Annotated in this window: 45 protein-coding genes (1 of these 45 running past the window's edge); 32 read left to right on the top strand and 13 right to left on the bottom strand. The window is 42.7% G+C overall.

The window, feature by feature from the left end; translation table 11 throughout:
• The 3 genes in view from mmgD to prpB are tightly spaced (at most 12 nt apart) and all read left to right on the top strand, a layout consistent with a single transcriptional unit that may run on beyond the window.
• Positions 1–1,074, top strand: partial view of a citrate synthase gene (gene mmgD / locus BAE31_RS18165; RefSeq protein WP_041109466.1) — the 3' portion only. It extends 69 nt beyond the left edge of the window; 1,074 of the gene's 1,143 nt are visible here — the last part of the coding sequence; its start codon lies beyond the left edge, outside the window; its stop codon occupies positions 1,072–1,074.
• Between the two features lie 2 nt (positions 1,075–1,076).
• Complete coding sequence (locus BAE31_RS18160; RefSeq protein WP_041109464.1) at positions 1,077–2,513, top strand: bifunctional 2-methylcitrate dehydratase/aconitate hydratase; 1,437 nt, start codon at positions 1,077–1,079, stop codon at positions 2,511–2,513.
• A 12-nt stretch (positions 2,514–2,525) separates the two neighbouring features.
• Positions 2,526–3,443 (top strand): methylisocitrate lyase, encoded by a 918-nt coding sequence (gene prpB, locus BAE31_RS18155; protein ID WP_076841067.1) that lies wholly within the window; start codon positions 2,526–2,528, stop codon positions 3,441–3,443.
• 234 nt (positions 3,444–3,677) lie between these two features.
• On the opposite strand, the gene BAE31_RS18150 is transcribed toward prpB, so the two are convergent.
• Positions 3,678–4,340 carry a lysozyme family protein gene (locus BAE31_RS18150; RefSeq protein ID WP_041109460.1) on the bottom strand — a complete coding sequence of 221 codons (663 nt, stop codon included), beginning with the start codon at positions 4,338–4,340 and terminating at the stop codon, positions 3,678–3,680.
• Between the two features lie 97 nt (positions 4,341–4,437).
• The gene (locus tag BAE31_RS18145) at positions 4,438–5,763 is read right to left on the bottom strand and encodes an APC family permease (RefSeq protein WP_076841097.1); all 1,326 of its coding nucleotides are present in this window, start codon (positions 5,761–5,763) and stop codon (positions 4,438–4,440) included.
• 184 nt (positions 5,764–5,947) lie between these two features.
• On the opposite strand from BAE31_RS18145, the gene czrA reads away from it, so the two are divergent.
• Positions 5,948–6,277, top strand: a complete 330-nt coding sequence (czrA, locus tag BAE31_RS18140) for a Zn(II)-responsive metalloregulatory transcriptional repressor CzrA (RefSeq protein WP_024422670.1) — start codon at positions 5,948–5,950, stop codon at positions 6,275–6,277.
• Between the two features lie 31 nt (positions 6,278–6,308).
• Here czrA and BAE31_RS18135 read toward each other — a convergent pair whose 3' ends face one another.
• Positions 6,309–6,833, bottom strand: a complete 525-nt coding sequence (locus BAE31_RS18135) for a CcdC protein domain-containing protein (protein WP_076841066.1) — start codon at positions 6,831–6,833, stop codon at positions 6,309–6,311.
• Between the two features lie 118 nt (positions 6,834–6,951).
• Between BAE31_RS18135 and BAE31_RS18130 the strand changes: the two genes are divergently transcribed.
• From BAE31_RS18130 to BAE31_RS18100, 7 genes are all read left to right on the top strand, one after another.
• Positions 6,952–7,884, top strand: a complete 933-nt coding sequence (locus BAE31_RS18130) for a helix-turn-helix transcriptional regulator (protein WP_076841065.1) — start codon at positions 6,952–6,954, stop codon at positions 7,882–7,884.
• 54 nt (positions 7,885–7,938) lie between these two features.
• Positions 7,939–8,412, top strand: a complete 474-nt coding sequence (locus BAE31_RS18125; RefSeq protein WP_076841064.1) for a GyrI-like domain-containing protein — start codon at positions 7,939–7,941, stop codon at positions 8,410–8,412.
• Positions 8,413–8,448: 36 nt separating this feature from the next.
• A complete protein-coding gene (locus BAE31_RS18120) occupies positions 8,449–9,168 on the top strand; it encodes an MBL fold metallo-hydrolase (RefSeq protein ID WP_076841063.1) in 720 nt (239 codons plus the stop codon).
• 3 nt (positions 9,169–9,171) lie between these two features.
• A complete protein-coding gene (locus BAE31_RS18115; protein ID WP_076841062.1) occupies positions 9,172–9,744 on the top strand; it encodes a TetR/AcrR family transcriptional regulator in 573 nt (190 codons plus the stop codon).
• Positions 9,745–9,894: 150 nt separating this feature from the next.
• Positions 9,895–10,776 (top strand): hypothetical protein, encoded by an 882-nt coding sequence (locus BAE31_RS18110; RefSeq protein WP_076841061.1) that lies wholly within the window; start codon positions 9,895–9,897, stop codon positions 10,774–10,776.
• Positions 10,739–11,347, top strand: coding sequence for a DUF4166 domain-containing protein (locus tag BAE31_RS18105; protein WP_076841060.1), 609 nt, complete (start codon positions 10,739–10,741; stop codon positions 11,345–11,347). The genes BAE31_RS18110 and BAE31_RS18105 overlap by 38 nt, the downstream gene beginning before the upstream one ends.
• Positions 11,340–12,965, top strand: a complete 1,626-nt coding sequence (locus tag BAE31_RS18100) for a YndJ family protein (RefSeq protein WP_076841096.1) — start codon at positions 11,340–11,342, stop codon at positions 12,963–12,965. Before BAE31_RS18105 ends, BAE31_RS18100 begins: the two co-directional genes overlap by 8 nt.
• Here the strand turns inward: BAE31_RS18100 and BAE31_RS18095 are convergent.
• Entirely contained in the window at positions 12,962–13,441 is a 480-nt protein-coding gene (locus BAE31_RS18095) for a hypothetical protein (RefSeq protein ID WP_024422662.1), read from the bottom strand. The genes BAE31_RS18100 and BAE31_RS18095 overlap by 4 nt on opposite strands.
• Positions 13,442–13,685: 244 nt before the next feature.
• On the opposite strand from BAE31_RS18095, the gene csaA reads away from it, so the two are divergent.
• The 3 genes from csaA (at position 13,686) to BAE31_RS18080 (ending at position 17,556) form a co-directional block, all read left to right on the top strand.
• Positions 13,686–14,018: a chaperone CsaA gene (gene csaA / locus BAE31_RS18090; protein WP_076841059.1), complete on the top strand. Its 333-nt coding sequence runs from the start codon at positions 13,686–13,688 to the stop codon at positions 14,016–14,018.
• A 514-nt stretch (positions 14,019–14,532) separates the two neighbouring features.
• Positions 14,533–15,924, top strand: coding sequence for an MFS transporter (locus tag BAE31_RS18085; RefSeq protein WP_076841058.1), 1,392 nt, complete (start codon positions 14,533–14,535; stop codon positions 15,922–15,924).
• A 24-nt stretch (positions 15,925–15,948) separates the two neighbouring features.
• The gene (locus tag BAE31_RS18080) at positions 15,949–17,556 is read left to right on the top strand and encodes a glycoside hydrolase family 43 protein (RefSeq protein WP_076841057.1); all 1,608 of its coding nucleotides are present in this window, start codon (positions 15,949–15,951) and stop codon (positions 17,554–17,556) included.
• A gap of 46 nt (positions 17,557–17,602) precedes the next feature.
• Here the strand turns inward: BAE31_RS18080 and xylR are convergent, their stop codons facing one another.
• On the bottom strand, positions 17,603–18,763 hold the full coding sequence (gene xylR, locus BAE31_RS18075) for a transcriptional repressor XylR (RefSeq protein WP_024428358.1): 1,161 nt from the start codon (positions 18,761–18,763) through the stop codon (positions 17,603–17,605).
• A gap of 210 nt (positions 18,764–18,973) precedes the next feature.
• On the opposite strand from xylR, the gene xylA reads away from it, so the two are divergent.
• From xylA to BAE31_RS18060, 3 genes are all read left to right on the top strand, one after another.
• Entirely contained in the window at positions 18,974–20,311 is a 1,338-nt protein-coding gene (gene xylA / locus BAE31_RS18070) for a xylose isomerase (RefSeq protein ID WP_024428359.1), read from the top strand.
• Positions 20,312–20,346: 35 nt separating this feature from the next.
• Positions 20,347–21,846, top strand: coding sequence for a xylulokinase (gene xylB, locus BAE31_RS18065; protein WP_076841056.1), 1,500 nt, complete (start codon positions 20,347–20,349; stop codon positions 21,844–21,846).
• Positions 21,847–21,933: 87 nt separating this feature from the next.
• Complete coding sequence (locus BAE31_RS18060; RefSeq protein WP_024422656.1) at positions 21,934–22,617, top strand: glycoside hydrolase family 11 protein; 684 nt, start codon at positions 21,934–21,936, stop codon at positions 22,615–22,617.
• A 41-nt stretch (positions 22,618–22,658) separates the two neighbouring features.
• On the opposite strand, the gene BAE31_RS18055 is transcribed toward BAE31_RS18060, so the two are convergent.
• Together BAE31_RS18055 and BAE31_RS18050 are read right to left on the bottom strand one after the other, a co-directional pair.
• A complete protein-coding gene (locus BAE31_RS18055; protein WP_076841095.1) occupies positions 22,659–24,701 on the bottom strand; it encodes a molybdopterin oxidoreductase family protein in 2,043 nt (680 codons plus the stop codon).
• Positions 24,702–24,831: 130 nt separating this feature from the next.
• Entirely contained in the window at positions 24,832–26,028 is a 1,197-nt protein-coding gene (locus BAE31_RS18050; protein WP_076841055.1) for a cytochrome P450, read from the bottom strand.
• Between the two features lie 469 nt (positions 26,029–26,497).
• Between BAE31_RS18050 and proC the strand changes: the two genes are divergently transcribed.
• The 3 genes from proC to BAE31_RS18030 are packed head-to-tail and all read left to right on the top strand — an operon-like array spanning position 26,498 to position 29,728.
• Entirely contained in the window at positions 26,498–27,295 is a 798-nt protein-coding gene (gene proC, locus BAE31_RS18040) for a pyrroline-5-carboxylate reductase (protein WP_041117669.1), read from the top strand.
• Positions 27,296–27,322: 27 nt separating this feature from the next.
• Positions 27,323–28,441, top strand: coding sequence for a glutamate 5-kinase (gene proB / locus BAE31_RS18035; protein WP_041109421.1), 1,119 nt, complete (start codon positions 27,323–27,325; stop codon positions 28,439–28,441).
• 18 nt (positions 28,442–28,459) lie between these two features.
• Positions 28,460–29,728, top strand: coding sequence for a glutamate-5-semialdehyde dehydrogenase (locus tag BAE31_RS18030; protein ID WP_076841052.1), 1,269 nt, complete (start codon positions 28,460–28,462; stop codon positions 29,726–29,728).
• A gap of 66 nt (positions 29,729–29,794) precedes the next feature.
• On the opposite strand, the gene BAE31_RS18025 is transcribed toward BAE31_RS18030, so the two are convergent.
• Positions 29,795–30,367 (bottom strand): GNAT family N-acetyltransferase, encoded by a 573-nt coding sequence (locus BAE31_RS18025; protein ID WP_076841094.1) that lies wholly within the window; start codon positions 30,365–30,367, stop codon positions 29,795–29,797.
• Positions 30,368–30,453: 86 nt separating this feature from the next.
• Here BAE31_RS18025 and BAE31_RS18020 point away from each other — a divergent pair, with 86 nt between their 5' ends.
• Complete coding sequence (locus tag BAE31_RS18020; protein WP_076841051.1) at positions 30,454–31,281, top strand: MerR family transcriptional regulator; 828 nt, start codon at positions 30,454–30,456, stop codon at positions 31,279–31,281.
• 51 nt (positions 31,282–31,332) lie between these two features.
• On the opposite strand, the gene BAE31_RS18015 is transcribed toward BAE31_RS18020, so the two are convergent.
• From BAE31_RS18015 to gltC, 3 genes are all read right to left on the bottom strand, one after another.
• Positions 31,333–33,162: an ABC transporter ATP-binding protein gene (locus tag BAE31_RS18015; RefSeq protein WP_076841050.1), complete on the bottom strand. Its 1,830-nt coding sequence runs from the start codon at positions 33,160–33,162 to the stop codon at positions 31,333–31,335.
• Positions 33,155–34,891, bottom strand: a complete 1,737-nt coding sequence (locus tag BAE31_RS18010; RefSeq protein WP_076841049.1) for an ABC transporter ATP-binding protein — start codon at positions 34,889–34,891, stop codon at positions 33,155–33,157. Before BAE31_RS18010 ends, BAE31_RS18015 begins: the two co-directional genes overlap by 8 nt.
• Positions 34,892–34,985: 94 nt before the next feature.
• Complete coding sequence (gltC, locus tag BAE31_RS18005) at positions 34,986–35,888, bottom strand: glutamate biosynthesis transcriptional regulator GltC (RefSeq protein WP_024422648.1); 903 nt, start codon at positions 35,886–35,888, stop codon at positions 34,986–34,988.
• A gap of 153 nt (positions 35,889–36,041) precedes the next feature.
• Between gltC and gltB the strand changes: the two genes are divergently transcribed.
• Positions 36,042–40,613 carry a glutamate synthase large subunit gene (gene gltB / locus BAE31_RS18000; protein ID WP_076841048.1) on the top strand — a complete coding sequence of 1,524 codons (4,572 nt, stop codon included), beginning with the start codon at positions 36,042–36,044 and terminating at the stop codon, positions 40,611–40,613.
• A gap of 16 nt (positions 40,614–40,629) precedes the next feature.
• A complete protein-coding gene (gene gltD, locus BAE31_RS17995; protein ID WP_024428371.1) occupies positions 40,630–42,114 on the top strand; it encodes a glutamate synthase small subunit in 1,485 nt (494 codons plus the stop codon).
• A gap of 60 nt (positions 42,115–42,174) precedes the next feature.
• On the opposite strand, the gene BAE31_RS17990 is transcribed toward gltD, so the two are convergent.
• Positions 42,175–43,377, bottom strand: a complete 1,203-nt coding sequence (locus BAE31_RS17990) for an MFS transporter (RefSeq protein ID WP_041109406.1) — start codon at positions 43,375–43,377, stop codon at positions 42,175–42,177.
• A 168-nt stretch (positions 43,378–43,545) separates the two neighbouring features.
• Between BAE31_RS17990 and BAE31_RS17985 the strand changes: the two genes are divergently transcribed.
• The 9 genes from BAE31_RS17985 (at position 43,546) to BAE31_RS17945 (ending at position 56,239) form a co-directional block, all read left to right on the top strand.
• Positions 43,546–45,795, top strand: coding sequence for an FAD-dependent oxidoreductase (locus BAE31_RS17985; RefSeq protein WP_076841047.1), 2,250 nt, complete (start codon positions 43,546–43,548; stop codon positions 45,793–45,795).
• Positions 45,792–47,951 (top strand): assimilatory nitrate reductase catalytic subunit NasC, encoded by a 2,160-nt coding sequence (gene nasC / locus BAE31_RS17980; RefSeq protein ID WP_076841046.1) that lies wholly within the window; start codon positions 45,792–45,794, stop codon positions 47,949–47,951. The genes BAE31_RS17985 and nasC overlap by 4 nt, the downstream gene beginning before the upstream one ends.
• A 69-nt stretch (positions 47,952–48,020) precedes the next feature.
• The gene (gene nirB / locus BAE31_RS17975) at positions 48,021–50,432 is read left to right on the top strand and encodes a nitrite reductase large subunit NirB (RefSeq protein ID WP_076841045.1); all 2,412 of its coding nucleotides are present in this window, start codon (positions 48,021–48,023) and stop codon (positions 50,430–50,432) included.
• A gap of 23 nt (positions 50,433–50,455) precedes the next feature.
• The gene (gene nirD / locus BAE31_RS17970) at positions 50,456–50,779 is read left to right on the top strand and encodes a nitrite reductase small subunit NirD (protein WP_056767019.1); all 324 of its coding nucleotides are present in this window, start codon (positions 50,456–50,458) and stop codon (positions 50,777–50,779) included.
• 66 nt (positions 50,780–50,845) lie between these two features.
• On the top strand, positions 50,846–51,547 hold the full coding sequence (locus BAE31_RS17965; RefSeq protein WP_076841044.1) for a DUF421 domain-containing protein: 702 nt from the start codon (positions 50,846–50,848) through the stop codon (positions 51,545–51,547).
• Between the two features lie 88 nt (positions 51,548–51,635).
• Positions 51,636–52,610 (top strand): pectinesterase family protein, encoded by a 975-nt coding sequence (locus BAE31_RS17960; RefSeq protein WP_076841043.1) that lies wholly within the window; start codon positions 51,636–51,638, stop codon positions 52,608–52,610.
• Positions 52,611–52,736: 126 nt separating this feature from the next.
• On the top strand, positions 52,737–54,221 hold the full coding sequence (dacB, locus tag BAE31_RS17955) for a D-alanyl-D-alanine carboxypeptidase/D-alanyl-D-alanine endopeptidase (protein WP_076841042.1): 1,485 nt from the start codon (positions 52,737–52,739) through the stop codon (positions 54,219–54,221).
• A 25-nt stretch (positions 54,222–54,246) separates the two neighbouring features.
• Positions 54,247–55,614 (top strand): MATE family efflux transporter, encoded by a 1,368-nt coding sequence (locus BAE31_RS17950; RefSeq protein WP_076841041.1) that lies wholly within the window; start codon positions 54,247–54,249, stop codon positions 55,612–55,614.
• Positions 55,615–55,678: 64 nt separating this feature from the next.
• Positions 55,679–56,239, top strand: a complete 561-nt coding sequence (locus BAE31_RS17945; protein WP_041109387.1) for a CatB-related O-acetyltransferase — start codon at positions 55,679–55,681, stop codon at positions 56,237–56,239.
• Between the two features lie 20 nt (positions 56,240–56,259).
• Here the strand turns inward: BAE31_RS17945 and BAE31_RS17940 are convergent.
• Positions 56,260–57,671: collagen-like protein (locus tag BAE31_RS17940; protein WP_139336402.1), on the bottom strand; the 1,412-nt coding region annotated here is incomplete at its 5' end.

The raw sequence follows: 57,671 nt of genomic DNA, 5'->3' as shown, positions 1-57,671 counted from the left end.
TTAGATGTGGAGCAAGAGGAAATTGTGATTCGCGGGTACGACCTCATTGAGCTGGCACAAAACAAGACATATTTAGAAACAGCCTATCTGCTTATTTATGGAAGATTACCAGATCAGATGGAATATCACCAATTTCAGCAAGATATATCCTCACAAACGAGCTTACATCCAACCATTCAAACTATATTAACGAAGCTGCCAAAAACCACTCATCCTATGGATGCGATGAGAACGTGTTTATCTGCTCTTGCAGGGTATGATGACGCATTACATGATCGATCTGAAGCGTGCCAAGAAAGGCGTGCAGTTCAATTACTAGGACAGTTGCCGGCCATTGTTGCTGGAAGCTATTATATTCTCACAAAAGACGCCGCTATTTCTCCAGATCAGACCAAATCCTACACTGAAAACTTTTTATCCATGCTAACTGGACGCACCCCGACACAAGACGAAATTACCGCTTTTGACCAAACACTCACATTATATAGCGAACATGAGCTGCCGAATTCAACGTTTGCGGCTAGAGTGATTGCATCCACGCATTCTGATATGTATGGTGCATTTACTGGAGCGATCTCTTCATTAAAAGGTGACCTCCACGGAGGAGCAAATGAAGCTGTCATGCACATGCTTCTTGAAGGAAAAACAACAGAAGGATTTCTTGCGCTTATTGAACGAAAATTAGCCGCGAAAGAAAAAATGATGGGCTTTGGCCACAGAGTATACATGAGAAAAATGGACCCGCGAGCCGCTCTTTTAAAACGTTCATTGAAAACGCTTACCGAATCGAAGGGAGATACAACGCTATATGACATGTGTGTAGCAGGAGAGGCATATATGAAAGAGCAGAAAAACCTTTATCCAAATCTTGATTATTATGCTGCACCTATTTATTACGTGCTCGGAATCCCTATTTCACTTTATACACCCATTTTCTTTGCTGCAAGAGCTAGCGGATTAGCCGCACATGTGATTGAACAGCATTTGCATAATCGCATTTTTAGACCGAGAGTCCGGTATCTAGGGCCAAGAGGATTAAAGGTTTCAAATGATGATGGAAAAACGGGGGAATGAACATGAACAAAACAGCAGTCGCCAATCAAACAGATCAGCTATTAGAAGAAATCGCTGCCTATGCAGTAGACGGAGAAATTACGAGCAAAGAGGCCATTGAAACCGCGCGGTATGTGCTCATAGACACGCTCGGGTGCGGAATGCTGGCGCTCAATTTTCCAGAATGTACGAAGCACCTTGGACCCATCGTACCTGGAACAGTCGTGCCAAACGGAGCAAGAGTTCCCGGCACTTCGTTTGTGCTAGATCCTGTTCAAGCGGCTTTTGATATTGGCTGTATGATCCGCTGGTTAGATTATAATGACACGTGGCTTGCACAGGAGTGGGGGCATCCGTCAGATAACTTAGGCGGAATATTAGCTGTAAGTGATTATATCAGCAGAACACGCCTTGCAAACGGAGAAGAGCCGCTAACGATGAATGATGTACTGCATGCAATCGTCAAGGCACATGAAATTCAAGGTGTCCTTGCTTTAGAAAATTGTCTAAATCGAAATGGATTGGACCATGTGTTATTTGTCAAAGTGGCAACAAGTGCAGTTGTGTGTGCTATGCTTGGCGGAACAAAAGAAGAGGTCCAGCATGTTTTATCACAAGCGTTTGTTGATAATTCCCCGCTTAGGACGTATCGCCACGCCCCAAACACAGGATCGAGGAAATCATGGGCAGCAGGGGACGCAACAAGCCGCGGAGTGAGACTGGCAATGATGACACGTAAAGGGGAAATGGGTTATCAAACGCCCCTCAGTGCAGAGAAGTGGGGCTTTGAAGATGTTCTTATGAAAGGAAAACCACTTACGCTCGCCCAGCCCCTTGGATCATACGTCATAGAAAATGTTCTTTTCAAAATTGCTTATCCTGCTGAGTTTCATGCACAGACTGCTGCAGAGGCGGCTGTGATGCTGCATGACGCTGTAAAAGATCGTTTAGATGAAATTGACCGGGTAGAGATTACGACACATGAGTCAGCGATTCGGATTATTGATAAGAAAGGACCGCTTTATAATCCGGCAGACCGTGATCATTGCTTGCAGTATATTACAGCTATTGGACTGATCTATGGTGAACTAACAGCTGACCATTATGAAGAAGAAACGGCGCAAAATCCAGCCATTGATCGTCTTCGTGATCGAATGATTGTGAAAGAGGATAAACGTTACACAGAGGATTATTTAGATCCGAAAAAGAGATCGATTGCAAACTGTGTACAAATATTCTTTAAAGACGGGACAATGACAGACCGAATTGAAATTGAATACCCGCTTGGTCATCGCAGAAGAAGACAGGAAGGCATTCCGCTGCTTGAAAAGAAATGGGTCTATCATTTAAAGACAAGATTTCCAGAAAAACAAGTGGATCAAATTGTGTCACTCTGCCAAAATCCAAATCAATTAAAAACAACAACAGTACCAGCATTTATGGACTTATTCGTCATATAAGGGGGAGCTAGCGTGTGGATCGTGAATGAAGAAAGAAGTCAGGCTGATTTAGCCGCAGCCTTTAAAGAACAAATGAACAAATCAGCTTTATTTCAAATTCCAGGCGTTCACGATGGAATGTCTGCGCTCTATGCGAAAAAAATGGGCTTTCAAGGGCTCTATTTATCAGGTGCCGCTTTTTGTGCCAGCAAAGGACTGCCAGACCTCGGCATGATCCATTCAACAGAAATGGCTGAAAAAGCGAAGGAGATGATTCGAGCTTCCCAGCTGCCGCTGTTGGTCGATATGGACACAGGTTATGGCGGTGTTTTAAATGCAGCAAGAGCGGCAAAAGAAATGGTTGAGAGCAAAGTGGCAGCTGTTCAAATTGAAGATCAGCAAATGCCGAAAAAATGCGGGCATTTAAACGGGAAATCACTCGTTCCAGTAGAAGAAATGGTCGCAAAAATCAAAGCCATCAAACAAGCGGCACCAACGCTTTTGGTGATTGCGAGAACCGATGCAAAGTCCGTAAATGGAATGGAGGATGTCATCCGCCGGGCCAATCTTTACGTAGAAGCAGGAGCTGATGCTATTTTTCCTGAGGCACTCATCACAGCAGAGGACTTCACGCATGCGTCAAGTAATATTAAAGGTCCGCTCCTTGCAAACATGACGGAGTTTGGCAAGACGCCTTATTATCATGCAGACGAATTTTCTGTATTTGGCTTTCAAATGGTCATTTATCCTGTGTCATCACTTAGAGTTGCTGCAAAAGCGTATGAGCGTTTATTTACAGAAATCATGGAAAAGGGAACGCAGCAGGGGATACTTGGGGATATGCAAACGAGAAAAGAGCTGTATGAAACGATTCATTATGATGAATATGAGGCAATGGACCAGCATTTAGCAAAAACGATCCTCCCGGAAATTGGGAAAGAACAGCGATAAAATGAAAAGCACTTCCTTGACGGAAGTGCTTCAGCGTGTAGACAAACCTTCGCATTCGTTGTCAGGTCTGTGCGCCACTGCTCACGAATGTTAAATTCGCTCCGCTCTGGTGCTCGCCCTTCCTAGGGCTGCAAAGGTTTTCTATCACGCTTTAAAAGAAGACAAAGAGCTAAAATAAAGATCATTTTAGCCCTTTGTCAGCAATCTGAAACACTTCCTTTACGGAAGTGTTTTTTACGATGATGGTGTGGATGAAGAAGCCAATTTCATCTTTTCTTCAACTGTTTTCGTTTTTTCTTTTACTTTTTCAGCGTAAGTGAAGTCACCGTAGCAATACGGATAGCGGAAGTTATCTTTGTTGCCGCCGCACGTATAGACCTTGGGGTTTCGTTTCACTTGCTTTTTGGAGTATTGCTTTGCCAGTTTCTCGGAATGTTTTCCCCCGTTTTTTGCAACAAAATCAATATAGCCGATTCCCATGTTATAGCTTTGAATAATGGTTTCCAAATCAACGCCTTTTTTCTTCCCATGCTTGTACATAGTCGAAAAATGATGGACTCCTTGTTTAATGCTTTTCTCAGGGTCATTGATTTCATTTCGTTTCAAACCAAGAGATTCAGAGGCCTGCATTGGGTCTCCGCCTCTGCCTTTTGATTCTTGATACATCATACCGAGGATTAACCCGGTATACTGATCTAAATCTTGATCTCTTAACTCTGTTTCTACAAGCGGTTTGTAATCATCCAATCTCGACAAAACAATTGATTCCGTATCAATCGGCAGCTTTTTTAACTCCTTTTGATTAAAGGAGATGGCAATGGCTGCTAATACGAAAACAAAGAGAAAAATCGTGAAACAGCCTGAAATGGCAAAACATCCTGTTTTTTTCTTTTTCAAGGTCAGTTCACCCCTGTTTTGCCCCGCTTTTAAAAGGGAAGTACAGCCTTTTCATTATGCCATATCCTGTGCAGGATACCAAGTGAAAACCTTATAATCAATCATATCCAAACGTAAATTCAGGTCTTGTTTTCAGCCTGAAGCAGAAATAAACAAAACCGATAATCAGCCAAATCATGCCAATGATTAATGCATTTGTACTGATGCTCGTTAACAGCCAAATGCAAAACGCCGTCCCGCATAGAGGGATCACCGCATACCTCAATGTATTCAGTACACCTCTTTGTTTTTGTCTGATGAAAAAGTACGCAAAAACAGACAAATTCACAAAGGTAAATCCAATTAACGCGCCGAAGCTGATAAAGGAATAAATGACTTCAAGTTCGCCAACGACTGCCGTTAAGGAGAAAGCTCCGATTAATAAAATATTAAAAACAGGGGTTTTTAATCTCGGATGAATATACCCGAAGAAACGCTTTGGTAACGATTGATCTCTTCCCATTGCATATAAAAGCCTTGCTGCACTTGCATGTGACGATAAGGAGGAAGAAATGACAGCGACCATTGTGCCGGCTAAAAAGAACGAGTGGAGAAATGCGCCGCCCACAAATTCTGCAATTTCAAGTGAGGCTGCATCAGGATGTTTGAACTGCTGAAAATTTGGAAACACCTGCTGCAAAAAATAAGACGTCAACGTAAACAGTACGCCTCCAATCGCAACTGTTAAGAAAATGGCAAGCGGAATCGTCTTTTTTGGTTTAATGGTTTCCTCAGACATAGTGGAAATGGCATCAAATCCTAGAAAGGAGAAACATAAAATGGTCGCTCCTGAAAAAATAAGCGCTGGATCTAAGCTCGCTGAATAAAAAGGCCGGGCTGACAATAGCTCTCCACTGCCAGCGTTTTGCGTGAGCCCATAAATAACAAACCCAACAAAGGTGACGGCGACAATGACCTGAAACGTCACAAACAGCGCCGTAATGTTGGCTGTAAGCCGTATACCGATGACATTGACAGTCGTTATGGCGATAGCAAGTATGATGATCCAAATGTAATGAGGTACATCAGGAAAGGCTGCGGTTAAATAAGCACTTCCGATCGCAAAATTCACCATAGGCAGAAATAAATAATCCAGTAAAAGTGTCCAGCCCACAAGGAAGCCGACATGAGGATGAATACTTTTTTGCGCATATGTATAAGCAGATCCTGCTTTTGGAAAAGCCTTCACCATATTCCCATAGCTAAGCGCTGTCAATAGTAATGCAAGTAACGTAAATATATAAGCTGCAGCGACGTGTCCTTTCGTCAACTGAGCAACAATGCCGTATGAATCAAATACGACAAGTGGATCCATATAAGCAAGCCCGATCACAACAAGTGGAAAGACAGTCAGGCTGCGTTTTAGTCTTGGCTCTTCAGTCAATTTGCCTATCAGCTCCTCTAAAAATGAATAAATAATGCTCATTTTAAAAAGAATGCTACCAAGTGTCAATGCTATTTGAATAAATCTTTTGTTTAAAGTGTGCCCGCTTTGCACGCCGGACGTTTTAGTATATGATGATACATAGAATAAGTCGTGATTTGACTAACAAGAAAGGTGAAGCGAAATGAAGGAAGAACTGAATACAAATCAAGAACAGGAACGGATGGAGCTGGATGAAGAAAGTTTATTTCTTGTCTCCCAAACGTTTAAAGCCTTATCTGATCCGACACGTATTCGTATTCTGCACCTGCTGTCTCAAGGTGAATACTCGGTAAATGATATCGCAGAAACGCTCAATCTCATGCAATCAACTGTTTCTCATCAGCTGCGTTTTTTAAAAAACCTTCGTCTCGTGAAATCTAGACGAGCAGGGACATCGATCTTTTACAGCCCTGAAGATCAGCATGTGATGGAAGTACTTGAACAAATGATTCATCATGCACAGCATGACTAATAAAAACCTTCCTACTCATATAGGAAGGTTTTTACGCATGATGCGTATGTGCTGCTCGTTTACCTGCTTTCATCATTTGATAAGAAAAAACGACATAGTAAGCAGCTAACAGAAAAAAGCTGAGCATGGTCATGGCATCATCACTCACAATATGCTGATACAGTTCAACGACACCAATTTTTGTGAGCGAATGGTTCGTCAGCTCACCCAGCTTAAAACTAAGTCGTGATAAAAATAAGCATAAAATGAAGCTTTCAATCCATTTACTCGTTTTCACATAAAGACGGCCATTTTCTTCTTTTATGCGGATCGTCTCATAGGCATGAACGGCCAGACTGCTTCCAAAGAGCATACCAATAGCGGCATAGATGAAAATGCTGTGATTTTGCCAGCCTTCTAATAAGAGAATAAGGGCAGTGAGTCCAAATACATACATTCTCATCAAAAGACTGATCGGGCGCACAAGCTGATAGCGTCTCATTCGATTCATTCGAAAGATGATGCAGATCAGCATAATGCTCCCAATGATGAATAACTGCCACACGTGATGTGTCATGATGCAACCTCCTCCTGCATGTGCAGGGATGTAAACGAATGCTGGCTGTTTCTTATCTTTACCATTCTTTCATTTTTTATCAAATCAAAACCTACATTTATGAAAAAGAGGAAAAGGCATGAAAATCGATCGTATTTTGTCTATTGTGATGCTGCTCATTAGCAAAAAACAAGTACAAGCGAAAGACCTTGCTGAACTTCACGAAGTGAGCGTAAGGACGATTTATCGCGATATTGAGACCATCAATCAAGCCGGGATTCCTGTTGTGACAACACAAGGAGCAGGCGGAGGCATTTCACTTGTTGACGACTATCGTTTAGAGAAAAAATTATTTACCGATGATGACATTGAGCTTATTTTAACAGCCCTTGAAAGCATGACGAGTGCATACTCCTTTAAAGAAAGTGAACATGTACTGAAAAAAATCAAATCTCTCATTCCGCCACATACCGATGAAAGCGAGAAACAGCACCATGTCTTTATTGATTTAAGCTCATGGGGGAAAGACAGCCAGGCAGAAAAGAAGCTTCAGCTGATCCATACAGCTGCCTCCGCGCATCAATTCATTCAATTCACTTATCGCAACGCAAAAGGTGAAACACTCCCACGTAAAGTGGAGCCTTATACGCTTGTCTTAAAAGGAAGGCATTGGTACTTGTATGCGTTTTGTTGTGTGAAAAATGATTTTCGTCTATTCAAGCTGACCAGAATGACAGACCTCATTACCATTTCAGCATATTTCAGGCCGAAAAGAATCAAAAATGACGAGAAGCCTTGGAATGACTCTTGGCATGAAGAGCCTTCAGTCACAACGCTCACGCTCAGGTTAACGGAAGCATCAGTTGGCAAAGTGAAGGAATGGGTGGATGAGAACGAATTGATCGTATGTTCAGACGGAACCTATCTGGCAGCATTGACCGTGCCGCAAGATGATTGGCTGCACAGTTTTCTATTCCATTTAGGACCGGACGTCGACATTCTTTCACCGCAGCATATCAAGGAAGCATTTGATCTCCAATTAAAACAATTTATGAAGCGATTAGGAACTTGACACACAGTTGTCAGGTTTCTTTTTATATGATGGGAGAAAAGGAGATGAGAATGTATGTACGATATCGTCACATTAGAGAAACAATGGATTAAAGGGTTGTCTATTCGAACAACAAATGAAATAGAGAAAACAAAAGAGCGGAAGATTGCACTGCTTTGGCAGGATTTTTTTGCGCAGCAGCTACATGGGGGACAAGCTCCAGTCATAGGGCTGTATTCAGATTATGAAAAAGATGAACATGGTTCTTATTTATTTACAGCTGGAGAGTTCGCGGATCAGCAGATCGAACATGTAAAAGAGATTCCTGCGTCCACCTACGCAAGATTTCAAACGAGAAAAGGACCGATTGAAGAGGTCGTGCTTGAAACATGGCACAAGATTTGGACGTGGGATCAGCGTCAATACCGCACTTATACAGGTGATTTTGAATGGTATGATGAAAGATCTATTGATCCAAAAGAAGCGCAAATTGATATTTATATTGCGGTTGATGAAAAAATGATTGCTAAAACTAACACCATTAGTTAATATAAAACTAACGACATTAGTTTTAGGAGGGCAATCATGAGATTAACAACTTTTGACCGTCTGCACCAGCTTACATTGATGCCGCGATTATTTCCGGTGAATTGCTATGTCTTTGAGGAAGAGGAAGGACTCATCTTAATTGATGCTGCTTTAAAAATGGCGGCAAACTCGATCATCGAATTTGCCCGTAAAAAGAACAAATCAATTCATAAGATTATTCTCACTCATAGCCATATGGATCATATCGGCGCATTAGATGAGGTGAAGAAGGCTTTTCCAGAGGCAGTTGTCTATTTATCAAAACGTGATGCACGTCTTTTTGAAGGTGACTTTTCCTTGCTCCCTGATGAACCTCAGCAAAAAATTAAAGGCAGTTTTATGAAAAATATTCATACAAAACCAGATGTACTAGTCGAAGAAGGAGATGAGATTGGGGCGCTCAAAGTGATTGCAACACCAGGGCATACACCTGGCAGCATTTCTTTATACGATGAAAGGTCAGGAGCTGTCATTGCAGGGGATGCACTTGTGACAAAAGGAGGCTTATCGGTTACGGGTGAGTTTCGGTGGAGCTTCCCGTTCCCGGCATTTGCCACATGGGATGCAGAAACCGCATTAAAAAGCGCTGAAAAATTACTAGCGCTGCGCATATCCTGTCTTGCTGCAGGACATGGTGACCTTATCATAGAGCCTCATGAAAAGCTTCAAGCTGCCGTTAAAAAAAGACAGCACCAGCTAATAAAAGGAGGGCAGTAAACCGTGTCGCCAAGAATGGGAATTACACAAGAAAAAATTATGGATACAGCGGCTGCATTTGTTGATGAAGAGGGCTTCTCCGCTTTGACTATTGCTACATTGTCTAAAAAGCTGAATATCAGGCCGCCTTCTCTTTATAATCACGTATCCGGCCTTCATGAGATTCAGGCAGCACTCGCAGTAAAGGGGCTCTCCATGCTTTGTGAGCAAGGGATGCAAGTCACAGAGGGGCTGGAAAAAGAAGAAGCTGTTTTAGCCTTTGCCAGACAATATGTGCAATTTGTCCGAACACACCCCGGTCTTTATGAAGCTGCCTTTTCACATATGAACGAAAAAGAAGTACGACTTGCAGCAGAGCGCCTTGTTCAGTTTGTTCAATCCATTATGTCACGCTTTGGTGTAAAAGAAGAAGAAATGACGCATGTCGTCAGAGGACTGAGAAGCTTACTGCACGGCTTTGGTGATATTTCTAATAAAAAGGGATTTCAACGAAAAGAACAGCTTGAAGAAAGTGTGAGCTATGCGGTTCGGCTCTATATCACAGGTGTATTGCAAAAAGAAGATCTGTCTATTTGACAGGTCTTTTTTTTACAGTGAACTGATATCATAGAAAAGCATTCCTTCTGGAACCATTTTTTTGCGAGAAAAACGAATAAAGATTTGACAGTTTTGTGAAACATGGTATGCTTATTATGTGAAATAATTCACATAGAGGAGTAGAGGCAGATGAAAAGAAAGCCTGTTTATGTGGAAACAACCATTCATGCACCTTTTGAGAAAGTATGGGAATATACGCAAAATCCAAAGCTTCATGAACAGTGGGATTTGCGATTTTCAACCATTTCATTAAATGGACCTCAAGATGAACAGCCCCAAACCTTTTTGTATGAAAAGCATCTTGGATTTGGTGTAAGTGTCACAGGGACAGGAGCATATCGAACAAGAATGATGGATGAACGGAATGAACGGGCATCCTCGCTTAAATTCAAATCGTCACACCCATTGTCTTTTATCAAAGAAGGCGGCGGCTATTGGAAATATGTGAAAACGAACGATCATATTGTGTTTCAAACGCAATTTGATTATGAACCGAAAGAAGGAAAAGGATGGGCGTGGGCAGATCGATTTCTTTTTCGCCCGATGATGGGGTTTATGACGGCCTTTAGTTTTGGCGCACTAAAGACGTGGCTTGAAAAGGGTACGCACCCTCGGTTGTTACTGGAGAGAACACTTGCCCATTATGGAATTTGTTTGCTGTTTGCCATCGTCTGGCTATGTCAAGCGGTTGTCCCTTTTTCACATTCTGCTTTTGATCATAGCACCGGATTTCGGTTGTTTTATGCCCTTATAGGCGTATCATGGCTGATACCTAAGCTATCAAAGAAATATTTGTTCATTCTTCAAAGTGTGTTTCTGCTGATGATGCTTTGTATCGGGATCCTATCCCCCAAAACGACACTCCATGAGCCGCTTGTGATGAGTGCATTTTTGATCCTATCCATTGCAGGAATGATTAATTTAAAAGATTGTATAGACGTATTTTCGATCAAACGAAAAAGGGGAGATAGACATGGTCGTTCATCGTCATCAAGTAAAGGAATACGATAAGCTTCATCCAAAATTAAAAGAGAGATACAACCGTGCGTTTACCGCTGAAGGCACTATGGAAGAAATAGGCGGCGGAACGAGGCTCATTCGATTTTTCTTCAAAATTGGTCCACTCTTTCGCTGTTTTTTCCCTGAGAGAGGAAAAAACATTCCTTTCCGGATTGTGAATAAACCCTTTATGACAAATAAGGGAGAGGAAGGCATGCACTGGTTTCGCACGTTTTATTTCCCAAAGAAGGAACGGCACTTTGATGCAGATATGATCATTGATGAGAAGAGTCATAAAGTACTAGACTATTTTGGAAAGCCTAGACTTCTTATGTCAGAGCTTCATTTTACAGTAACAAAGCATGGGTTCCTTCACATTCAATCCGGCCGGCAGAAGCTGTTGATGTTAGGACGTGAGTGGCCGCTGCCTTCATGGCTTTACGGTGTGTCAGATGTCACAGAAGGCTACGAGGAGCACGCGGGTGAGTATACCATTGATGTGCATGTGAAAAATCGACTGTTTGGGACCCTTTTTACATATAAAGGCCGGTTTACTGAAAGGGTGATGTCTCATGATGAATAAATGGCATTTGTTATCAAGCCTCGTCTTCATGTGCTGTTTTATCGCCACCCGTTTGATGACAGGTCCGGTAGCAGAGTTATTTGTACTGATAGCCATTCTGTTTTACCTTCCTGCAGTTTTAGCCTTTTTTGTAAAGGAAGAGAGTGAGAATAAGCCGGGGATACTGCTCGGCTTTTTAATGAAAGCCTTTCCATTAGCTGCTCTTTGTGCAACGGCTGCATTTATCTATCATTCTGCCTTGTTTGCATCGGGATGGTTTTTGTATACGATTCTTTTGGCGTTATATGGCTTTACTCGTTTGCTGAAAAGGGGAATCTTTCCGCTTCATGAATTGATGACGGGTGGTGCATGGATGTATCTCGCTTTGGGCGGACTGTGGTTTTGGCTCTACACGGCAGATATACAGGTGATGACCTTTTCACCAATCATCGTGCTTTTGACTGCTATTCATTTTCATTACTCGGCTTTTTTTATCCCGCTTTTCTATGGATTATTAGGGAGACATCGAAAAAAAGAGACAGCTTTATACAAAGCGGCAGGCTGGGTGATTTTGCTGTCGCCTGTGATGATTGCTGTTGGGATTAGCTTCTCTCGTCTATTTGATACGTTCAGCGTCACGCTATATGTCATTGCCCTCTATTTGTACGGTATTCTTTGTATGAAAACAAGGTTTCGATCGACTTTGGCAAAAGGGCTGGTTGTGTTTTCTAGCTGCGCGCTAATGGGGACGATCTTGCTATCTCTTCTCTATTCCGCTGGCATGCTTATGCGCGTGACCTATATCAGTATTGATCAGATGATTTGGTTGCATGGCAGTATCAATGCCTTTTTTGTTATTTTACCAGGTTTGATTGGATGGCTGATCGAAGGGCCAAAGGATCAATTGAAGCAGAAGGACTTTCCGATATCAAAAGTGCATGGCCGTTTTCATTTGATCTCTTTTCAAAAGGAAAGAATGGGTGATCGAGAGAACCTCGGTTTAGTCGATTCACTTGATGATTTAAATGGAACGACATTTTCAGCTGATAGGGTGTCACCTGTGATTCGAAGGTTTTATGAGAATCCGATGGCGTTTACGTTAAAAGCAGCAGTCTGTTTTCATTGGTGGGTGAGGCCGTTTGTTTTTTTACTTCAGCCCATGTTTAAGAAAATAGGCCAGCTCTATTTGGGGGCACCTCGTATACCTTATAAAATGAAGGGGCGTCTGACTACATTTCAACATCCGAAAGAAGGGCGAAAGAATGTCAGGGCGTGGATTCGTTATAACGAAAAAGGGGAGCAGGTCTTTTTTGCACTTTATGCTCATCATCACGATGCAGCTGCGGGCTATATGAATATTGCGCTGCCGCTTCCATATTCTCAGCTGACCGCCATTTTAAAACCTTTTAATGAAAAGGAAGACTTTCTATTAAAAAGTGCATGTCCAAAAGGCAGTACCGGTGACGAAGGATTGTATTTGCATACGCCTTTTATCACCATGAAACTGCCAATGGAAGAAAGCTTTCATATGAAGCCGGAGACAGATAAAAGTCTCACAGCGGTTCATCAAATGAAGCTATTCGGTATTCCCTTTTTAACGATTCATTATCAAATTGACAGTGGGAAGCCATCCTGTTAATCAATGATGTCACATGGTTCACCGTGCCGAATGATGTTCACAATTGCTTGCCCATCACTCGGATGATGATCTGCATACTGGACTGGCAGCAGTGCAAAAAATACATAGTAGACTGAGAAGTAAGCAAATTGATAGAAAAATTGATGTTCTGGCAGGATATCATTGGCGATCATTGTATTCAGTATGAGAACACTGAGCAGGTTGCATAATGATCCGCCTAGGTAGACAAGAATGTGCGAGAATCGGTTATTTTTCCTCATTTCTTCATAATGGCAAAATGCATCTAGAAAATAGATTCGTCTAATTTCAACAACGCCTATTTTCAATACTTTTTTGCCTCTGCCAAGAGCAAAGGAAACCTTTGCGCCAAACATCCATGCGACCATAATATGGCCAAGCTGATGCAGGATGGCAACGATAGGAAGAATGACGAAAAACGACCAGCAAAACGTCCACATATCGGATAATGTAAACAAGTGTTAACCCCTCCCTGATATATTTGGGAGGAAGCAGTAGGATTATTTGCCATTTTACTGAATTCATTTTCAGGATGCAAACATTTAATACAAGACGATAAAAACATTATGTAAACTAAAGGGTGGTTTTTGCGGTGAATCGGCTTTTTGACTCACTTTTTTACGAAATGAATGTGCTACAATGAAAAAACAATAGATGACTCTAGTAAATGAACCTACCCTTGAATGAAAAGGAGAGAATCAGATGGCAGATATTGAACAGTTTTTGGCGTTAGATATTCGTGTTGGGACGGTCATTGAAGCAGAATTCTTTGCAGAGGCAAGAGTACCTGCATTGAAACTCAAGATTGATTTTGGTGAAGAGATTGGTCTAAAGCAATCCAGTGCTCAGCTGACAAAACGTTATACGGCTGAGAGTCTTATTGGCAGACAAATCGTAGCAGTCGTCAATTTTCCGCCAAGAAGAATTGCAGGGTTCAAATCAGAAGTGCTTGTCTTAGGGGGCATGCCGTCAAAAGAAGACGTGGTTTTACTAGCCACAGATGAGCCTGTTGAAAATGGAACAAAAATAGGATAAGAAAAAAGACATCTTCCTGAGAAGATGTCTTTTGCGTATTGAGGCGGAATAACCACACGCCACATTCGTGTGTGTCTCAAGGAGACATGTTACCCGACTTACACAATTCAGCTCATCGCTTGATAAATATAGCATGGGATGAGCTGAATTGCAACCATTAAATGATTCACTTCAGTTTTTCACGTCATTTCAGCCGGAAAAATGACAAGAAATCAATTATTTGGATTATTTTTTCAAAAAATATTGAAAAGTCAGATCAGATTTTATAAAATGAATTCATCTTAGTTTGTTTAGCCGATAAACTAAGATGAATTCCAAGTGATAATCCGGCCATTAAAGGGGATGATTCCGTCATTCAAATCATTTGCTGTGTATGTGGGCTAAGCTGAAAGGATCAGATGTTCAGCTTCATTTTTACAACAAATTGAAAGCGCTTTATATTCTTTGCATTGACTGCTGCTGCCCTCTATCATCTGTTCGTTAGAAGAGGCTAAGAGAAGAAGGGAGAAAGCTCATGGTAAGTGAGAATTTAAAAAAGATTCGTATGTCTGAAAAAGTGGGATATGCTTCAGGAGATTTCGCATGTAACTTAATTTATGCAACTGTCTCTACGTATCTATTATTTTTTTATACAGATGTGTATGGTTTATCAGCGGCGGCAGCAGGGACGATGTTTTTAGTTGTCCGCGCCATTGATGCGCTTGCAGATCCGTTTATTGGTGCATTGGTGGATCGAACGAACAGCCGTTTTGGCAGGTTTAGACCTTACTTGTTATTCGGTGCGTTTCCTTTTGTAGTACTTGCTATCCTTTGCTTTACAACACCTGATCTTTCTGAAATGGGTAAACTCGTTTATGCCTACATCACGTATGTTGGTTTATCGCTTACATACACATTCATCAATGTTCCTTATGGTGCTTTAACATCAGCAATGACAAGAAATAACCAAGAGGTTGTCAGTATTACGTCTGTTCGTATGCTTTTTGCTAATCTCGGAGGTCTAGTTGTTGCTTTTTTTGTTCCTTTTCTTGCGACTTTTTTGAGTGATAAAACAGGAAATACAGCCCTCGGCTGGCAGATGACGATGGCTTTTCTCGGCGTTCTTGGCGGTGCATTACTTATTTTCTGTTTTAAAAGCACGAATGAACGTGTCACGCTTCAAAAGCCGGAGGAAAAAATTAAGTTCAGTGATATCTTTGTGCAGTTACGTGTCAATCGTCCGCTTGTTGTATTAAGCATTTTCTTTATTATTATTTTTGGCGTGAACTCGATCAGTAACTCTGTTGGGATCTATTATGTGACGTATAACCTCGGCAGAGAAGATTTAGTGAAATGGTACGGACTCATTGGCAGTCTGCCAGCATTAATGGTGCTGCCGTTTATTCCAAAACTGCACAAGCTGTTAGGAAAGAAAAAGCTGCTGAATTATTCATTATTGCTGAATATTGTAGGTCTTCTTGCATTACTTGTGATACCGCCGAGTCAAATCACTTTAATACTTGTTTTCAGGCTCGTCGCAGCTGCAGGGAGTATTACAGCCGGTGCTTACATGTGGGCGCTCATTCCTGAAACTGTTGAATATGGCGAATATAAAACAGGAAAAAGAATGGGGGGGCTCATCTATGCCATCATCGGATTTTTCTTTAAATTTGGGATGGCATTAGGCGGGATTGTGCCAGGGCTTGTACTCGATCGCTTTGGCTATGTTGCGAACCAAATGCAAACACCAGAAGCTTTACTGGGCATTTTAATCACGACAACGGTGATTCCTGTATGCTTACTGATTTTAGCGATGGTGGATATTAATTTTTATAACCTAGACGAAGAAAAACATAAAAAAGTCGTACGGGAGCTTGAGAATAGAGACAAAGTGTATATCGATCATATGGACGATTTTAAAATGTAGGTCTCTGAAAGAGGAGGAAGTTCAATGAAGATTACCAATCCAGTGCTCAAAGGGTTTAACCCTGATCCAAGTATTTGCCGTGTAGGAGAAGATTATTATATGGCTGTCTCTACATTTGAATGGTTTCCAGGGGTGCAAATTTATCATTCAAAGGATCTCGTCCATTGGCGCCTTGCTGCGCGTCCTTTGCAAAAAGCGTCGCAGCTGGATATGAAGGGAAATCCTGATTCTGGCGGGGTATGGGCGCCGTGCTTAAGCTATGCTGATGGGCAGTTTTGGCTTATTTATTCAGATATCAAAGTAGTGGATGGCCCATTTAAAGACGGTCATAATTATTTGGTCACGGCAAGTGAGGTGGACGGCGATTGGAGTGAACCGATCCGGCTCAACAGCTCCGGCTTTGATCCATCTTTATTCCATGATCACAGCGGGAAGAAATACGTCTTAAATATGCTGTGGGATCATAGGGAAAAGCATCATTCGTTTGCAGGTATTGCCTTGCAGGAATATAGTGTGGCAGAAAAGAAGCTCATCGGTCAAAGGAAGGTCATTTTTAAAGGCACACCGATTAAACTGACAGAAGCGCCGCATCTGTATCATATTGGTGACTACTACTATTTATTAACGGCAGAAGGAGGTACCCGGTATGAGCATGCAGCAACGATTGCCCGGTCCTCGCATATTGAAGGGCCTTATGAGGTTCATCCTGATAACCCGATTTTAAGTGCCTTCCACGCGCCTGAACATCCGCTTCAAAAATGCGGGCATGCATCAATCGTTCAAACGCATACAAATGAATGGTATCTCGCTCATCTCACTGGCCGCCCGATTCAATCAAGCAAGGAATCTATTTTTCAACAGAGAGGGTGGTGCCCTTTAGGAAGAGAAACAGCGATACAAAAGCTTGAATGGAAGGATGGCTGGCCTTATGTTGTAGGCGGAAAAGAGGGGACGCTAGAGGTTGAAGCGCCAAAGATCGAAGAAAAGGTTTTTGCACCAACCTATCATACAGTCGATGAATTTAAAGATTCAACACTAAATAGACACTTTCAAACATTAAGAATTCCGTTTACCGATCAGATTGGTTCGTTAACGGAGAAACCTCAGCATTTAAGGTTATTCGGCCGCGAATCTTTAACGTCTAAGTTTACCCAAGCATTTGTTGCAAGACGCTGGCAAAGCTTTTATTTTGAAGCAGAGACAGCTGTTTCGTTCTTCCCAGAAAACTTTCAGCAATCAGCTGGTCTTGTGAATTATTATAATACGGAAAACTGGACAGCACTCCAGGTGACATATGATGAGGAACTTGGCCGCACGCTTGAACTATCTGTCTGTCAAAACCTTGCCTTTTCTCAGCCATTGACACATAAAATCATCATTCCTGACGAGGTCACTTATGTCTATTTAAAAGTGACCGTTCGAAAAGAGACATATAAATATTCTTATTCATTTGATCAAAAAGAGTGGAAGGAAATTGATGTACCGCTTGAATCCATCCATTTATCCGATGATTTCATTCGAGGTGGGGGGTTTTTTACAGGGGCATTTGTCGGTATGCAGTGCCAAGATACTAGCGGCGAGCGTCTTCCTGCTGATTTTCACTATTTTCGCTATGAGGAAACAGACGAATAAAAAAGACAACTCGCTACGAGCTGCCTCTTTTTGAAAAATATATAGATCAGGTTGTGAGGGTGGCATCTTGCAGAAAAGCTTCTATGACAAGGGATGTCATCCCCAATACTGGTGCATTGTGTCCTAATGATGAAGGGAGCAGCTCTACATGTGAGCTGAATTGCGTATCCATTCGCGAGGATACCTCCTCCTCAATTACATGTAGAACCGCCTGATGTGATTCGATCACTTTGTTTCTTAAAATAATGGCTTGCGGGTTAAAGGTATGCAGGACGTTTGTGAGACCGACCCCAAGGTAAAAACCAAAGTTGCGCAGGGCATTGAGCGTTTTCATATCATTTAACTTGGCCAGCTGTTCCAGGTCTTGATGGGAGATGTGCTGATCATCTGTTTGAAGAGACTGAAACAAGGCTTTCTCAGAAGCATACAATTCCCAGCATCCACGGTTCCCGCAGCTGCATGTCGGTCCGTTAAAATCGATTGTCATATGTCCCATTTCACCAGAAAAGCCGTACGCCCCTCTGTATAAATGATGATCGATGATGATTCCGATCCCGATGCCAGTGCCGATACTTGCATAGATCAAATGGTCATAATGTTTAGCGGCACCAAAGATTTTTTCACCATATGCACCGGCATTTGCTTCATTTTCAATGAAGATCGGTACTTGGAATGTGTCTTGGAGCGTGGTTTTCAGATCAACATTTTTCCATTTTGAATGAGGCGTAAACACGATTTGTTCACCTGCATCCACTAAACCATGTATGCATAGGCCAATGCCAATGAGCCCGTATGGGGAAGAGGGCATTTGTGTGATGAGCTGCTGTATTAATTCAATTAATTTACGTATTGTGACCTCAGGAGAGCTGGGTGGGAGCTTGATCTGCTCTTCGTAAAGAATAGACCCTTCAAGGTCAGTTAATATGCCATTGACGTAATCAACGCCGACATCGATTCCGATGGAACAGCCAGCACGTTTATTAAACATCAGTAAAACCGGTCTTCTCCCGCCGCTAGACTCACCTTGACCGATTTCATAGACAAGATGTTCTTTCATTAACGTACTTACTTGAGAGGAAACAGTCGATTTATTTAATCCAGTGCGTTCAGATAATTTTGCTCTCGAAATGGGCGCATGCTGGAGTATTTCTTTTAATAATAGTTTTTGATTTATTTTTTTTACAAAGTTCTGATCAGCGATATCCACGTTATCCACTCCATTTGTTTCGTCTTTAGATTAAGTTGAGAAGAGCTGCTTTTTTTCACATGTACTTAGTAAGAAAGATGATTTTAACTTTATTATAACGAAAATATTTCTAAAAAACTAAAAAATATGGAAAATTCAAAGTGAGTTTCTCATAGATTGATCATTAGTTTGTTGAATCAACTTACAAAGTGTACTCAGGAGGAATGAAGAATGACCAAATCAAATATGAAAACGTTATACAGCTTAGAAGGAATCGGCAAAATTCAATATGAAGGAAAACAATCAAAAAATCCACTCGCCTTTCAATACTATAATCCAAGCGAAGTGATTGGCGGAAAAACAATGAAAGACCACCTGCGTTTTTCAGTCGCTTATTGGCATACATTAACTGCTGATGGAACAGACATGTTTGGAACTGGCACGATGCAAAGAGCGTGGGATTCTTATAGCGGAATGGATTTAGCAAAAGCTAGATTGGAAGTCGCTTTTCAGCTTTTTGACCTATTGGATGTTCCGTATTTTTCATTCCATGACCGTGATATCGCGCCAGAGGGGGAGACGCTTCAAGAGACCAATCAACAATTAGACATTATTTTAGAAAGAATGAAAGAATACATGAAGCAAAGCGGAGTAAAGCTGCTGTGGAACACGGCCAATATGTTCAAGCATCCTAGATTTGTACACGGCGCTGCGACATCTTGTCATGCAGATGTCTTTGCCTATGCGGCCGCACAGGTCAAAAAAGGCATTGAAACCGCCAAAGAACTCGGTGCAGAAAATTATGTTTTCTGGGGTGGACGAGAAGGGTACGATACGCTGCTCAATACAGATATGAAAAGAGAGCTTGATCATATGGCGGCTTTCTTGCATATGGCTGTTGATTATGCAAAAGAAATTGGGTACACTGGCCAATTTTTAATCGAACCAAAGCCAAAGGAGCCAACCACTCATCAATACGACACAGATGCAGCGACATCCATCGCCTTTTTAAAACAATACGGATTAGATTCCCATTTTAAATTAAATATTGAGGCCAATCATGCGACACTGGCCGGCCATACGTTTGAGCATGAATTACGTGTCGCAAGAATTCATGGGCTGCTCGGTTCTGTTGATGCAAACCAAGGCAATTCGCTTCTTGGATGGGATACAGATGAATTTCCAACCGATCTGTATGCGACAACTCTTGCCATGTATGAAATTCTGCAAAATGGCGGTCTAGGGTCTGGCGGTCTTAATTTTGATGCAAAAGTGAGAAGAGCTTCCTTTGAACTTGAAGATATTTTATATGCCCATATTGCCGGGATGGATGCATTCGCAAAAGGACTGCGCGTCGCTCATAGACTCATAGAAGACCGTGTGTTTGAGGATGTCATAAAGCACCGGTATCGCAGCTTTTCTGAAGGAATTGGACGTGATATTTCAGAAGGAAAGGCAAACTTTCATACATTAGAAGAATATGCGCTGAAACATCCTTTGATCAGAAACGAATCGGGAAGAGAGGAACAGCTGAAAGCCCGTTTAAATCAATACTTGTTAGAAGATTAATTGAAGGGGCTGACCTGTTTTGAAGGAGTGAAAACATGAAATATGTGATGGGAATTGATCTTGGCACGAGCGGGGTCAAGGCGATATTAGTGGATGAGAGCGGGAAGGTGTGCTGCGAAGCCTCTAAGCCGTACCGCCTCATTCAAGAGAAGCCTGGATATTGTGAGCAGCACCCCGAGGATTGGGTAAGGCAGACAATGGCTGTGATGAAAGAACTGATGGCAAAGCAGCCTGTTCATTCAAGACAAGTAGAAGGCATCAGCTTTTCCGGCCAGATGCATGGATTAGTTCTATTAAATGAATCTCACGAAGTGCTCCGCCCTGCAATTTTATGGAATGATACACGAACGACAGCACAATGTGCACACATTACCAAAAAGCTGGGAGACCGGCTGCAAAAGATCACAAAAAACCAGGCGTTAGAAGGATTTACACTGCCAAAATTATTATGGGTAAAGGAACATGAACCACATATTGATCAGCAAATCGACATGTTTTTACTCCCAAAAGATTATGTCAGATTTCGTTTAACTGGCGCTGTCCATATTGATTATTCTGATGCGGCTGGCACTTTGCTGTTAAATATCGGTGAACAGACGTGGAGTGAGGAGATTTGTCAGGCATTTGATATTTCTCCTCATATTTGCCCGCCGCTTGTCACATCAGAGGCGGAGGTTGGTACACTTTTGCCGCACATTGCACGTGATGTTGGGATGAAAGAAGGCGCGAAGGTTTTTGCCGGCGGGGCAGATAATGCTTGCGGAGCAATTGGTGCTGGCATCTTGTCCTCTGACCGCACGTTATGCAGCATCGGCACATCTGGGGTCATTCTCTCCTACGAAGAGGATCATGAAAGGGAGCTTCAAGGGAATTTACATTTGTTTCATCATGCAAAAAAAGACGCTTTTTACACAATGGGTGTCACCCTTTCAGCAGGATATAGCCTGAACTGGGCAAAACACTTACTGGCTCCTGAGGAATCGTTCCAATCACTTTTAGAAGGTGCGGCTCATGTAGCGCCAGGAGCGAAAGGATTGCTCTTTACTCCCTATTTAGTCGGGGAAAGAACACCTCATGCGGATTCGACCATTCGCGCAAGCTTGATTGGATTAGACAGCAGGCATGAAAGGGCACATGTTGTCAGAGCTGTGTTAGAGGGGATTACCTTTTCGCTAAATGAATCTATCGCATTATTCCGGCAGGCAGGAAAAAACATAGATTCTATTGTGTCCATTGGCGGCGGAGCGAGAAGCCGGACTTGGCTTCAAATGCAAGCAGACATTTTTCAGGCTGAAGTCATCCAGTTAGACAATGAACAAGGGCCTGCTTTAGGTGCAGCCATGCTTGCTGCGGCTGGATGCGGATGGTATCCGTCACTTGAAGTATGTGCACATCAGTTGATCCATCAAGCTGCTGTTTATGAGCCAAATCAGCCGCACGCAGAAGTATATGCCGATCTATTTCATTTGTACCAAAGGATTTATACACACACAAAAGACATCCATGCCGGGTTAAATCAGTTTCGTTCCATCTAGCAGAAAGGGCTGCATGAAAGGAGGTGATGGGTTTTTCATCTTAGGGATGACAGAACAATACGGATGAAAAAAGGAGAGGGATGGAAAATGAATTTGAAAAGATTGAGGCTGTTGTTTGTGATGTGTATTGGATTTGTGCTGACACTGACGGCTGTGCCAGCTCATGCGGAAACGATTTATGATAATAGAATAGGCACACACAGCGGATACGATTTTGAATTATGGAAGGATTACGGAAATACCTCGATGACACTCAATAACGGCGGGGCATTTAGTGCAAGCTGGAACAATATCGGAAATGCCTTATTTCGAAAAGGAAAGAAGTTTGATTCCACTAAAACTCATCATCAACTTGGCAACATCTCCATCAACTACAACGCAGCCTTTAATCCGGGCGGGAATTCCTATTTATGTGTCTATGGCTGGACACAATCTCCATTAGCTGAATACTACATTGTTGAGTCATGGGGCACATATCGTCCAACAGGGACGTATAAAGGATCATTTTATGCCGATGGAGGCACATATGACATATATGAAACGCTCCGTGTCAATCAGCCTTCTATCATTGGAGACGCTACCTTTAAACAATATTGGAGTGTACGTCAAACAAAACGCACAAGCGGAACTGTCTCTGTCAGTGAGCATTTTAAAAAATGGGAAAGCTTAGGCATGCCAATGGGAAAAATGTATGAAACAGCATTAACTGTAGAAGGCTACCGAAGCAACGGAAGTGCGAATGTCATGACGAATCAGCTGATGATTCGATAAAAGCATATGAAAAAAGCCAGCAAAAAATGGCTGGCTTTTTTCTATGATAATTTTTCAACTTCCACTCTGCCAGAAAAGAACGTCGCGCCGCCTCCCATATCTGCCAATCGATCAGGTGTTAACCCATTCACTAAATGCTTTTTGCCTTTTTGATCTGCCCATAATCCTTGACTGACCACAACACCAGATAATACATTTTGACCGACTGACACGACAAGCTCACACTCTCCTCGGTCGTTTAGCACACGCACCATGTCACCATCTTCAATTTTTCTTTCCTTTGCATCCTGTTCATTCATGTGAAGCTTCGGAAATTTCTCAAGCTTTTGATGCTTTTCATGAAGTGAGAAGGTGGAATTCAGAAAATTATGGTTCGGTCCCGGTATAAAGGTAAGCGGATAATTGCTCTCCTGATAAAGGGGCACATAGGTTGGAAGTGCTGGATACCCGTCTTTTTTCATTTGTTCAGAATAAAGCTCAATTTTCCCGCTTGGGGTTTGAAGCTTTAATTCCTGGAAAGGTCCACGTTTCGCTTTGATCCATTTCTTTTCTTTTAATGCTTCGTATGAAATGTCCTCATAATGCGGATTTTCTGGATGATGAAGAGCTTGTTCCATCAGTTCAGCATCTGTCTCGCGAAAGGCTTCATCTTCAAAGCCCATCGCATGGGCTAACAGGCGGAATACTTCAGTATTGGATTTGCTTTCTCCGTAGCGTTCTATCACTGGCTCCTGAATTTGAATATAATGATGCCAGTATGATGTATAGAAATCCTCGTTTTCAAAGGCTGATGTCGCCGGCAGGACAATGTCTGCATACGCCGCTGTTTCTGTCAGGAATAAATCATGAACCACTGTAAATAAGTCCTCTCTCAGCAAACCTTCTCTGACTTTATTCGCTTCAGGTGTTACAACCGCTGGGTTGCACGAGTAGATAAAGAGAGAATCAACGGAAGGCTCTGCGCTTGTCAGCACGCTGCCCAGCTGATTCATATTAAAGGATCTAGGCGTGCGTTCTTTTAATAAATCCGGCCGCTGAAGGGCTGTTTCATTATAGCTGAGAAAAGAAGAGTTTGATTTCATCGCTCCGCCGCCTTTGTGCAGCCATTGACCAGTCAGGGCAGGGAGGCAGGAGATGGTTCTAATACTCATCCCGCCATTATCATGGTGCTGTAAACCATTCCCAATGCGAATGAGAGAGGGTGATGTCTCAGCGTACATTCTCGCAAGTGTAATGATGTCATCCCTCGGGACACCTGTGATGCGCTCAACTGTGTCTGGATCATACTGCTTTACATGCTCGCGCAGATCCTTATGGCCGACCGTGTAAGCCTCTAAAAATGCTTCATCTGTACGTTCCTCTTTAAAAAGGACGTGCATGATGCCAAGGGCAAGCGCACTGTCAGTACCAGGCCGAAGCGGAATGAACCAATCTGCCATCCGGCCGGTTTGGTTCTTGTGAACATCAATTACAACAATCTTCGCTCCTTGCTTTCGTGCTTTTTGTGCCAAGGTAATTTGGTGCATATTGGTCGATACGGCATTGATGCCCCAAAAGATAAATAGTTTCGTATGAATGGTGTCTTCAGGATCTGTCCCAATGCTTGCACCCATTGTATATTTATAACCAGTCGTTCCCGCAGACTGACAGATCGTTCGGTCTAACTGACTTGAACCAAGACGATAAAAAAAGCGGCGGTCCATTCCTTCTGCGTTGAGATTGCCCATGTTTCCATAGAAGCTGTAAGGCAGAATGCTTTCTGGTCCTTTTTCTTCGATCAGCTTTGTCCATTTTTGCCGAATGGTTTCAATGGCTTCTTCCCACGTAATTGGTGCAAACTGACCTTCGCCTTTTTGGCCAACACGTTTTAAAGGAGTGGTCAGTCTTTTTTCATCATATAAACGGGCTGTGACATTACGCACTTTGTTGCATATGTTTCCTTGTGTGACAGGGTGGTCCGGATCTCCCTGCACTTTCACGATCTTTCCATTTTCTTTATGTATTAAAAGACCGCACTGATCCGGGCAATCTAACGAACAAACTGATTTGAATATTCCGTCTTTCATCGCTGTATAATCGGTCATGAGTTTTCGGCTTCCTTTCTGCATTCCGTTATCACTTTGTATGGATTTTATTTTAGCATGTTCGGAGAAGGAAGGTAAGAAAGAGATGATGAATTGAAGAAAATGAAAAAAAGCCCCTGAAAAGGGACTTTTAAAAACGGGTGACTTGTACAGGAAATTCTTTTACCCCAAAAACAAACGTGCTTTGTATAGGTTTTAGCTGATCTGCCACGCAGGTGATGTCTTGAAACGTATGGAGTAAAACGTCAAGCGCAATGTTGCTTTCAAGCCGGGCAAGCGGTGCACCGAGACAAAAATGAATGCCAAACCCAAAGCTCATATGCGGATTTGATTTCCGGTCAAGCCGGAACGTGTCTGGATCTTCAAACTTCTGTTCATCCCGATTTGCTGAAGCAACCCAGCTGATGAGGTAGTCTCCTTTTTCAATGTGCGCGCCTGCAATTTCAACATCCTCTGCGGCGATTCGGCCAATGGCTTGAACAGGCGGATAATACCGCAGCGTTTCCTCAGTCAATTGAGGAATAAGAGAGGGGTCCTGCCGAACTGATTCAGCAATATGCGGCTGCTCTGTCAGTAGTCGTACGGCATTGGTTATTAAATTGGTCGTTGTCTCATTGCCTGCAACGAGTAATAGAATACAAAAGCCAAGCAGTTCATTCTCGGTTAAACGCTCTCCATCAATTTCTGCTTGAATGAGAAGCGAGATCAAGTCATTAGCAGGTGTTTCTTTTCTTTTTTTGATCAAATGAGCAAAATAAACGGACAGCTCCTCTTCAGCACGTTTCTGCATATCTACTACAGCCTGAATAGCTTCTTTTGATTCATCCTTAGCACCTGCCACAAGGGCATCAGAATGTTTTTTAATCAGCTCTCTGTCCTGAACCTCTGCACCGAGAAGCTCAGCAATGATCATCACTGGCAGGGGAGCTGCTAAATCTTGCACAATATCAAACGTACGTTGATCCTTGACTTGATTTAATAGATCATGTGTCAGGTCTTTGATCTTATCTTCTAATTGCTTGATCGCTTTTGGGGTGAATGCTTTATTCACAAGCGCTCTCATCTTTGTATGTTTTGGAGGATCCATCGTTAAAATACTTGTTTTAGACGTGCTTCTTCCTCGCTGTGAAGAGAACACTTTAGGCTGCTTTAGAACAGACTGGATATCCGCATATCGAAAGAGATCCCAGCACTTTCTTGTCTCATCATATCTAATATCACTCTCTGCACGCAGCTCATTGTAAATAGGGAATGGGAAAAGAAGGTCATCGGTAGAACGGATTTCTTTCATTGGAATCACATTGACATAGTTTTCTTTCACTTTCATTATGAACGCTCCTTTTTCACATGATTTCTCTTTCACGGTATCACCAGTAAAATATCATTTCAACGGACATGTTTTCTAAAATATGTCAATAGTCTAATCGAAAGATTCAAGCACATTCACCATATAGGAAAATAGAAAGTCATTAAAATGAGAGCGCTTTCTAAAAATAGAATTGAAGTCACCGAAACCAAAAATAAAATGGTGAATCAAGTCGAACGAAAGGGTCCTATGATTCAAATGATCATAGTTCTTTTGATCTAAATCACTGTATTTGAAAAACACGGCTAACATACTTGCAGCAAGCTGCCGGCCATGCATTCGGGACTTTTGAAAAGCGCTGGCTCTTTCTTGACACGATTTCTCATCATGTTACGATTACTAACGTGCGAAAAACACGAACAAAAAGCGAACAAGGGAGAGGATCAATATCATTGATCAAAAGAAAGTTGCTTTCATTGGAGCAGGTTCTATGGCGGAAGGAATGATTGCAGGGATTGTGCGATCAGGACAGATGCCGCTAGGCCAAATTTACGCAACAAACAGACAAAATCAACTTCGATTGAATGAACTAACGAAACGATACGGAATCCAAACAGCCGCAATGGATTCATTTCCTTTTGAAGAAATGGATATGTTGATCCTGGCCATGAAGCCAAAGGATGCTGAAGCAGCCCTTGAATCATTAAAACCTCGTATTCAGCCAGATCAGCTCATCATGTCTGTCCTTGCAGGTGTTAAGCTATCGTATATTGAAGACATGCTGCATGAAGGCCAGCCTGTTATGAGGGTTATGCCAAATACCTCAAGTACGATCGGGGCATCAGCGACTGCTTTATCTGCTGGACGTTACGTGAAAAACGACCATATGAGTATAAGCCAGGCTCTTTTATCTGAAATGGGCGAAGTCTATACCATTCAGGAAGAGCAAATGGATATTTTCACTGGAATTGCTGGAAGCGGACCCGCCTACTTTTATTTCTTAATGGAAAGAATCGAAGAAGCAGGAGAAGAGGCAGGTTTATCAAAGGAATTGTCTCGCCAAATTGGCGCGCAGACACTCCTCGGTGCGGCAAAAATGCTGCAAGAAACAGAGGAAAATCCTTCTGTCTTAAGAGAGAAAATTACGTCACCAAATGGAACAACTGCTGCAGGACTCAATGCATTAGATGATTTTGGCGGAGGAGAAGCGATCAAGCAGGCTGTCAAACATGCCGCCAATCGATCAAAAGAGATAAGCAATCAGCAAAAACAAAAAGTATCTATATAAATAGAGCTCAGGTACAGGAGTGATTAGGTGTACGCAGATAAAGAGAGAAAACGAATTGTTGTGAAAATCGGAAGCAGCTCTCTTACTAGCTTTCAAGGTGAGATTAGTTTGAAAAAACTAGAAAACCTCGTCAATCAAATTGTGAAACTCAAAGATGAAGGACACGAAGTCATTTTGGTTTCATCTGGTGCGGTTGCAGCTGGTTACCGAAAACTAGGATTTATTGATAGACCCAAAACACTGCCGGAAAAGCAGGCATCTGCCTCAATTGGGCAAGGGCTTTTAATGGAATCATATTCTACTTTATTTTTATCACACGGTTATATTGCCTCACAGCTCTTAATCACAAGAAGTGATTTTTCTGATGAAACGCGCTATCAAAATGTGCGTAACACAATGAACGTGTTATTGGATCGAGGCATCATCCCAATTATTAATGAGAATGATACAGTGACGATCAATCGGTTGAAGTTTGGAGACAACGATACATTGTCTGCAAAAGTAGCTGGACTCATTGATGCGGATTTCCTTGCCATTTTATCTGATATTGATGGCTTGTATGAAGATAATCCTCATACTAATCCAAATGCGAAGAGAATTCTCGAAGTGACAGACATCACAGAAGACATCGAAGCAGCTGCTGGAGACGCAGGGAGCAGCGTAGGTACAGGCGGAATGAAATCAAAGCTCGATGCCTTTAAAATATCAATGGCCGCAGGGATCAACGGCTTTTTAGGAAAAGCAGATACGCCTGGCATTTTAGACAAAGCGATCAATGGGACAGAGGACGGCACTTATTTTACCGCTGACGAAAATGTAGCGCCGCTCAATTATAAGAAGCAGTGGATTGCCTTTCATTCTGGGCCAAAGGGTGAGATCGTGGTTCAAGAGAAAACACAGGAATTCCTCATGCACCGAGAGGGAAGCCTTGATTCTGATGGGATTGTCAATGTGAAAGGTTCGTTTAAAAAAGGCGATGTGGTCCGTATTTTAGATCAAGATGGAAGAGAAATAGGGCTTGGTATTGTGAATTATGCGTCAGATGAACTCGCACGTAAGAGTGACTTGTTACAAGATGAAATCGTGCATGTCGTCGATCTTGAAGCATTTGTTTGTCATTTAGATTTATCGATACCAGTTTGTTAACCAAAAGGGAGGAATTCCATGACACTGACAGCTGAAGTTGTCACATCGGTCAAAGAAAAAGCGAAAAAAGCAAAGCATGTTTCAAAAAAACTAAGTTTACTTCAGACAGAGGAAAAAAATGACGCGCTTCTTAAAATGGCAGAAGCATTAGAGCAAAACAGCCGCTTCATTTTACAGGAGAATCAAAAAGATTTAAATGCCGGGAAAGAAAAGGGCTTCTCAGAGGCACTCTTGGATCGATTACTGTTAAATGAAGAAAGAATTCATGAGTTTGCTGAAAGTTTGCGGCTTGTGACGAGATTAACAGATCCTGTTGGAGAAATATTGGATGAATGGACTCTTGATAACGGCTTACACGTGAAAAGCCGAAGAGTACCGCTCGGCGTGATCGGGATGATCTATGAAGCGAGACCGAACGTCACTGTCGATGCAGCAGGCCTTGCCCTTAAGGCAGGCAACTCAGTGATTTTAAAAGGCGGTTCCTCCGCTATTTCTTCCAACAAAGCCATTGTCAGTGTGATCCATGAAGCATTGGATCAAACAAAGATTCCTCGTGATGCGGTGCAATTGATTGAACAAACAGACCGTTCATCGGTTCAGGCGATGTTTCAACTAAAAGAATGGATCGATGTTTTAATTCCGCGAGGCGGAGCTTCGTTAATCAAAACAGTGGTGGAAGAATCCACTATCCCAGTGCTTGAAACAGGGACAGGAAACTGTCATGTCTATATTGATCAAACCGCGAATGTGAAAAAAGCCATTGAGATTGTGATCAATGCGAAAACGAATCGCCCGGCCGTATGTAATGCACTTGAGACGCTGATTATTCATCGCGATTGGCTGAAAGAGAATGCAGCCTCATTAAATGAAGCTTTGCAGGAGCATCGTGTCACTGTACATGGCGACCAGGCAGCAGAGTCTTACTTTTCAAACGCGGTTCCTGCTGAAGAAGTGGATTGGACAGATGAGTATTTAAGTCTGGATCTTGCAGTAAAGGTAGTCGATTCAATTGAGGAAGCAATCAGCCATATCGATCAATACGGCACAAAACATTCAGAAGCCATCGTGACAGAAGATGAAAAAAATGCACTCACGTTTCTAAACGAAGTCGATGCGGCGGCTGTTTATCATAACGCATCGACTCGCTTTACAGACGGCGGCGCACTTGGCTATGGAGCTGAAATCGGCATCTCTACTCAAAAACTGCACGCAAGAGGGCCAATGGGACTTCCTGCACTCACGACAACTAAGCTGCTTCTGTGTGGTGACGGTCAGATTAGAAGCTAGAAAGATTGAAGAAACACTACCTTTTTATGAGGTAGTGTTTTTAACATTATTTTAAAGAAATACACGTTATCCTACGTTTGCACAATTTTTCTTCATGACCTTCTCAAATTTAAAAAATTCAAATTCCTCAGGTGCTAAAGGTTCATTGCCTTGATCTGTTTCATGAGGTGTGTTTGGATCTGGATGGTGTAAGTGATAAAATTCAACTATTTGAAAGCCGCACTTATTGACATAAAAATGAATGTTGCGTTTTTCAAAGTATGGAGTCACAACCTCCCATATAATCGTTTCTGGATATTGCGCCTCGATGGCTTTCCATGCTGCCTGACCAATGCCCCGGCCGTGAAAGGATGATGAAATGTATAGCAAATCAACCGAGTTGTGATGTGTCTCTTGGTTGATTTTGATCACAACGCCGCCTGCCTTTTCATCATTTAGCATAATATGATAAACAATGTGTTCATTTGAATGAAAAGATTCATCAATCACTTCATCTGGAGGAATTGGCCCACCATGCGCATCGCCAAATGCATCGATCACGCCAGCTGTAAAAGCTTTCTGAAGCTCTTTTTTCATTGAAGGGAAGTCCTCTTTATTTGCTTGTGCTAATGTTACTTCATGTTGAGTTATTTTGTTCATTTTTTTATCCTTTCCATGCGTAGTTTGTTTCTGCATGTTATGATAAAGGATGGAGTTACTCCATAGTCAAGAAAGGAGCCTTCATCATGATCAATGATGTGCAAAAAACGTTTTTCACTGGAGAATTTGCCAAGCTATTTGATGTCAAAAAAGATACGCTTCTGTATTATGATAAAATCGATTTATTTAAGCCGGCTGGTGTTCACGAAAATGGATACCGTTACTATACACTTGAGCAATTTGACCATTTTATTGCGATTCAATCGTTGCGGGCTGTTCAATTTCCGATCAATGAGTTAAAACAATATTTCACAGAACCTTCCCGCGAAAGACTGCAAAGCCTAGCGGCCGACCAAATAAAAAAGGTCAAACAAGAGATTGAAAAACTTCAAGACATCCAGGCTTTTCTTATGCGGGTGATGGAGACGACACATGAATTAGCAACTGTGAAAATAGGGGAGGTCCTGTTTCAAGAGCTGCCAGAAGAACCCGTTGTACTAAGTGCATCAAACCCGATCGACTTCAATACACCTGTAGAAGAAATATCACGTATTGTAGGGGAATTTTTAAAGGGAGTTGGTATAAAAGGGGCTGCGGCAAATGGTTCTGTCTTAAAAAAGGAGCAGTTCCGTAAGCGGCACTATCATCAGTCAGATCAGCTGTTCTGCCGAATGGATGGCCCGGGGGCAGTTAAAAAACCTGGCGGGCTCTATGCGGTGATGTATAATCAAGGAACATTTGATGAGATCGAATCTGCTTATTCGCATTTGTTAGATGAAATTGAGAAAGAGGGCATGATGCTGGATGGAGATGTATTTGAGGAGTATTTACTTCATTCGCTCATGTCTAAAGATGAAGCAGAGTATATAACGAAGCTCAGTGTAAAAGTGAAGAAGCGAACAGATGACAATTGAAAAGAGGATAGACAGCATGTGACATGCGTGTGTCTATCCTCTTTTTTGATGTTATCCCACTTGATTTTCGGCAAATTGACTCATATATAAGTCTGCATAGAAGCCTTTTTGTTTTAAAAGTTCGCTGTGCGATCCTTTTTCAATGATGCTTCCATCCTTCATGACTAGAATAAGGTCTGCATCCTTAATCGTTGAAAGTCTGTGTGCAATCACGAAGCTCGTTCTGCCTTTCATCAATTCATTCATTGCTTTTTGAATATGCATCTCTGTCCGTGTATCCACACTGCTTGTTGCTTCATCTAATATCAAGATCTTTGGATCAGATAAAATGGCACGGGCGATGGTTAACAGCTGGCGCTGACCTTGAGACAGGTTGCCTGCATCTTCTGTTAACAGTGTGTCATATCCATCTGGAAGCGTGCGGATGAAATCATCTGCATAGGCATGTTTGGCGGCTTTAATGACATCCTCCTTGGAAACGTGCTGCCTGCCATAGGCAATGTTGTCGTAAATCGTTCCTTCAAAGAGCCACGTATCTTGAAGAACCATTGCAAATAAGTCTCGTACTTGCTGACGGCTGAGGTCAGTTGTTTTGACACCGCCAATGCGTATGGAGCCTTGATCTAATTCGTAAAAACGCATTAAAAGATTAATGATGGTCGTTTTTCCTGCGCCTGTTGGTCCGACAATGGCAACCGTCTGTCCTTCTTGCACATCTAAATTCAAATCTTTAATAATCGGATGATCTTTTTCATATCCGAATTGAACTTGTTCAAAGCTCACATCGCCTGAGAGTGATGCAAGATCAATTGCCGCATCTTCTTCGGTACTTTCTTCTTCCTCATCGAGAATTTCAAAGACCCTTTCAGCAGAAGCGATCGCCGATTGAACTAAGTTTGCGACACTTGATGCTTGCACAAGAGGTTGAGACATTTGCTGTGTGTATTGGATAAACGCCTGCACATCCCCGACACGAATATTCCCGTTAATGACTAGAATCCCGCCGGCTACACTGACTGCCACATAGCCAAGGTTCCCGATAAAAGTCATCATTGGCATCATTAAACCAGAAATGAACTGCGCTTTCCTTGAGGATTCATACAGCTTTTCATTTAATTCATCAAATGTATCGATTGCTTTCTTTTCGTAGCCATACGCACGAACTGTCTGATGTCCTGTGAACATCTCATTAATATGTCCATTGATCGTGCCAAGCTCTTTTTGCTGCGCTTTAAAATGCTTTTGAGAAAATGACGTAATGCCGCGAATCGCAAACAGGCTGAGTGGCAGCGTCAAACAAACAAGCAACGTAAGCAGCGGACTGATGAAGAGCATCATGACGACAATCCCAATGACTGTAATCACAGAAGTAATCACTTGGGTGAGCGCCTGCTGAAGCGATGTATTAATATTATCGATATCATTCATCACACGGCTTAGTGTGTCGCCGTGGGTTGTTTTATCAAAATAACGAAGGGGGAGACGTGTGAGCTTGTCATTTGCTTCCTGCCGTAATTCAGCAATGGTCTGTTGAGAGACACCAGCCATGACATATTGCTGAACGAATGAAAAGAGGGAAGCAACGACGTACAGCACGACAAGCAGCAAAAGAATCCGTGAAATGACATCAAATTGAACGCCTGTTCCATTCGTAAAGCTGTCAAATAAGGAAGAGGTGGCATCCCCAAGCAGCTTTGGACTAATGACGTTAAAGACAGTTGAACCAATCGCTGCAATAAGGACGATGATCAGCTGAAATTTCCTTGGTTTTAAATAGCCTGTCAAACGAAGCAGTGTTTTCTTAAATTCCTTCGGTTTTGCGACTGGCCCTTTAGGGTGGCCGCCTTTATGGCCCATGCCGGAAGACATTTTCTTACTCATCCTCGCTCACCTCCTGACCTTCCTGAGATGCGACAATCTCTTGGTATACAAGATTGTCCTTTATTAATTGTTCATGTGTTCCGATACCTGCGATTTTCCCTTCATCAAGTACAATGATTTTATCACTATGCTTCACTGTGCTGATTCGTTGAGCCACAATGATGAGGGCTGCATGAGCTTTTTCTGCTTCTAATGATGCCCGCAGCTTCGCATCTGTTTTGTAATCAAGTGCTGAAAAGCTATCGTCAAACAGATAGAATGATGGTCTTCTCACTAGCGCCCTTGCAATGGAAAGCCGCTGCTTTTGGCCGCCGGATAGATTGGAACCACCTTGATCAATTTCTGCATCAATTCCGCCATCTTTTTGCAAAACAAATTCTTCGGCCTGCGCAGTTCGCAGCGCCTGCCAGACGTCTTCATTGCTTGCATCCTGCTTGCCAAAGCGTACATTCTCGGCAATGGTTCCGCTGAATAAAACAGCTTTTTGAGAGACATAGCCCATCTGGTTTCTCAGTTTCTCCTGAGGCAGCTCTCTAATGTCTACACCATCTAGTGTAATCCGGCCTTCTGTCACTTCATAAAAGCGCGTCATCAGCTGGAGAAGCGTTGTTTTCCCAGAACCCGTACTTCCGATGATGGCTGTCGTTTCACCAGTTTTGGCTTCAAACGTGATGCCTTGAACGGCCGGTTTCTCAGCATTTGAGTAATAAAATGACACATCCTCAAATCGAATGGATTGAGCGGGCTCGTGAAGCTCAGTCATAGACTCTTCTTTGTCTTTAATCTTTGGTTCCATGTTTAACACTTCATTCATGCGTTTAGCTGACGCTTGTGCTCTTGGGACCATAATAAAGCTCATCGACAGCATAATAAGTGCCATTAAAATCATCATCGCATATTGAATGAAGGCAATAAGATTCCCAACTTCCATTTCTCCGGCATCAATTCGGTTTGCACCAAGCCAGACAATACCAATATTCGTGAAGTTCATGATGATCAGCATAAATGGAAACAAGTAAGCCATTAATCGGTTGACTTTAAGACCAGTGTCCTTATAGGACGTGTTTGCTTCTTGGAATCGCTCCTTTTCATCATCCACACGGTTAAAGGCACGAATGACCCGGATGCCTGAAAGAGATTCCCGCATAATTAAATTCAGCCGGTCTGTTTTTTTCTGAAGCTGGCCAAATAGAGGGATGGCTTTTCTTGACACCAAATAGATAAATCCGCCAAGAAGGGGGAGAGCTGCTAAAAAGATAAGAGACAGGACAGCATCCCTGGAAACAGCCAAAATAATTCCGCCCACAAGCATGAGCGGGGCCCGCGTCATCATTTGTAAAATCATGATCGTCACATCTTGGACTTGTTTCACATCATTTGTTGATCTAGTAATAAAGGAAGATGTGCCGATCTTTTGAAATTCTTCTAATGAAAATTGTTCGACATGCACAAACAGCTGTCTTCTCATATCACGGCCGAAGCCAAGTGCTGTCTTTGATGACAAGTAAGACTTCCAAATGGTGAGCAAAATGGCGAGTAAAGAACAAGCCACCATCCAGCCGCCAACCTTCCATATGTAAGCAATATCTCCCTGGACGATACCGACATCAACGATATCTGCTGTTAACGTCGGTAAATACAGCTGGAGCATACTGCTTAAAAAAGTGAGAATGACAATGGACACAACGGACAGCCGATACGGCTTTAAAAACGATAAAATTGATTTCATACGAATACCTTTCTTCCATATAGTCTTTTGTTCTGTAACCCATCATATACAAAGAGGGATTATTTCTACAAATGAAATGTCTTGTTTTAGTGAATTATTTATATTGTTCAATTTTAGAAAAGAAATCCTTTACAAACACATAAAAATCATGGGCAGAAGGAGACATTTCGCGCGTTTTAGATGCAATAATTCCAACCGTTCGTCTCACTTGAGGAAAATCGATCGGAATTTTCACTGTAAATCGAGGTGTTGTTTCATAAAAGGCGCTTTCGGGTAATAAGGTAACACCCATACCTGCCGATACGAGACCTTTAATCGCATCCAAATCTTCTCCTTCAGATGAAATGGTAGGTTCATAGCCTGCCTGCTTGCAAGCATCAACCGCAATTTGTCTCAGCACATACCCTTCAGGAAATAACACGAAATGATCCCTTCTTAAATCACTTAAATGAATACTCCTTTGTCCGCTAAAGGGGTGGCTAACCGGTAAAAGGGCATAAATGCTTTCGGAAAACAAAATATTTCCTTCTATTTGAGAATCGTTTGTCGGTACGGGTCCCAAAAAGGCGAGATCGATATCTCGATTTTTGACCGCCTCAATGAGAAATTTATAGGATCCTTGACGAAGTAAAAAATCGACCTCTGGATATTCCTGTTTAAAGGCGGAGATGACAGAAGGGAGTACTTGGCTTGCTAGACTTGTAGGAAAGCCAATATTCACTGTTCCTTTGTGCGGATCTAAGTATTCATCAATTTGCTCTTTCGCATAATCAATGGCTTTGAGTGCAGTTCTGACATGATCTAAAAATTGTCTGCCGATCTTCGTTAATTTGATATTTCGTCCCTCTCGTTCGAATAAGGCCACTCCAAGTTCTTCTTCTAAATTCGCAATCTGCCGGCTGATGGCAGATTGGGCAACATGTAAGTTTTCAGCCGCTTCTGAAACGTGTTCACGGTCTGCGACTTCTACAAAATAACGTAACTGACGAAGCTCCATTTTTGCACTTCACACCCATCTATCTCAAAAAGAGATTGTTTTGATCTAAATTATATATTGTTTATATCAATTTGAAAACTTAAAATAAGTTACAGAGTTTGTGAGATTTTATTACTGTGAAAAAACGGATCTTTTAAACGGGGGAGAGAAACGATGACTTATAATCAATTACCACAACCACAAGGTCTCTACCGTCCTGAATTTGAACATGATGCATGTGGAATCGGACTGTACGCCCATTTAAAAGGGGAGGCGACACATAGCATCGTCAAAAAGGGATTACAAATGCTGTGCCAGCTTGATCATCGCGGCGGGCAAGGCAGTGATCCGTATACAGGTGATGGTGCCGGTTTAATGGTACAGCTGCCAGACGCTTTCTTTAGAAAGAACTGCAAAGAATTTGCACTTCCTGAAAAAGGCCGTTACGGGGTAGGAATGGTCTTCTTTTCAAAAGATGATGACGAAAAAACGCGTCAAGCCATCGAACAGAAAATCAACGGGTTTATTAAACAAGAAGGCCAAACATTAATTGGCTGGAGAACGGTTCCTGTCGATCCAGGAAAAATTGGTACTGTCGCAGCGAAGAGCTGTCCGGTTGTGAGACAGGTCTTTATCGGAGCAAACGACAACATCACAGATCGTTTGTCATTTGAACGAAAACTATATGTCATCCGTAAGCAGGCTGAGAACTGGGGAACAAGAGAGGAAAAGCAATTTTACTTTGTCAGCCTGTCGAGTCAAACCATCGTATACAAGGGGCTTTTAACATCAGATCAAGTCGATGCTTTTTATCTTGATCTACAGGATGAAACATTTGTTTCTGCATTTTCACTTGTTCATTCAAGATTTAGTACAAATACATTTCCTACATGGGAAAGAGCCCATCCAAACCGTTACTTAATTCACAACGGAGAAATCAACACATTAAGAGGGAACATCAATTGGATGAGAGCAAGAGAACAACAATTCGTATCTGAAGCCTTCGGAGACGATTTAGACAAGATTTTGCCAGTGCTGAATGCAGACGGAAGTGATTCATCCATTTTAGACAATGCCTTTGAATTCTTTGTGCTTGCAGGCCGTACACCTGCTCATACAGCGATGATGCTGATTCCTGAGCCTTGGACGGAAAACACGCACATGTCGAAAGAGAAACGGGCATTTTATGAATACCATAGTTCTCTCATGGAGCCGTGGGATGGACCAACAGCCATTTCCTTCACGGACGGCAAACAAATCGGGGCCATCTTAGACCGAAATGGATTAAGACCTGCAAGATATTATGTCACAAATGATGATCATATCATTTTCTCTTCTGAGGTTGGCGTAATTGACACAAATGAAGAAGATGTTAAGTATAAAGATCGACTTGAGCCTGGTAAAATGCTGCTCATTGATCTAGAAGAAGGACGAATTATTTCTGACGAAGAAGTGAAATCGACCATTGCGAATGAACTGCCTTATCAAAAATGGCTCGATGAAGAAATGGTCCACGTCAATCGCTCGGAAGAAAATTCAGAAAATTCTAGTATAATGGATGATTTATTGACGCGTCAGCGTGCGTTCCATTATACGTATGAAGACATTCAAAAGTATTTAATTCCTTTACTAGAGGAAGGCAAGGACCCAATCGGTTCAATGGGAAGTGACACACCGCTTGCTGTGTTATCAGATCGTGCGCAGTCTCTTTTTCATTATTTTAAGCAGCTGTTTGCACAAGTCACGAACCCGCCGATTGATGCCATTCGTGAGCAGCTCGTGACATCAACCATGACTTGGTTAGGTGCCGAAGGCGATATTTTACATCCGAATGAATATTCATGCCGAAGAATTAAACTTTATACACCGGTCTTAACGAGCGGACAATTCAACGGCTTAAAAACGATTGTTCATAATGCCTTTAAAAGCAAAACAATCCATACACTTTTCACCGATGATTTAAAGCGCGGACTGGATGCGATGTTTGAAGAGGCGGAAAAAGCGATCAGAGAAGGTGTCTCTTTATTAATCCTTTCAGATCGGGAAATGACAGAACAAAAAGTACCGATTCCACCACTTCTTGCGCTAAGTGCACTTCATCAGCATCTTGTGCGTCAAGGCCTGCGGACAAAGGTCAGTCTGATCGTTGAATCTGGAGAGGTGAGAGAGGTCCATCATTTTGCCGCACTAATTGGCTACGGCGCAGATGCGATTCACCCTTACCTTGTCTATGAAACGTACAAACAGCTGATTGCAGACGAAGCGATTTCGATCAGCTTTGATGAAGCTGTTACAAAGTTTGGTAAAAGCGTGACAGAAGGTGTCGTCAAAGTCATGTCCAAAGTGGGGATTTCCACTGTGCAAAGCTATAGAGGCGCGCAAATCTTTGAAGCAGTCGGGATTAGTGAAGACGTCATTCAAGCGTATTTCACAGGAACAGCTTCTCAGCTTGGCGGGATTGATCTTGACACCATTGCTCATGAGGCAAAACTCCGCCATGAAGCAGGGTATCAAGCAGCAACTGACCAGACACTTGAATCAGGCAGTGAATTCCAGTGGAGAAAAAATGGAGAGCATCATGCTTTTAACCCAAAAACGATCCATACGCTCCAGTGGGCATGCCGTAATGAAGATTACGATTTATTTAAACAATATACAAAAGCAGCGGATGAAGAAAGAATCGGCTTCCTCAGAAACTTGTTTGCATTTCAGCCAAAACAAAAGCCGGTTCGTCTGGAAGAGGTTGAATCTGCTGAATCCATCGTGCGCCGCTTTAAGACAGGTGCCATGTCATTTGGATCTTTAAGTAAAGAAGCGCATGAGGCACTTGCGATTGCGATGAACCGAATTGGCGGTAAAAGTAACAGCGGAGAAGGCGGAGAAGATCCTGCCCGCTTTACAGTAGATGAACACGGTGATGACCGCAGAAGTGCAATTAAACAAATCGCTTCTGGCCGATTTGGTGTGAAAAGTCATTACTTGGTCAATGCAGATGAACTGCAAATTAAAATGGCGCAAGGAGCAAAACCTGGAGAAGGCGGACAGCTGCCAGGAAATAAAGTGTATCCTTGGGTGGCCGATGTACGTGGTTCTACGCCAGGTGTCGGATTGATTTCACCACCGCCGCATCATGATATTTATTCCATTGAGGATTTGGCACAGCTGATTCATGATTTGAAAAACGCGAACCGTGATGCACGCATCAGTGTCAAGCTTGTATCTAAAGCCGGCGTTGGCACGATTGCAGCAGGTGTAGCAAAAGGAACTGCGGACGTCATTGTCATCAGTGGTTATGATGGCGGTACAGGAGCTTCACCGAAAACGAGTATTAAACACACAGGGCTTCCTTGGGAGCTTGGATTGGCAGAGGCGCATCAAACCCTTGTGTTAAATGGTCTTCGCGAGAGAGTCGTTCTTGAAACGGACGGAAAGTTAATGACTGGCCGCGACGTTGTGATGGCTGCGATTTTAGGAGCAGAAGAGTATGGCTTTGCGACAGCTCCACTTGTCGTGCTGGGCTGCGTGATGATGAGAGCATGTCATTTAGATACTTGCCCAGTCGGTGTTGCCACACAAAACCCAGAGCTTCGCAAAAAATTCATGGGGAACCCTGATCATATTGTGAACTTCATGATGTTTATTGCAGAGGAAGTAAGAGAAATCTTAGCAGAACTTGGCTTTACATCAATGGATGAATTAATCGGACGTACGGATGTCCTTGCGGTCAGTGAACGAGCAAAAGCTCACTGGAAAGCAGGGCAGCTAAACCTTGAAACACTGCTTTATCAGCCAGAAGGAGCGCGGACATTCAGAACACCGCAAAATCATAAAATTGATGAATCGCTGGATATGAATGAAATCCTTCCTTATGTGCAAGAAGCGCTGAATCATCAAACACCGGTTGATCTATCATTGAACATTCGCAATATCAACCGTGTGGCCGGAACCATTACTGGCAGTGAAGTGTCTAAGCGCTACGGGGAAGAGGGCTTGCCAGAGGATACGATCACACTCAGATTCACTGGTTCAGCTGGACAAAGCTTTGGCGCATTTGTGCCAAAGGGCATGTCTCTCTATTTAACAGGTGATTCAAATGACTATATCGGCAAAGGACTCTCAGGAGGCAAAATTGCTGTTAAAACTTCTGATCATTTTGTACAAAATGGACATGAAAACGTCATTGTAGGAAACGTTGCATTTTACGGCGCAACTAGCGGAAAAGCTTATATTAACGGGCGTGCTGGTGAACGATTTGCTGTTCGTAATTCAGGTGTACATGTGGTTGTTGAAGGAATCGGAGATCACGGCTGTGAATACATGACTGGCGGACGTGTCGTCATTTTAGGAGACGTTGGGAAAAACTTTGGTGCAGGTATGTCTGGTGGTGTGGCTTATATCCATACATCGGATGCAAAACAGTTCAAAAGAATGTGCAACATGGAAATGATCATGTTTGAAAAGCTCACAGATCATGAAGAAGAACTAGAAGTGAAGCAAATGATTAAGGAGCACCTTGATTATACAAACAGCTCAAAAGCAGTAGCACTTCTTGAAAACTGGGAGCAAGAAAAGGATCAATTCATCAAGGTCATTCCGAGAAATTACAAAATGATGCTTCAAAGTATTGAAGAACAAAAACAAGCGGGCCTCAGTCATGAAGAAGCGGTGATGTATGCCTTTGAAGCAAACACAAAACCGAAAAATCAAGAAACGGCAAACGGGCAAAAAGCAGCCCTCGCTCATTAAGAAAGGGGAGAGGACAATGGGCAAAGCAACAGGTTTTATGGATTATAAAAGAGAAAAGCCAAATGAACGTGACCCTCTCACTCGTCAAAATGACTGGAAAGAATATTCAGCTCCTTATACAGATGACGTATTGAAAAAGCAGGGCGCTAGATGTATGGATTGCGGAACACCGTTTTGTCAAATTGGGATGGAGATCAGGGGCGGCGTGTCTGGCTGCCCGATCTACAATTTAATTCCAGAGTGGAATGATCTTGTCTATCGCGGGAGATGGAAGGAAGCACTCGAAAGACTGCAAAAAACAAATAATTTCCCAGAGTTTACTGGGAGAGTATGTCCGGCACCTTGTGAAGGGTCATGTACAGTCGCTATCAATGATCCGGCTGTTTCGATTAAAAATATCGAACGCACGATCATTGATAAAGGTTTTGAAAATGGATGGATCACACCAAGAATCCCTTCAAGCCGTACAGGGAAGAAAATTGCCATTGTCGGCTCAGGACCAGCAGGACTTGCAAGTGCTGATCAATTAAACCAAGCAGGGCACGCTGTCACAGTGTTCGAGCGTTCTGACCGCCTTGGCGGACTGCTGACATACGGGATTCCGAATATGAAGCTCGACAAAGAAGTGGTCGAGCGAAGAGTCAAACTTCTAAGACAAGAAGGCATTGACTTTGTGACAAACACAGAAATCGGCGTGGATATTACTGCTGATGAACTGAAAGAGCAGTTTGATGCAGTTATCCTTTGTACAGGTGCACAAAAGCAGCGTGATCTATTGATTGAAGGCCGGGAAGCAAAAGGAATTCATCTTGCGATGGATTATTTAACCCTCGCAACGAAAAGCATGCTTGATTCAGGATTTAAAGACAAAAACTTCATTGATGCAAAAGGAAAAGACGTGATTGTGATTGGCGGAGGAGATACAGGTGCGGACTGCGTTGCAACTGCACTTCGCCAAAAAGCAAAAAGTGTTGTTCAATTCGGGAAGCATCCAAAGCTTCCGGATACACGTGTAGGGGATAACATGTGGCCAGAACAGCCTTATGTCTTCTCACTGGATTATGCTTATGAAGAAGCACAAGCAAAATTCGGAGAAGATCCGCGTCAATATTCAATTCAAACCACAAAAATTGTGGCAGATAAAAATGGGAAATTAAAAGAGCTTCATACCATTCAAATGGAAAAGGTGAAAAACGAACAAGGGAAGTTTGAATTTCATGAGATTCCAGGGACAGAGAAGGTATGGCCTGCTCAGCTCGTCTTTATTGCAATTGGTTTTGAGGGAACTGAACAGCCGCTTGTGAAACACTTTGGCGTGGACAGCAAAAACAATCGCATTGACGCAAAATATGGGGAATATACAACAAATGTAGAAGGCGTATTTGCAGCGGGAGATGCAAGACGCGGGCAAAGCTTGATTGTCTGGGCAATTAATGAAGGTAGACAAGTGGCGCACGAGGTAGACCGTTATTTAATGGGGAGTTCGGTTCTGCCAAAATAGGTTAAACAAAGGGTGTTACAATATAAAGAAAAGCCATGACCAACGTGTGGTCATGGCTTTTTATGATTCAGAAATGGTATGGTTGATCAACACTTTTTTACGTTTAAGCTGCGATACGACTAAACAGAGGAAAACAATAAGAACAAAAAGGGAAATGGTCAAAAAGCCAAACGTATATGAGCCAGTTAATTCTTTTAAACTGCCAAGAATATTAGGTAAAAAGAATCCGCCAATGCCTCCAGCAGCCCCAACAATTCCGGTCACAATCCCAATTTCTTTATGAAATACTTGAGGCACTAGCTGAAAAACAGCGCCATTCCCCATCCCAAGGCACATCATCCCCACAAATAAAAGCGCAATGACCACAGGTAAAGCTGGAAGACTGCTCACTCCTCCTAAGCAAATGCCGATGATTCCGAATAATCCAAGCAGTACTTTCATTCCGCCTATTTTATCGGCAATGAGACCGCCCACAGGCCGAAAGAAGCTGCCTGCCGCCACACAAAGGGTCACAAAATCACCAGCATGAATTTTCGAAACCCCATATTGATCTACAAAGAAAATACTGAGGAAACTGGAAAGCCCGACAAACCCTCCGAATGTGATTGCATAAAGCAGACAGAAAAACCATGTCGATTTCACTTGAAATACTGAAAAGTACGACCGAATCGGTTGAGGAGCGGGCTGATTTGGTGCATCTTTTGCAGTGAAAATAAAAAACAAAAAGACAAGACTTAACGGAATCAGAGCGAGCCCCATTACGGCATGCCACCCGTAAATCTCCGCAAGCCTTGGACCAAATAAGGTGGAGATTAGTGTTCCACTATTCCCGGCGCCTGCAATCCCCATGGCTACTCCTTGTAAGTGAGGAGGATACCAGCGGCTTGCCATTGGCAAAGCAACAGCAAAACTTGCTCCTGCTACTCCAAGCAAAATCCCAATCAGTACGAGCTCCGAAAGGGTTGTACCAGCGATAAACCCCCAAATGAGCGGAATGGTCGTTAAAAGCATTCCCATCACTGCAGTCTTTTTAGGTCCTATTCGATCGGTGAATAAACCGAGCACAATCCGAAAAAAAGAACCAGATAGAATTGGAATGGCCACAATCATGCCCTTCTCTACGGTTGATAAAGCAAAATCTTGCGCAATAAAAGCACCCAGCGCTCCTAACAAAACCCAGATCATAAAGCTCACATCGAAATATAAAAAGGAACCAAACAATGTCTTAGGATGACCACTTGATTTTAATTCTGAGAGTTTCATAAAACGCCTCCTCTAGTGAATTTTCTGACTTAAAGATAGCGAGTTCACTTATGTAATGAAAGTATTATGTGAGAAAAATTGACATGAATAAACACTTTTTTACAAGTGTGTGCCATAATCAATCCATACAATGTGCTCGAGCAAGAGGCTTAGAAAGGTTGATTTCAGATGGCAAAACGCAAACTTGTGTTTATCGGAAACGGCATGGCGAGTATGAAATGTATCGAAGAGATCATTCAAAAGCAGCCAGAACATTATGCCATAACAGTCATTGGAAAAGAGAAGCACTCTGCCTACAATCGAATAAAACTTTCGTCGATTTTACAAAAAAGCGAATCATTAGCTCAAATTGAACTAAAGGATAAAGAATGGTACACCGCGCATGACATCACATTGTACAAAGGAGAATCAGTTGTACATATCGATACAAATCGAAAGTGTGTCATGACAGATGCACGCCGGGAAATTCCCTACGACAAGCTCGTCATTGCAACAGGTTCATCGCCGAATTTTCTTCCTATTCAAGGTGTGTCCAAAAAAGGGATATACGCTTTTCGGACAATTGATGATTATGAGGCCATTTGTGCGGATGCGGTGCATTATCAACAAGCAGCAGTGATCGGAGGCGGCGTGCTTGGTGTGGAGGTAGCAGCTGGTCTGCAGATGGCGGGGCTGGAAACCACCATTATTCATCATACGGAGCGGCTCATGCAGCGACAATTAGATGAAACAGCAGCCGGATTATTACAGCGAAAATTCATACGAAAAGGCATTCAGGTGAAAACAAATGCCCATACCATTGCATGCTTAGGCGGTGAGAGGGTAGAAGGCGTTCTATTGAAAAATGGCGACATCGTGGAGGCTGATCTTGTTGTTTTTACAACAGGTATTCATCCGAATATACAGCTTGCAGAGAATCATGGCATACACACGAGAAAAGCCATTGTTGTCAATGACGTGATGCAGACCAATATCCCGAATATTTATGCGGTTGGAGAATGTGCAGAGCACAAAGGGATGGTGCACGGTCTTATTCAGCCCATTTATGAACAAGCAAGCGTGCTCGCTAAGCATCTTTTAGGGGAAAAAATCACACATACACCCAAGCCCATTTACTCAACAAAATTAAAAGTACCTGATTTGCCGATTTATTCTGCTGGATGTATTGAACATCATTCTCCGTTTATGTCAGCTGTGACTTATTTAGATGAAGAGCAAGAGGTATATAAAAAATTCGTCTTTGAACGTGAGGCGCTGGCAGGTATTTTATTTGTCGGAGAGCTGGAGAATGCCGATCAGCATTTGCAAGATGTGAAAGTGGGACGTGATAAAAGTGTGGTCATGAAATCCCTTCATGAAAAGCAAGCATCCTCACTAGATTCATTAAAAATGGAAGACCTCGTCTGCCAATGTCAAACCGTTACAAAAGGGACGATTTTAAAAAGCATTTCGGTTCATCAGCTGACAAACTTAGAAGAGGTGAAAAAAAAGACAGGGGCAGCAACCGGGTGCGGCGGGTGTCAAGAGCTCGTCCGTGCTTGCTGCCAGTTATCATCACATGAACAAACGGAACCGCAGGCCTTTTTTTGTCCATGTACAGAAGTAGATGAGCAGACTATTTTTTCATTTATTAAAAAGCAGCAGCCGGTGAATGCTGAAGAAATAAGAAGACATTTTCAATGGAAAACGAATCACGGCTGCGGCATCTGCCGGCCAGCCATTCAATACTATCTCGAGCAATTCCAAGGATCGGTGGAAAAAATCGGCGCTGCTGAACAGGAAAACATGTTGATACCTCAATTATATGGAGGGTTGCTTGATCTGGATTTTTTGAAAATCATTACGTCTTTGTTAGAAAACAGGCTGATTGAGCAGGCAGAGCTGACAAAGCATAAACGAATCCGGCTTATCGGTGTGTCAAAACAGGCAGCACAAATCGTCAAAAATCATTGGCCAATTATGCCTAATGAGAAAAAAAGACTATCTCATATCCTTTCATGCGACTGCAGTGATCCAGCTGTCACGTCACTTGTGATGGAGCTGGAAAGACAAGTGGAAGATACACTTTTACCAGCAGTCACCTCTGTTCATATCACTGATGCTTCCTGCACGTGTAAACTTGCTCTAATTGATGACATCTGTCTGAAGAAGCAGCTGGGTGAATGGAATATTTATTTAGGAGGCCAGCTTTTTTACACCTTGGCTCATTCAAGTGAGCTTATCCCTTTTTTAAAAGCGCTGCTTGAAGAGTATAGAAAAAATGCTTACTTTCAAGAATCCATTGGTGATTGGCTGTCCAGGCATGGAAACATTTCTATTCGAGAAAAGTTGCTTGATGAGGAAATAAGAGAAGAGCTCTGTGCGCAATTTGACCAAAGCAGACAAGAAAATGTAAGTCATAAGGATGTGAAGGTATGAGTCAATCTTTTTTACAATATGCTCAGCAAAAATCAAAGCAGGAAGAACAAAAGCGAGTGTTCCCAGCCCAATGTCCTTTTTGCAGTATGCAGTGCAAAATGCAGTTAATCGAGCAGCATGTGGAAGGGCGAACACGCTACCAAACGATTGGTGTACACAATCCAACTACGCACGGAAGACTTTGTATGAAAGGACAGCATGCACACCAGCACGTGCTTCATAAAGATCGCCTGAATCACCCGCTGATCAAAAGAAACGGACAATTTGTAAAAGCGACATGGCAGGAGGCTCTCGAAGAAATCAAAACAAACATAGAAACCCTTCAGCTGTCGCATGGCCATGATGTAATCAGTGTGTACGGAAGCGCATCAATTACAAATGAGGAAGCGTACTTACTCGGGAAATTTGCAAGAGTGGCGCTGAAAACGAAATACATCGATTATAACGGCAGACTATGTATGTCTTCGGCAGCAACTGCCGCAAATCAAACATTCGGACTTGACCGTGGCCTGACCTTTCCTCTAAGCGACATCAAGCATGCGCGGGTGTTGATATTGGTTGGAACGAATATAGCGGAATGTCAGCCAACCTTCCTGCCCTACATCGAGGAGGCAAAAAATAATGGCGCATTTCTCATCGTCATTGATCCGCGCAAAACTCCGACTGCCCAATTAGCCGATTTACATGTCAGCCTAAAACCAGGGTCAGATGCCGCACTGGCAAACGGCATATTGCACATCATGCTGCATGAGCATTTAATCGATGAATCATTTATTCATCAACGAACATCAGGTTTCCAAGAGCTAAAGGAGCATATCTCACGCATCTCCCTCCCAGACATTGCTGAGCAAACTGGCGTGACGATTGATGTGATGCAGAAAATAGCAAGGAAATTTGCGCAAGAAAAGACAGGCATGATTTTTACAGCAAGAGGCATTGAGCAGCAAATAGACGGTACAGCCTCTGTGCGTAATTTCCTGAATATTCTGCTTGTTACCGGGAAGATCGGCCGCTTTGGATGCGGCTATGGCGCAATAACCGGCCAGGGAAATGGCCAGGGAGCAAGAGAGCATGGGCAAAAAGCAGATCAGCTTCCAGGATATCGAGATATCTCAAATCCTGCTCACAGAAAAGAAATGGCTGAACGATGGAACATTGATGAAAAAGAACTCCCAGGAAAGGGCGTGTCTGCTTTTGAGATGTTTGAAAAAATGGAGGCAGGTGAGATCAAAGCGCTCTTTTTAATGTGCTCAAATCCTGTCCAATCAGGGCCGAACGCGCACTTGGTTCAGCAAGCCATCAAGAACTTGTCCTTTTTTGTTGCCGTTGATTTATTTATGTCTGAGACAGCTGCGCTGGCAGATGTAATTTTACCTGCTTCGTCATATTTAGAGGATGAAGGTACCGTGACAAACGTAGAGGGGCGCGTTACGCTTAGAGAAGCAACATATCCACTTAAACACCAAAGAAAGCACGATTGGCAAATCATTTGTGAAATAGCAGCTGTATTAGGCAAAGGCAGCCATTTTTCCTTTTCATCCGCAGAAGAGATCTTTGAGGAAATAAGAGCCGTAACGAAAGGTGCAAAGGCTGATTATTCAGGCATAACCTATGAAAGGCTGAGGAAGGAACAAGGCATAAGGTGGCCTTGTACTCATTTAGAAGACCCGGGAACTGAAAGATTATTTGAACATGCATTCTCACATTCTGACAGTTTAGCGAAGTTTGCCGTTGTCACACATGGAAAAAAGGCTGCAAAGGAACCCGTCAGTCAAGAATACCCTCTTTATTTAACGACCGGCAGGGTGATGGCTCATTACCAAACAGGCGTTCAAACAAGAAGGAGCACCTCGCTTGTTGCCAGACAGTTTGAAGCATATGCAGAGCTTCATCCTGACACAGCGAAAACGTATGGACTTCAGCACGGGGAGCTCGTGACCATCAAGTCAAAAAGAGGAAGTGTCATCATCAGATGCCGCATATCAGACACCATTCGAAAAGATACCGTGTTTGTTCCATTTCACTGGAGCAAACATCAATCAATTAATCAATTAATTGATGATCAACTAGATCCGCACAGTAAAATGCCAGGCTTTAAATATTGTCCTGTACAGCTGTCAGCCGGCGTGAATGAAAAACTATGTGAGAAATTTTAACATGTATTTTCCATCTATGTTTAGATTATGGTACTTTCTAAAAAATGATCACATGAGGGGTGTTTTTTCATGAAAGAAAAACTCGTATTAGTGGGGAACGGTATGGCCGGCATTCGAAGCCTTGAAAACATTTTAAAAACAGACGGCGAACGTTTCGACATGACGGTATTTGGGACTGAACCGTATCCTAACTATAACCGAATTCTTTTATCGAAAGTGCTTCAAGGGGATACGAAGGTCGAAGATATTACGTTAAACGATTGGAACTGGTATCAAGAGCATGATATTCAGCTGTTTACAAACGAGACCATTGTGAAGATCGATACAGAGAACCAAACAGTCACCAGTGATCAAGGACGGACCGTGCATTATGACCGATTGATTTTAGCAACAGGGTCACTTCCATTCATCCTGCCAATTCCAGGGAGTGATAAAAAAGGCGTGACGGCTTTTCGTACATTGCAAGACACTGAGGAAATGGTCAATGCCTCTACTATGTACAAAAAAGCAGCAGTCATCGGAGGCGGACTCCTTGGGCTTGAAGCAGCACGCGGTCTATTAAACTTAGGCATGGAAGTGAATGTCATCCACCTCGGCTCTCATTTAATGGAACGCCAGCTAGACCCTATTGCAGGCCAGCTTCTTCAAAAAGCATTAGAAGAACAGGGGATGAAATTCCTGCTTGGAAAACAGACAAATGAGATTTTAGGAGATACAAGAGTAGAAGGTTTATCATTTTCAGACGGCACTACACTTGAGGCAGACCTAGTCGTCATGGCTGCGGGAATTAAACCAAGTAAAATGCTTGCAGAAATAAGCGGGCTTGAAGTGAACCGTGGGATTATCGTCAATGATTTTATGGAAACAAGTGTCCCGGGCATTTATGCCGTCGGAGAATGTGTGGAACACAGGGGACAAACGTACGGATTAGTTGCTCCTTTATACGATCAAGCGACTGTACTTGCCAAGCATGTATGCGGCTTGAACCCTGCTCCATATGAAGGCTCTGTTCTGTCAACACAGCTGAAAGTATCAGGAGTTGATGTATTTTCAGCTGGTGATTTTATTGAAAACGATGAGAAAAAAGCGATTAAGATTTTTGACGAACAAAAAGGCATCTATCAAAAACTCGTCTTCCAGCAAAACCGATTAGTAGGCGCCGTCATGTTTGGAGAAACAAGCGACGGACCTCGTTTATTCTCGTACATTAAAGAAGGAATAGATATGTCGGATATGGAGAAGGTATCTGTCTTAACCTCCAATGATCCCGCGCAAGAAAGCACGATTGACAGCATGGCAAACGACCATATCGTTTGCGGCTGTAATGGCGTGTCAAAAGGGCAGATTGTGGAAGCCATTCAGAAAGAAGGCTTAACAACGTTTCAGGAAGTCAAGCAATGTACAAGTGCCTCACGATCTTGCGGAGGCTGTCAGCCTGTTGTTGAAGAGATTCTTTGGCATACGCTAGGTGAGGATGCAAGCCGGACAGCCCAAAAAGAAACCATCTGTGCCTGCACTACTCTTTCACGAGATGAAGTCATTCATGAAATCAAAGAAAAAGGCTTGCAGCATGTCAAAGAAGTGATGAATGTACTTGACTGGAATACAGAAGAGGGCTGTTCAAAATGCCGCCCTGCACTGAATTATTATTTAGGCATGCTTCATCCACTTGAATACAAAGATGAAAAGAGCTCACGCTTTGTAAATGAACGCATGCATGCCAATATTCAAAACGATGGCACCTATTCAGTTGTTCCGCGAATGTATGGCGGCGTCACCAATGCAAATGACTTGAGGAAAATAGCCGATGTCGTCGACAAATATGAAATACCGCTTGTGAAAATGACTGGCGGTCAGCGTATTGACCTTCTAGGTGTCAAAAAAGAAGATTTACCAAAAGTGTGGGCGGATCTAGATATGCCATCGGGTTATGCATATGGAAAATCTTTAAGAACAGTTAAAACATGTGTTGGAGAACAATTTTGCAGGTTCGGCACGCAGGACTCCATGGCTCTAGGAATTGCACTGGAAAAGAAATTTGAAGGTCTTGCGACACCGCATAAAGTAAAAATGGCCGTCTCTGCTTGTCCGAGAAACTGTGCAGAGTCCGGAATTAAAGACCTCGGTATTGTGGGAATTGATGGAGGGTTTGAATTGTATGCCGGCGGAAATGGCGGCACACACCTGCGGGCTGGAGATTTATTAATGAAGGTCAGTACAGCAGAAGAAGTAGAGCAAATGGCTGCAGCATACCTGCAATATTACAGAGAAACGGCAAATTATTTAGAAAGAACCTCTGCTTGGGTTGAGCGACTTGGGTTAGATCATATTCAATCAGTACTCCTGGATGATGAAAAACGAGCAGCCTTAATCGAAAGAATGGACATTGCGCTTTCAACATATGAAGAGCCTTGGCAGGAGCTTCGCGAGAGTCAAAAAGACACGAGACAATTATTTCAAAAAGCGACGGCTTCCGTATAAATCAATTGAAGGGATGAGATCATATGACAGTTTCAGTTGTTAAAGTTCACATTGGCACCCTATCAGATTTTCCGCTCCAGCTAGGAAAAACAGTTGAAGCCGGTCCACTTGAATTAGCTGTTTTTCAAACCTCTAATAAGCAGTTCAAAGCCATTGAAAATCGCTGTCCACATAAAGGCGGCGTTCTGGCTGAAGGCATGGTCAGCGGGAATCACGTTTTCTGTCCAATGCATGATTGGAAAATTGATCTTTCATCAGGAAACGTGCAAGCACCAGATCACGGATGCGTTAAAACATATGAAACATTCGTTGAAGGGGACAATGTCTTTATTTTATTGCCTTCATAAATGGTTTAGATCCTTCCTTTCATGTATATGCTGTATATAATTGCAGCAAGAAAGGAAGGAATTTTTGTGCCGTTCGTTAATATTTTGATTGAACTCTTCATCGGATTCTTCGCTTTATTTTTTATTACAAAATTATTAGGGAAAACACAATTTGCACAAATCACACCGTTTGATTTCATTTCTGCACTGATTTTAGGTGAAATGGTCGGAAACGCCATTTTTGACCCAGAAGTCAGAATTCAGCACATTTTATTTGCTGTTGCAGTATGGGGCGTTCTCATTTATACAGTTGAATGGCTTTCACAGCGTTTTAAATCCATTCGCGCTTTTTTAGAAGGAAGACCTACTCTTGTGATTGATAAGGGGAAGATTCACTACAACCGGTTGAAGAAAAATATGCTTGATATCAATCAGCTGCAGACACTGGTTCGCGCAAAAGGCCATTTTGCACTGAATGAAATTGAATATGCCATTTTGGAAACGGACGGTTCTATCAGTGTTCTTCCGAAAATGAAATACGCACCAGCCACAGCAGAAGATGTGAACGTGAAGGGAAAAGAAGTGAATTTGCCTAGAACATTTATAATTGACGGCGAAATTTTAAAAGATGATTTACAAGAAGCCGGCTTTGATGAATCCTGGCTGAATAAGCAATTAAAAAAGCAGCATATTTCCTCTTATCGAGACGTTCTCTTTTGTGAATGGATTGAAAATGAAGGGATTTATGCGATGCAATATGAAAAGTCTAAAAAAACATCCACAACATAAAAATGTGGGTGTTTTTTTGTGCGTATATGGAATAGGATCAAAAAGAATGTTTGATGAAAACGTTCACAAAATGAGGGGGAGATATGTGATGAAATTTAGAAACGTATGGATGGTCATGGTCTTGTCTTTCTTTCTTTTTGACCCAGCTTCACTTCAAGCAGCAGAAGCCGGGCATAACCGCGTTCTTGTCGTTGATCAAAAGGGAAGCGGGACATACCGCACCGTTCAGTCTGCCATTGATGCGATTCCAGCAGACAATCAACAACCGGCAACGATCTATATTAAAAATGGCGTATATAAAGAAAAAATTCTGCTTCCGCAAAATAAACCACACGTATCCTTTATTGGCGAAAACCAGCACAAGACGATCCTTACGTATGATGATACAAATGCAAGCACTGGCAGTACAACAAACAGCTCAAGCACAATGATTCGTGCAAACGATTTTTATGCAGAAAATATCACCTTTCAAAATACAGCTGGCAGACATGCGGGTCAGGCAGTTGCACTGTATGTGTCTGGTGACCGGGCTGTGTTCAAACAAATACGTGTGTTAGGCTATCAAGATACACTTTATGCAACAGGCACAGGGCGGCAATATTATGAAAACTGTTATATTGAAGGCACGGTCGATTTTATTTTTGGATCAGCCACAGCTGTGTTTAAAAGAGCTGAAATAAAAAGCCTTGGAAATGGGTATATTACTGCAGCATCCACAACAGAAGCACAAAGGTACGGCTATGTATTCATAGATTCTACGTTGAAAAAGGGAACGGCAGCTGCGCAATCGGTTTATTTAGGACGTCCGTGGAGACCTTATTCGGCTGTGACATTCCTCCATACAAAAATGGATGACCATATAAAAGCCGAGGGATGGCATAACTGGGATAACCGTGACAACGAAAGAACGGCCAGGTACAAAGAATTTGGATCGACAGGAGCGGGAAGCAGTCCAGCAAACCGCGTAAAATGGTCGACCATTTTAACCCAAAATGAAGCAAGTCAAATGACGGTTCAGGCTGTTCTTGGCGGAGCCGATGGCTGGAATCCAGAAAAGAGGTAAAGGGCTTGTCAGTTTTCGTCAAAGAAAGCTGACTTTTCTGTTTAAAAAACCTTTGAGAACAAACGTTCTTTTGTGTATAATGAACATATTCTTCTAAAATTGGCTGCAACAAAAAGGAGGGGTTGCGTGAAGCGTTTTTCACAGCTCATGTTTTTACAACTATGTATCCTGTCGATTTTATTTCTTCCTTTTTCAGCGAAAGATGATCAGCTCACAGCTCGTGACGATTCACTGACTTGGATGACCGCTTTAGACGAATTCATACGAACAGCACCTGATTTAGAGGGCGCGATCTCTGGCATCAGCGTCCGCGATACTTCTGACACCTCTCTTCTTTATGAACATCAAGCCGATATTCGTCTTACTCCTGCTTCTAATATGAAACTGCTCACATCAGCCATCGCACTTGATATACTTGGAGAAACACACACATTCCCTACAGACATCTGGATGGATGGATCCATTCATAAGAAAACGCTACATGGCAGCCTTTATCTTCGTGGCACCGGCGATCCGACTTTATTAGAGGAGGATTTTGCAGCACTTGCCAAACAAGTCAAAAAGGCCGGAATACATACCATTCGCGGACAGCTTGCGGCAGATGACACTTGGTTTGATGACACGAGATACTCCATTGACCTGCCTTGGAGTGATGAGGATCAATATTACGGGGCACAAATTTCTGCTCTCACGGCTTCACCGAATCAAGATTATGATGCAGGGACCGTGATTCTCGAAGTAAAACCAGGAAAGAAAGCAGGACAGAAAGCCGCATATGATATGATCCCGAAGACGGATGTCGCTCAAGTCATCAATCAAGTGAAAACAGTTCCAGAAGGCGGAAAAAAGAAAATCTCTTTTAAGCGCTCTCACGGAACCAACAAAATTACGTTGACTGGGACTATTCCGGTTAAAGCGAGCTCATCTAAACAATGGGTAGCTCTATGGGATCCGTCCGCTTATGCTTTAGACTTAATGAAACGAGCGTTAAAGGCAGAAGGGATTCAAGTAAAGGGACCGCTGAAATCAAAACAAGTTCCTAAAAAAGCCAAAAAAATTGCTTCCCATACATCGATGCCATTATCAGAGCTGCTTGTTCCTATGATGAAATTAAGCAACAATACCCATGCAGAAATTTTGCTAAAGGAACTAGGGAAAAAAGTGAAGAACAAAGGGAGCTTTGAAGCTGGTCTGGAGGTCATGAATGAACGGCTTCCTGCGTTTGGCGTTGATCCTTCGCTTGCAGTGCTGCGTGACGGATCAGGGATATCACCTATTAACCTTGTCTCTGCTAACCAGTTCACTTTATTTTTGACAAACATTCAAAAGGAACAATGGTTTAAAACCTATGAACATGCGCTCCCTTTAGCAGGGGCAAGTGAACGAATGGTGGGGGGAACGTTAAGGAACAGATTGAAGGCACCAACTACACTAGAAAAAGTACGTGCAAAAACAGGGTCGTTAACAACGGTCAGCACACTATCTGGATATATTGACACGCAGGGCGGAAAAACGCTTGCTTTTTCCATCTTGTTAAATCACCTTGTTGATGACGAAAAAGGGAAAGAGATAGAAGACCGTATTGTCAGCATATTAGCTGAGAATCTTTAGATTTAGAGAGAGAAGGAGAACCATCATGACGTTAGATAACAATCAATCTTTAGTAAAAACCATGTCCATTTTTCTCATCCCGCTTTTGCTAAGCAATATTTTGCAATCGATCGGACAGTTAGTGTCCATTGTTCTTGTCGGAAGATGGATTGGAGAGGATGCAGTAGCTGCCATTTCTGCATTCTTTCCACTTTTCTTTTTACTCGTTTCTTTTTCCATTGGCATTGGATCGGGAAGCTCGATCCTTATTGGACAAGCGTATGGGGCAAAAAATGAACAGAAATTAAAAGAAATCATTGGCACAACGCTTTCATTCACTTTTTTGATCGGCGTATCTTTAGCGATCATTGGAGGTTTTTTCGCAACAGACATCTTAAACCTCATGGGAACACCTGCTAATATCGTGGAGGAAAGTGCGGCATATGCCAGAATTCTATTCATCTCAATGCCGATCTTATTTCTTTATTTTGTTTATACGACCTTCTTGAGGGGAACAGGGGATTCGAAAACACCTTTTTATTTCTTAATGATTAGTACGGCAACGAATATTTTGATGCTGCCCATTTTATTATTTGGCTGGCTGGGACTGCCGGCGTTCGGCTTATATGGCGCTGCGTATGCTTCTGTGATTTCAACAATTGTGACGTTTATCATTCTACATATCTACTTATATAAGACAAAGCACCCGCTTCGCATTGATTCATCAGTAAGAAAGCATTTATTGATGAAAGGGGATCTATTAAAAACGTTATTAAAGCTCAGTATCCCATCAAGCATTAATATGATCCTCATTTCTTTATCAGAAATTGCCGTTATTTCTTTCGTCAACGATTATGGATCACAGGCGACAGCTGCCTATGGTGTTGTCAATCAAGTCGTAAGTTATGTGCAGATGCCGGCAGTGAGTCTTGGTATTGCGGTCTCGATCTTTGCAGCACAATTCATTGGCGCAGGAAATATGAATCGACTGAAAGATGTCATTAAAATTGGGTTAGGTCTTAACTTTGCCATAGGCGGATGTATCATTATTTTCGTTTATATTTTTGCACCGCAGATTTTATCTATCTTTTTAACAGACCCTGGCACGATAGATATTGCCTATAGTTTGGTCGTCATTACATTATGGAGCTATCTCATTTTTGGAACGGCCCAAATTGTTGCAGCCACAATGAGAGCAAGCGGGACGGTTCTTTGGCCGACGATCTTTAGTATTTGTTCCATTTGGCTTGTAGAAGTACCAGTCGCTTATGTGCTATCACACTATACATCTCTTGGCATTAAAGGAATATGGATTGGCTACCCAGCTGCTTTCTTTGTGAACTTACTCCTCCAATACAGCTACTATCAGCTCGTATGGAAGAAAAAACAAATTGTCTCGCTTGTTCAATCATAATGTGAAGGCGTAAAGCAGCATATACATACGAAGATCTCTCACTTTTAAGGAGGCCGGATCTTCTATGTTTTTGAATCAAAGAAATGAACTGAGCTCGCACAATATCGGTGACTTTTCTTATGCCGGACCAGATTTCCAAGTGCTGACGTGGGGGGAAGGAACGACATTACATATTGGGAAGTTTTGTTCTATCGCAAACGAAGTGAAAATTTTTCTAGGCGGGGAACACCGTACTGATTGGGTCACAACGTATCCGTTTAATCAAATTTTTAAAGAAGCTGCCCATATTAAAGGACATCCCAAATCGAAGGGAGATGTTCATATTGGACATGACGTATGGATTGGATATGGTGCGACGATTATGTCAGGAGTAAGTATAGGAAACGGGGCCGTGATCGGCGCAAATAGTGTGATCACAAAAGATGTGCCGCCATATGCAATTGCCGCAGGGAATCCCCAGCGGCTCATGAAATATCGATTTTCAACCGAAATAATCGAAAAACTGCAGTTATTAGAATGGTGGAATTTAGAGTTTTCCATCATCCAATCTATTTTTCATCTTTTGCAATCGCATGATATTGAACAGTGTATAAATGTCATAGAAGACATAAAAAAGAAAGGCTGAAAAAGCCTTTCTTTTTTCGTTTAACTTAGCCGTATGATGGTCAAGGCTGCTCCAGCAGCACCACCTCCGCCAACTAAAATAGCTGTGACAACCGCCCCAAAAAACTGCAGTGAGATGGTATTACCAGCTGTTAAATTAACAATAACAGTGTTGTTGATTATTGAAGTTGAGATAACAGGTGATTGAACAGAACCTGAAATAGTAGTTGTTCCATTTAAAAGCAAACGTGTATTAATCAAAAGAGCTGTAGTGGTGTTGATTTGATACGTAATATAATATTTACCAGTTTGCAGAACGGTAAAAACAGTACTTGTGCCGTTTGCTGTAAAACCAGTAATGTTTTGAAAGTTTGGCAAAGGAATATTCGTTCCTCCTGCTACAGTAACGATGGTAGGGCCAGAACTATTAGCAGCATAAAGTGCTGTATCTGTAAAACCACCTGTTCCAGTAGCCCCAGTGACACCAGTGACACCTGTCACGCCAGTAGGACCTGTTGGTCCAGTAATACCCGTTGCCCCCGTAGTTCCAGTTGAACCGGTGATACCCGTGGCACCGGTAGGTCCAGTATCTCCAGTGATGCCGGTTGCCCCCGTAGGTCCGGTTGAACCAGTGATACCCGTGGCGCCAGTAGGTCCAGTAGCTCCAGTAATACCCGTGACACCTGTAGTCCCGGTAGGACCAGTATCTCCAGTGATACCCGTCGCACCAGTAGAACCAGTAGCACCAGTAATACCCGTGGCACCCGTAGGACCAGTAGCTCCAGTAATACCCGTTGCGCCAGTAGAACCAGTAGCCCCAGTGATACCTGTAGCGCCAGTAGGACCAGTAGCTCCAGTAATACCAGTGGCACCGGTAGGTCCGGTTGATCCAGTGTTACCTGTGGTACCAGTAGGCCCAGTTTCACCTGGTGCTGCTAAAAGTGTGTAATCTGACGACGTATCTGGTGTACCTGAAGGTGGTGCAGAATCCACAATATACGTACCACCACCATAAGTGACCACTCGCCCTACTGAGTATGTTGGTGCCATAACAGGATCATAGGCTTCAACACCACTTAATCCGATCCCAGTAGGACCTGTTGGTCCAGTGATACCTGTAGTCCCGGTAGGACCAGTATCTCCAGTGATGCCGGTTGCCCCGGTAGGTCCGGTATCTCCAGTGATACCTGTAGCGCCAGTAGGACCAGTAGCTCCGGTAATACCCGTTGCGCCAGTAGAACCAGTAGCTCCAGTGATACCAGTGGCACCCGTAGGTCCAGTTGAACCGGTGATACCAGTGGCACCGGTAGAGCCAGTAGCTCCGGTAATACCCGTCACACCAGTAGGACCAGTAGCTCCGGTAATACCAGTGGCACCAGTAGGACCGGTATCTCCAGTGATACCTGTAGCGCCAGTAGGTCCGGTAGCCCCAGTGATACCCGTCGCACCAGTAG

The sequence above is a fragment of the Bacillus sp. I-2 genome (assembly GCF_001974945.1).
GTDB lineage: Bacteria > Bacillota > Bacilli > Bacillales > Bacillaceae > Bacillus > Bacillus safensis.
The sequence above is the reverse complement of the archived record's forward strand: the minus strand, read 5'-3'. Positions and strand labels throughout refer to the sequence as shown.

Excerpts from the sequence above, each read along its gene's own strand:
- BAE31_RS18160 (WP_041109464.1), top strand. The coding sequence starts at position 1,077 with ATGAACAAAACAGCAGTCGCCAATCAAACAGATCAGCTATTAGAAGAA.
- czrA (WP_024422670.1), top strand. The coding sequence starts at position 5,948 with ATGAAGGAAGAACTGAATACAAATCAAGAACAGGAACGGATGGAGCTG.
- BAE31_RS18135 (WP_076841066.1), bottom strand. The coding sequence starts at position 6,833 with ATGACACATCACGTGTGGCAGTTATTCATCATTGGGAGCATTATGCTG.
- BAE31_RS18130 (WP_076841065.1), top strand. The coding sequence starts at position 6,952 with ATGAAAATCGATCGTATTTTGTCTATTGTGATGCTGCTCATTAGCAAA.
- BAE31_RS18125 (WP_076841064.1), top strand. The coding sequence starts at position 7,939 with ATGTACGATATCGTCACATTAGAGAAACAATGGATTAAAGGGTTGTCT.
- BAE31_RS18120 (WP_076841063.1), top strand. The coding sequence starts at position 8,449 with ATGAGATTAACAACTTTTGACCGTCTGCACCAGCTTACATTGATGCCG.
- BAE31_RS18110 (WP_076841061.1), top strand. The coding sequence starts at position 9,895 with ATGAAAAGAAAGCCTGTTTATGTGGAAACAACCATTCATGCACCTTTT.
- BAE31_RS18105 (WP_076841060.1), top strand. The coding sequence starts at position 10,739 with ATGGTCGTTCATCGTCATCAAGTAAAGGAATACGATAAGCTTCATCCA.
- BAE31_RS18100 (WP_076841096.1), top strand. The coding sequence starts at position 11,340 with ATGAATAAATGGCATTTGTTATCAAGCCTCGTCTTCATGTGCTGTTTT.
- csaA (WP_076841059.1), top strand. The coding sequence starts at position 13,686 with ATGGCAGATATTGAACAGTTTTTGGCGTTAGATATTCGTGTTGGGACG.
- BAE31_RS18085 (WP_076841058.1), top strand. The coding sequence starts at position 14,533 with ATGGTAAGTGAGAATTTAAAAAAGATTCGTATGTCTGAAAAAGTGGGA.
- BAE31_RS18080 (WP_076841057.1), top strand. The coding sequence starts at position 15,949 with ATGAAGATTACCAATCCAGTGCTCAAAGGGTTTAACCCTGATCCAAGT.
- xylA (WP_024428359.1), top strand. The coding sequence starts at position 18,974 with ATGACCAAATCAAATATGAAAACGTTATACAGCTTAGAAGGAATCGGC.
- xylB (WP_076841056.1), top strand. The coding sequence starts at position 20,347 with ATGAAATATGTGATGGGAATTGATCTTGGCACGAGCGGGGTCAAGGCG.
- BAE31_RS18060 (WP_024422656.1), top strand. The coding sequence starts at position 21,934 with ATGAATTTGAAAAGATTGAGGCTGTTGTTTGTGATGTGTATTGGATTT.
- BAE31_RS18055 (WP_076841095.1), bottom strand. The coding sequence starts at position 24,701 with ATGACCGATTATACAGCGATGAAAGACGGAATATTCAAATCAGTTTGT.
- BAE31_RS18050 (WP_076841055.1), bottom strand. The coding sequence starts at position 26,028 with ATGAAAGTGAAAGAAAACTATGTCAATGTGATTCCAATGAAAGAAATC.
- proC (WP_041117669.1), top strand. The coding sequence starts at position 26,498 with ATGGCGGAAGGAATGATTGCAGGGATTGTGCGATCAGGACAGATGCCG.
- BAE31_RS18030 (WP_076841052.1), top strand. The coding sequence starts at position 28,460 with ATGACACTGACAGCTGAAGTTGTCACATCGGTCAAAGAAAAAGCGAAA.
- BAE31_RS18025 (WP_076841094.1), bottom strand. The coding sequence starts at position 30,367 with ATGAACAAAATAACTCAACATGAAGTAACATTAGCACAAGCAAATAAA.
- BAE31_RS18020 (WP_076841051.1), top strand. The coding sequence starts at position 30,454 with ATGATCAATGATGTGCAAAAAACGTTTTTCACTGGAGAATTTGCCAAG.
- BAE31_RS18015 (WP_076841050.1), bottom strand. The coding sequence starts at position 33,162 with ATGAGTAAGAAAATGTCTTCCGGCATGGGCCATAAAGGCGGCCACCCT.
- BAE31_RS18010 (WP_076841049.1), bottom strand. The coding sequence starts at position 34,891 with ATGAAATCAATTTTATCGTTTTTAAAGCCGTATCGGCTGTCCGTTGTG.
- gltC (WP_024422648.1), bottom strand. The coding sequence starts at position 35,888 with ATGGAGCTTCGTCAGTTACGTTATTTTGTAGAAGTCGCAGACCGTGAA.
- gltB (WP_076841048.1), top strand. The coding sequence starts at position 36,042 with ATGACTTATAATCAATTACCACAACCACAAGGTCTCTACCGTCCTGAA.
- gltD (WP_024428371.1), top strand. The coding sequence starts at position 40,630 with ATGGGCAAAGCAACAGGTTTTATGGATTATAAAAGAGAAAAGCCAAAT.
- BAE31_RS17990 (WP_041109406.1), bottom strand. The coding sequence starts at position 43,377 with ATGAAACTCTCAGAATTAAAATCAAGTGGTCATCCTAAGACATTGTTT.
- BAE31_RS17985 (WP_076841047.1), top strand. The coding sequence starts at position 43,546 with ATGGCAAAACGCAAACTTGTGTTTATCGGAAACGGCATGGCGAGTATG.
- nasC (WP_076841046.1), top strand. The coding sequence starts at position 45,792 with ATGAGTCAATCTTTTTTACAATATGCTCAGCAAAAATCAAAGCAGGAA.
- nirB (WP_076841045.1), top strand. The coding sequence starts at position 48,021 with ATGAAAGAAAAACTCGTATTAGTGGGGAACGGTATGGCCGGCATTCGA.
- nirD (WP_056767019.1), top strand. The coding sequence starts at position 50,456 with ATGACAGTTTCAGTTGTTAAAGTTCACATTGGCACCCTATCAGATTTT.
- BAE31_RS17960 (WP_076841043.1), top strand. The coding sequence starts at position 51,636 with ATGAAATTTAGAAACGTATGGATGGTCATGGTCTTGTCTTTCTTTCTT.
- BAE31_RS17950 (WP_076841041.1), top strand. The coding sequence starts at position 54,247 with ATGACGTTAGATAACAATCAATCTTTAGTAAAAACCATGTCCATTTTT.
- BAE31_RS17945 (WP_041109387.1), top strand. The coding sequence starts at position 55,679 with ATGTTTTTGAATCAAAGAAATGAACTGAGCTCGCACAATATCGGTGAC.